Here is a 56,248-nt window from a genome sequence, read left to right on the forward strand (position 1 = left end):
GCGCTCGTGGACTCCACCGCGACCGCTCGAAAGCTGGTAACTTGGCCGCGCGCGCTTGCCGCCGCCCCAAGCTATCTGAAGACAGCGCCAGCCCTGAATGTACCAGCCGACTTAGCCGCCCACGCGATCATTGTCGGTCCTCAGGGCGTCGGGGACTGGACATTCCGCAAAGGGGGAACGGCCGCTTCGGTGAGGCTTGAGGGACGACTTAGGATCACCGTCCTACAGGGCGCTTACCTAGCCGCGGTCGAGGGCATGGGAATTGTATTGACGACTCTACCGGCCTTCCGCCGGGAGTTCGGCAGCGGCGCCCTCGTGCAAGTCTTGCCCGAATGGGACCTGGGCTCCGTGGATGTCCATGCCGTGTTCACGAGTGGCCGAGCGGCCAAACCCTCAGCGCGGGCGATTGTGGACTATTTTGCGGACATCCTGCCGCGCGCCTGAACCGACGAAGAAGGCTGAGGCGCAGGCCTCTCCCGCGGTGGAGGGATCCGGGCGGCGGCGAAGATGAAGCGCCGCCCCGGACGGCACACTGCGGCGTGTCAAGCTGAAGGGACGCCGCCGAGCGCCATCATCAAGCCGCAAGGCTGCGTCTTCCACACCCGCTGCCCGCGCCACATCGGGCCGATCTGCGACACGCAGGAGCCGCCGCTGCTCGAACGCGACCTCGGCCACGCCATCCGCTGCCACCTGCCGGTCGAGGCGCTCGGCCGCGCGGCAATGTTTCGAGTGACGGAGTTCCGGCGGGCGCGCGGCAGGAGCCGCAGGGGGTTGTGGCGATGCAGGCGTAGAGGTGTTCGCGTCGAGAGTATCGCCGGACTAGCTGCTGTCGTTTCGTTACGGACACTGAGCTAGATGCCGATGTGGCACCGCTCCTGACGCGGAAAACGACGTTATGGTCGTGCGTCATTTAAGAATTCTGCATCAAGGGACGACTGGTTTCGACCGATTGTGTTGAAAAAGGCGTGGTTGCAGTAGTTGTGATTGCCTGATTCAGTTCTCCTGGGCGAAGGGGAGAACGCGGACATGATGGGCAGACAGTCGATCCCGCAGGAGCCGCTATTTTACGGGTTCAACCTGGAGCGGCATGTTCCGGCCGGTCATCTGCTTCGCTCTGTCGATCGTTTCGTCGACCTGGAGGGCGTGCGGGAGCATCTTCGACCCTTCTACAGCACGACCGGGCGGCCATCGATCGATCCGGAACTGCTGCTCCGGATGCTAATCGTGGGCTATTGCTCCGGCATCCGCTCAGAGAGGCGGCTCTGTGAAGAGGTCCACCTCAATCTGGCTTACCGTTGGTTTTGCGGGCTCGGCTTGGATGGCGCGGTGCCCGATCACTCGACCTTCTCGAAGAACCGTCACGGCCGGTTCAGAGAGAGCGACGTCCTACGCAAGCTTTTTGAGGACGTGCTCGGTCGCTGCATAGCGGAAGGCCTGGTCGGCGGTGAAGGCTTTGCCGTTGATGGCAGCCTGATCGCGGCCGATGCCCATCGTCAGCGCGGCGTGCCGAAGGCAGAGGACCTCGACCCGACTGCGAACAGGGCCGTGGCGGAGTACCTTGCCACCCTGGACGATGCTGCTTTCGGGGCCGCCACACCGGTCGAGCCGAAGTTCATTTCACCGGTCGATCCGGCGGCACGCTGGACCGCCTCCTGGGGTGGACCTGCGTTCTACGCTTACTGCACGAACTATCTCGTCGACGTGCAACATGCTGTCATTGTCGATGTAGAGCCCTCGACCGCCGTGCGTCAGGCCGAGGTCACTGCCGCCAGAACCATGATCGAACGGGCTTACGACCGCCTTGCGTTGTGGCCGCAGCGGCTGATCGCCGACACGGGGTACGGCTCAGCCGAGATGCTTGAGTGGCTGGTCCACGAGCGTGGGATCGAGCCGCACATTCCCGTGTTCGACAAATCCGCGCGCAAGGACGGCACCTTCAGTCGTTCAGAATTCACGTACGATCGTCATGCCGATGCCTACACCTGCCCCGCCGGGAAGCCGCTGCGGCAGCGACAAAAGACGTCTCTGAAGACGCGCCCGCTTGTGGATCAGGACGGCATGATGCGCTACCGCGCCAGCAAGCGCGATTGCGAGATCTGCTCACTGAAGCCGCGATGCTGCCCCAACACCCCCGCCCGCAAGATCCCACGTTCCATCTCCGAAGGCGCTCGCGACATGGCACGCGATATCGCCAAGACCGACGCCTATCAGACCTCGCGTCGTGAAAGGAAGAAGGTCGAAATGCTGTTCGCGCACCTCAAACGCATTCTGAAGCTCGATCGATTACGGCTCCGCGGTCCAAACGGTGCCAGAGACGAGTTCCACCTCGCCGCTACAGCCCAGAACCTCCGCAAGCTCGCCAAGCTCATCCCGCTGCAAATGCCAGCGACAGCGTGAAGACCACCTAAAAGCTTCAAGACTGACTGAGCGACGAGAGCCTCGGGGCTGGAACAATGAGTTTTTCAACACAATCCACCCATGCCGGACATGGCATAGGCACCCCGCACACCGACCCTCATCGAACCGTGACGTGCGACGATCGGTCCAAACGGGCTCGAAACGCCCCGCACCCATCCCGCGACCTCGTCTCGCCCACTTCGCAACTCAACCCCAACACCCGAAGGCGCGGCAAAGTGCGCCGGCAACATTCCGTCGCGCCTTGGGCTTGTTGATTTTGCTGAGACACAAACAGCGAAATGGAGAGCGACATGCCGCAATTCGATTCGACCATCAAGCACATCAAGGATGGCGTGAAGGGGTTCACGATCGCCGCAGCGGTCAAGAACATCGAAGGCTGGGAAGCCACACTCGAGAAGGTCGAGGCGCCTGCCGCCAAGGCCATCGTCAAGGATCTCGAGAACCTGAAAAAGCACCTGCAGGCCGATCCGATCAATGGCGGGCAGGTCAAAAAGCTCGTGCTGAAACTCGGCAAGGAGACGGCAGCATTCGCGGGTAAGTCCGAGAGCAAGAACGCCGACAAAATCAAGGCGCTCGGCGAAGCGCTGAGCCATGCGGCCGAAAGCGCGCCGGACGAGTGACATCAAGGCCTGAACCCGCGACGCCCGTGAGAGCGTCGCGGATCGGTCTCAGTGGTTCGGCACCGCGTAGACCTTGCCATGGTAGGGCGCTTGATCGATCTGATCGAGCGCCATCACATAGAGTGTCGTCTCGCCGGGTCCGAAGGCGAGATTGGGCATCGAGACCGATGGGACATCGATCGTCCGCAGCAGTTTGGCGTCGGCGTCGACCACGATGATCTTGCCCGGGTGGTCGAGCGAGCGCGGGCTTTGCCCGATGTAAAGCTCGCCCTTGGCGTCGATCTTGACGCCATCGGGATAGATGTGAGCTTGGCCAGGAAACAGGTCATCCAGCTTGAGGAAGACGCGCCGGCCACTGAGGCTGCCATCCTCGGCGATGTCAAAGGCCAACAACCGACTGTCCTCCGTTTCGATCAGATAGAGGATCTTGCCGTCGTTGGAGACCGCCAGGCCGTTGCCATTATGCAGGTCGGTGCCCTCACGGATGACCGCGCCGGCCGGCGTGATGTAATAAACCGACGCGTCGATGACCGCGCCTTCGTGGCCGGATCCCGTAAAGTAGATGCCGCCCTTCCGGTCGGGTGCAAAATCGTTCGGACCGATGAAAGGACGGCCCTCGCTATCCTTGGTGTAGGGCGGCAAGGTTTTGCCGTCGGCGGAGATGCGCCCGATCGTCTGGTTATCGTAGCAGGTCACGACGAATTCGCCGGTGCTGGTGGGCAGCACCGCCGAGGGGCCACACCCGTCCTGCTTCCAGAACGTCTCGTTCGTCTTGCCATCCCATGTCGTGACGGTGTTGCGGCCATATTCCACGTAATACAGCTTGTCGTGATACCAGATCGGCCCTTCGGGGAACCACGCATCGGGGTTGATGACTTTGACGTCTGCGGCGGACGCCGAGCCGATCAGAGACAAGGCGAGCATCAGGCCGGCGAGCGTTGTCTTCATGGGGCATCCCTCCGCGAACGGGGCGCAACGGGCACGCACGCCTTCCGTCGCCATGTCGATGCAAGGACAACGCCAGAGGCGTCCTCGCTTAAACGACCGAGCTGGAGAGACCCGCCCGCTCGTCGGCGACGATCCAGTCCATATAGGCGTGGAAGGCCTCGCGCATCGGGCGTGGGCGCCAGCCCGTGTCGGCCACGATGCGGCTGATGTCGTAGGCGCCCCACATGCCATCGCGGGAGGGCGAATCCTGCAGGATGTCGGCATCGGCCGGAGCCGTGACTTCGGCCCGAACAGCCGGCACCTTCTCGGCCGCCCAGCCAATCATATCGCCGATCGTCACGGTTCGCCCGAGCGCGATGTTATAGACCGCGTGGGTCAGGCTTTCTGCATCGAGCAGCGCAATGATACCATGCGCGACATCTTCGGCGTGGAGATAATCGCCGACGCCATCGAGCGTGTTGGTGCGAATCGGGCCGGGGCGATCGAGCGCCAGATGCGCGATGCGGTTCGGCAGGTGACGGAAATCTCGGCTCGCCGTGGTCCGGTCCATGGTGCCGTAGACCGAGGACAAGCGCACCGACACGGTCGAGAGGCCGAACAACACGCCGAACCGCTCGGCCACGAGTTCGGCCGCCTGCTTCGAGATGCCGTAGAGCCGCTTCGGCGCGACATAGCCATCCTCAGGCAGTGGCGCGCCGGCCGTATCCGGGCCATGGTGCCGATAGACCGCCCCTGACGAGACATAGACGAAACGCGTCATGCCGGGCTGCTGCCGGGCCCAGTCGAGCAGATGGACCGTACCCATCAGGTTGACGTTCATGATCTCGACCGGCATTACGGCCTCGGGCTCGCGCGCCGCCTCGGCGACGCTGCCGCGCGAGATCGGCGTGATGGTCGCGCCATGCACCACGACGGTGATGCCGTGCGGTGCAAGAGCCGCGTGCCATGTGGACGGATCGGTCACGTCGCCGATTACTACCGACAATCGATCTGCCACGGGAGCGAAATAGGCTCGCGCGGCAACATCGAGGGGGGCTCGATCGAGGATGACGGCTCGGCGGGTCGGGTCGGCGTCGAGCCACACCCGCGCCAGCACACTCATGGCGAAGCCGGTCGCGCCGGTGATCAGAAGCGTCATGGGAGCGGCCCTTTGTCGTAAATCGCGTGACGATCGCGCCGGCTGCGCCTAACAGGGATCGATCGTCCCCAACACACCCGGCTCCTCATGATCGTTCTGACCGACAAGACCGCGATTGTCACCGGGTCGAGTTCCGGCATCGGACGCGCCATCGCGCTGCGCTTCGCCGCCGCCGGCGCGCGTCTCGTACTGGCCGACCTGACCGAAGCAGCGTTGGACGGCGGCGCGACCACCAGCGCGCTCATCGCCGAAGCCGGCGGCACCGCGTTGTTCTACCGAACGGACGTCGCGGTCTGGGCCGAGGTCGATGCGCTCGTCGGCAAGGCTGTGGCCGACTTCGGCCGGCTCGACGTGATGGTCAATAATGCCGCGACCTATTCGGGCACGGCACTGCTCGACACGTCCGAAGCGCAATGGGCCAAAGTGCTGGGCGTCAACCTCACCGGCCTGTTCCATGGCTGCAAGCGCGCCGTGCAGCAGATGATCGGCCAAGAGCCGCGCGCCGAGGTTCGCGGGCGCATCATCAATCTCGGATCGCAGCAGGGCATCGTCACGGCGCCGCGCGATTGCGCCTATGGGGTCAGCAAGGCAGGTGCCATCTACCTGACCAAACAGATCGCAGTCGATTATGCAGCCGACCTCATCGTGTGCAACACGCTGTCGCCCGGCAAGATCGAGACGGGCGCGCCCGGCCTGCCGACCGATCCGGCCTTGCTCGACAACGCCCGCCGACGCACGCCGTGGCCGCGCCTTGGCCGCCCGGACGACATCGCCAATGCGGCGCTGTTTCTCGCCAGCGACCTGTCGACCTATATGACGGGCAGCAATCTCGTGGTCGACGGCGGATGGCTCGCCCGATGAGCGCCGTCGACACCGCCAAGCGGCTCGTGGATCGCCGCATCCTGGTCAGTGGAGCCGCCAGCGGCATCGGCGCGGCGCTGGTCCATCGCCTCGTGGCGGAAGGCGCGCGGGTCGTCGCGGCCGATCTCGATCGGACGCGGGTCGCCGAACTCGCCGCGACATGCCCGCCAGGCCGGGTGCTGCCGGTCGCCTGCGACGTCACCGATGCGGCCGCAGGCCAGGCGGCTGTCGCGGTCGCGATGTCGCACTGGGGCGGGCTCGACGGCTTCGTGCATAATGCGGCGGCGCGCTCGGTCGACGGCACGGTGGTGACGCTCGATGCGGCCGACTGGCGCGCCGAAATGGCCGTGACGCTGGATGGCGCCTTTCTGATGAGCAAGGCGGTGGTGCCGGCGCTTGTGCAAGCGGGCGGCGGGTCGATCGTGCTGATCGCCTCGCAACTCGGTCACGTCGCGGTCGGTCAGGCCGTTGCCTATTGCGTCGCCAAAGCGGGCCTCATTCATCTGGCGAAACTGATGGCGGTCGATCACGCCGGCGACAACATCCGCGTCAACAGCCTGTCGCCGGGCGCGGTCGGTACCGCCCGCCTGCTGCAACGCTGGCCCGACCTCGCTGCGGCCGATGCGGGCCTCGGGCCGGCGCATCTGCTCGGGCGTATCGGCCGGCCTGACGAGATCGCGGCCGCGATCGCGTTTCTGCTCTCGGACGATGCGGGCTTCGTGACCGGAACGGATCTGTTGGTCGACGGCGGATATACGACGCGATGACGGCACCGAGCCAGCACCCGTTCGACCTCGTGCTGCGCGGCGGTACTGTCGTCGAGGCGACCGGTCGGGCCAGAGTCGATCTGGCGATCCGCGACGGACGGATCGCGGCGCAGCTCCGGCCGGGGGAACCCGCCGAAGCAACGATGATGCTGGATATGAGCGGGCGGCTTTTGCTGCCGGGGCTTGTCGACGCGCATGCCCATCTGCGTGAGCCGGGGTTGACCCATAAGGAGGATTTCGCCTCCGGCACCCAGGCCGCAGCCGCCGGCGGCGTTACGACCATCCTCGACATGCCGACCGACGAGCCCTGGACCGACACGCCGGAGTTGCTTCGCGCCAAAATGGCGATGACGATGGGACGCCTGCATGTCGATGTGGGATTTCAGGTCGCGATGCGGCGCGACACCACGGATTGCCGTGCGTTGCGGGATGCCGGAGCCGTATCGTTCGAGGTGTTCACCGCCGATGTGCCAGCGATCTACCGCCATGACACGATCGACGCCCTTGCGGCGGCGGTCGGCCGCATCGCCGCGGTCGACGGGCTGATCGGCCTATCGCCCGGCGATCAATCCTTGATCGACGCCGCCAATCGGGACCCGACGGGCAGCATCGCGGCCTATCTGGCTAGCCGCCCGCCCCTGGCCGAAGCCAACGGCATCGCGCGCGCCATCCTGGTGGCGGCCGATCGCGGCGGTCGGGTCCACATCCGACAGAGCAATTCGGCCCTCGGTCTCGACACGTGGCAGCGCATGCGCGACTTGGCCGACGTCACCATCGAGACGACCGTGCAATGCCTGCTGCTGACGGCCGAGCGCTATACCGACCTCGGAGCCGCCATCAAGGCGTCGCCACCGTTCCGAACCGACGCCGGTCGCCTCGCTCTGCTGGCGGCGGTCCGCGACGGCACAGTCGATATCGTCGCGACCGATCACGCCCCTCATACGCCTGCCGAAAAAGCCGCTCCGGTCGCGCATTTTGCCGATATACCGGGCGGCCTGCCCGGGCTGCAGACGCTTCTGCCCTGCATGCTGCATCTCGTCGGGCGTGGCGATCTCACGCTCGGCGATGTCGTTCGGGTCTGCGCCACTAATCCTGCTGTCCGGTTCGGCCTTCTCGGGCGCAAGGGCGCGCTGACGGTCGGCCATGACGCCGACATTCTGGTGCTCGATCCCGCCATCACGAGCACCATCAGGAACGAGGATCAACGATCCAAAGCCGGACCGACCCCATTCGCGGGCTTGACGTTTCCATTCCGGCTCGACCGCGTCTTGCTGCGCGGCCGAAGCATTTTCACCCATGACGGCGTGTCGACCTCGGCGACCGGCCTCGTGCAACGACCCAACAGCGGCTGACGCCGCTTTCACAAAAGGATTTCGGCTCATGGATCTCGGATTGTCGGACAAGCGCGTTCTCGTGCTGGGCGCCAGCAAGGGGCTCGGCCAAGCCATCGCGCTCGCCATGGTGGCCGAAGGCGCAACCGTCATGGCGGCGGCCCGTTCGGTCGAGCGGATCGAGGCTTGGCGCGCGGCGCTGCCCCCGGATGCAGCGGCCCGCGTAAGCGTCCATGAGGTTGACTTGGCCGAGATGGCCAGCGTCGATCGCCTGGTCGACGCGGTGCTGGCCGCGGGTGGCGCCGACGTGCTCATCAACAATGGCGGCGGACCGGCCCCGGGCGGCGTGGTCGGCACACCGACAGACGCGTGGAACAAGGGGTTTGCCAGCATGGCGGCGTCGTTGTTCCACCTGACCGACCGGCTCATCACGCCGATGATCGAAAAGCGGTGGGGCCGCATCGTCACGATCGGCTCGTCCGGCATCGAGCAGCCGATCCCCAACCTCGCGATCTCCAACGCGATTCGCGCCAGCGTCGCCGGTTGGTCGAAAAGCCTCGCGAACGAGGTCGCCGAGCATGGCATCACGGTCAATATGGTGCTGCCCGGCCGCGTCGCGACCGAGCGGGTCGATAGCCTCGACCAGAACCGCGCCAGCAAGACCAATCAATCCATCGACGCCGTGCGGCAGCAATCGCGCGCCGAGATCCCGGCCAAGCGCTACGGGACGCCGGAGGAATTTGCGGCCGTCGTGACGTTCCTGGCCGGCACACCCGCCTCCTACGTGACCGGCAGCATGATCCGCGTCGATGGTGGCGCCATCCGCAGTATCTGACGCAACCGCAGCGACCGGGCTTCAGTCTTCAGGCGGCCCGGCACGCTCTGCGATCAGCCGGTACTCCGCCGGGCGGCGATAGCGAGCAAAGTCGAAATTGACGCGTCGGCAGGCGGAGATCAGGTCGAGGTCGGCGCGATACACCACCACCTCGTCGCCGATCGACAGGGCCTGCGCGGCGATTTCGCCCGTCGGCGCGATGATGCAGGAGCCGCCGATCAGCGCCTGCCCGTCCTCGCTCCCGGCTTTCGCGGCGGCCGCGACCCAGAGCGTGTTCTGGTAGGCGCCGGCCTGCATCGGCAGGTGATTGTGGAACATGCGAAGGTGGGCGAGCGCCGGCGCCTCATCGAGCAACATCGGCGTGTTGTAGCCGATCAACGCCACCTCGGCGCCACCGAGGCACAACATCCGATAGGTTTCCGGCCAGCGCCTGTCGTTGCACAAAGCCAGACCCACCCGTACGTCGCCGAACCGGAACACCGGAAACCCGACATTACCCGGCTCGAAGTAGCGCCGCTCGAGATGCACGGTGGTTCCGGGCTCCGGCGTCTCCTGGCCGGGCACGTGCATCTTGCGATACCGCCCGACCAGAGCCCCGTCGCGTCCGATCAGGTCCATCGTGTTGAAGCGCCGCACGCGGCCATTCTCGACCACGCGTTCCGCATAGCCGAGTGCGAAACCGACGCTGAGCCGCCGCGCCGCATCATAAAGCGGCTGGGTCTCTGGCCCGGGACAGGACGTCTCGTAAAACGCCTCGATCTCATCGTCGTCGAGCATCCATCGCGGAAAGAAAGTGGTGAGGGCCAATTCGGGAAACACCGCGAGGTCCGCACCAGCAGCGGCGGCCTGCTCCAACAGATGTACCAACCGCCCCACCGTTTCGGCGCGCGAAGCGGCGCGCTGCACCGGCCCGGTCTGACAGACCGCGAGCGTTAGGCTTCGAGCCATGGCGTCGTCTCCTCGATGGGGCGGCGCGCCGGATCGGCCGGAACCGCATGACGGGGCAAAAATTGCCCGGTCGGGGTCGCGTCATGCAGGATGCCGTCGCGGATTACGAAGCGACCCCGGACCAGCACGTCGGTTGGCTTGCCGGTGAGCCATAGCCCCTCATAGGGCGTGAAATCGACCGCCGAATGCTGCGCTTCATGGCGAACCTGCCATCGCGCGTCCGGGTCCCAGAGTACCAGATCGGCATCGAGCCCGACCGCGATCCGGCCTTTCCGGTCATCGAGGCCATACAGCATCGCGGCTGCCTGCCCGGCCAAGGCGAGGTAACGCGCGAGCGTCAGGCGCCCGCTCAGCAAGCCCTCGGAGAACAGGATCGGCAATCGGGTTTCGAGCCCCGGAACGCCATTCGCGGCAGTGGTGAAGGACGGCTCGGAGGCCGGCGCGATTTTGTCGGCCATGCGATAAGGCGAATGATCGGACGACCAGAGCGCAATGTCGCCCGTCGAGAGAGCTTGCCACAGCGCGTCCTGGCTGGCGCGGGCGCGCGGAGGCGGCGAGAAGATGAAGCGGGCCGCCTCCTGCGGCGGCCCGTCGAGGTCGGCGGCGGTCGAGAGAAGATATTGCGGGCAGGTTTCCGCGATCACATCGGCCCCCCGCCCCCGGGCGCGACGCACCTCCTCGGCCGATTGCGCGCAGGAGACATGGACGATGACGAGGCGCGCGCCGGTGATTTCGGCGAGGGTCGCGGCCCGGTGGGTCGCCTCGCGCTCGAAGGCTTCGGCATGCGCCACGGCATGGTAGCGGAACCCGGTGCGGCCGAGCGCCACCAGACGCCCAGTGGTGCGGCGAATGCCGGCATCATTCTCGGCATGGACCATCACGGTCATGCCGCGAGGACGAGCCCCATCCATGATGGCGAGCATCAGGTCGTCGGAGACCGCGAAGCCCCGATAGGTCATGAACGCTTTGACGGACGGCACGCCGCGCGCGGCCAACCGGTCCAATTGCGCCTCGACGTCGGAGCCGGTGGCTTCGGTGAACACGCCGTGCAGGCCGTAATCGACGACGGAGCGGCCGCCCGCGCAAGCCAACGACCGATCGAGCGCCGCCAGCGTCGTCATGCCCGGTCCCGGCATGGCGAAAGGCACGATGCAGGTCGTGCCGCCGAAGGCGGCGCTGATCGAACCGGTCGAGAAGTCATCGGCGGTATCGACTCCGCCCCAAGTCGGCTGATCGAGATGGCAATGGGCGTCGATGCCGCCCGGCATCACCCACCGGCCGGCCGCCTCGATGACCCTGCGTCCCGTCAGGCCCTGGCCGAGTGCCGCGATGCGGCCGTTCGCGATGCCGATGTCGCAGTCGGCCCATCCCTCGTCGAGGGCGACGCGGCCGCCTGTGATGACGATATCATACATGGCGATCAGCCGGTGGCGTGGCGATGAAGCACCAGCTTTCGTGCTGGGGGACGACGACGAACGCGAAACCCGCAATCTCACAAGCGGCTCCGGCGCGATCGATGATGATTCGAGGCTCGGTCAGCAAACGGTCTCCTGGCGTTAAGGCCGGACAGGTCTTAGGCTCGGCATGACAGGCGTCCCTCCGGAGACCGCATGACGACCGTGACCGATCCTAGCGCCGCTGCGGAGGTTTTGACCATCGTGGCGCTCGCTTATGGCCTGCTCGACACCATGCCGACCGCGCAACCTTTTCTTGCAGCGTGGCCGGACCAGTACGACGGTCGGCCGTTCGCCCCGCAGGGTTGCCCCGTCTTGACATGGCTCGACGAGATCGCCGCCAACACCACGCCCGCCACCGCGCCTCTGGTCGCTGCTCTCTCGACCGCCGCCGCGGCCCTGGCCTGGCGTCAATCCTACACGGCCGCCGATTTCGGCGCCGCCTTCCTTGATGGCTACGGCTGGACCGAATTGATCGGCACCAAGGGGCCGGTCCCAAGCGCGACCATCGCCTGCGGCTTTCTCATGCTCGGCCCGTGGACGCAGTATCCCGCTCACGCGCATGCGGCCGAAGAGCTTTACGTGCCGCTTTCGGGCACGGCTCTCTGGACACGGGGCGACGAGGCTCCCGTCCGCCATCGTCCCGGCGCGCCGATCCACCACCCGGCCTGGATCTCGCATGCCATGTCGACCGAAGCCGAGCCTCTCCTGGCGCTTTACCTGTGGCGGGGCGGCGATCTTGCCGCGAAACCGCAGATCACCGGCCGCTCGTCTCCCTTCTCTTACCCCCCGAAAGCCTCCGGCATGCCCATCGCGCTTGGACGAGACCGCCTCACCGTCGCCGACGTCAGACAGGTGGCCCGAGACGGGGTCGTGGCCACACTCGATCCGGACGCCGCGCGCACCATGCTGGCGTCGCAAGCCGTGCTGCAGGACTGGCTTCAGGCGGATCGGCCGGTTTACGGTCTGACGCGCGGCCTCGGCAATCAAGCCACGATCGCGATTCCCTCCGAGGATCGCCGCCTGTTCAGCGAAGCGATGCTGAAGGCGAGAGCCTCGGGCGCGGGTGGCTCGTTCGCGCCCGACATCGTTCGGGCGGCCCTTTTCGTTCGCGCCGCGACGCTAGCGCGGGGCGGCGCGGGTGCTCGGCCTCTCATCGTCGAGACCCAACTCGCGATGCTGAACCAGAACGTCACGCCGCGCGTGCCGCAAATTGGCTCGATCGGCACATCGGATCTCATGCTCTGCGCCAATATGGGCCTGCCGCTGATCGGACTCGGCGAGGCAACATTCGAGGGCAAGCTGCTGCCGGGTGCCGAGGCGATGCGGCGCGCCGGGATCGGCACCGTGCAACTGACCGAAAAGGAAGGTCTGGCGCTCTGTAGTTCGAATGCCGTGTCGATCGGCTATGGCGCGCTGGTGATCGCCGATCTCCTCGATCTTCTGGATCTCGCCGATGCCGTGTTGGCCATGACCTACGAGGCATTCATGGGCAACCCGAGCCCGTTCGATGCGCGGGTCGCGGCCCATCATCCGGCGCCCGGGCAGGTCGAGGCGGCCGAGCGGCTGCGTCGGATGTTGGCCGGATCGGCCCTGTTCGAGCCGGGCGTTCCCCGTCGCGTGCAAGACCCGATCAGCCTGCGCTGCGCCACCCACGTGCATGGCGCCGCCCGAACCGCGCTGCGCTGGGCGCAGGACGCTGTCGATGCCGAACTGAACGCGGCGGCCGACAATCCGCTGATCCTGATCGACGATGCGGAGATCCTGTCGACGGGCAATTTTCACACGGCCGCCATGGCGGTCGCGTTCGACGCCCTTCGCCTGGCGCTGGCGCAACTCGGCACGATCGCGTCCCAGCGCACCGCGCGTCTGCTCGATCCGGAGGTGTCCGGGCTCGGCGGTCTGCTGACCCGGATCGGGGTCACCAAATCCGGCGTGGGTCTCCTCAGCCTCGTCAGTCACACGCTGGATCGCGAGTCGCGGGCTTGCTCGGCCCCCGTATCGAACGATGGGGCGACACCATTCGGCGTCGAGGATCAGGCTCCTATGACCCTGTCGGCGGTGCGACGGACGGCTGATCAGATCGGTTTTCTGCAGCAGATCCTCGCCTGCGAAATGATGGTGGCGGCCCAGGCGCTCGACATACGGCCGTTGCGGCCCTCCGCGCCGGTCGTCGCGGCGCTTTATGGCTTCGTTCGGCGTCATGTCACGGTTCTCGACGAGGATCGCAGCACGACGGCCGATCTCGAAAACCTGCATCACGCGATCCGCGACGGCGGCGCTCTCGCCGTTGTCCGCACCAGCCTCGATATGGCGTGAATCGTCACGCGTGTGGCCCGCTTCCTGCTAAGGTCGAGCCGCTCAGAGCCGAGCCGCTTCAAAGGTCGAGCGTCTCCGAAGGTCGCGTCAAGAACTCAACAAGGTGGGATCGCCATGAACCGGATTTCGAACGCCTATAGCCGCTTGCGCGGACAGCTCGGTGCCGTCGAGAACGATCTGATTGATGAATTCGTAAGCGGTAAGATCGATCGCCGCACATTTCTGCGCCACGGCAGCATGTTGGGGCTTTCGCTTCCCCTCTTGGGCGGTATGGCGGGCGGGGTCGGTCTGCTGTCGGGATCGACGTCGGCGCGGGCCGAGCCGAAGGCTGGCGCCACGATCCGGGTCGCGGCGGTTACTCCCGCCGCAGCCATGAACCCGGTCAGCATCGCCGATCAGGGCGGCCTGACGCTGCTGATTCAGACCGGAGAATTTCTGTGCGTCACGCAGCCCGATCTGACGCTGAAACCCTCTCTTGCGCTCAGCTGGTCGCATAACGAGGATAGTTCGGTCTGGACGTTCAAGCTCCGCAGCGGCGTGACATACCACACCGGGCAGACCTTCAAGGCCGATGACGTGATCGCGACGATCGATCGTTTGGCCGACCCCAAAAACGCATCCAATGCGCTGTCGGCCTTCAAGGGCATCCTGTCCAAGGGCAATACCAAGAAGGTCGATGACCTGACGGTCGAGTTCCACCTCGATGCGCCCTATGGCAGCTTCCCTTACGTGGTGTCGTCGGACAATTACAATTGCATCATGCTGCCGGCCGATTTCGCCGGCGATTTCGAGAAGGACTGGACCGGCACGGGGCCGTTCAAGCTCGAAAAATATACGCCGAAGGTCGGGGCGAATTTCGTCCGGTTCGACGGCTATTGGGGTGAAAAGTCTCTGCCCGATCGGGTCGAATTCGTGTTCTACGACGCGCTCCAGCCGCGGGTGCTCGCACTGCAGGGCGGCCAAGCCGACATGATCGATCAGGTTCCGGTCGCGGGCGGCCAAGCGCTGCTGAACGATCCGAACTTCACGGTCATTCGCGAGAAGAGCGCCGCGCATGAGCAAGTCCATATGCGCTGCGACACCGGGCCGTTCCAGGACAAGCGCGTGCGTCAAGCCATGGCGCTCAGCATCGATCGCACCAAGCTTGTGGCGGGCCTGTTCCGGGGCTTTGCGGCGGTCGGCAACGACAGCCCGTTCGCGCCCGCTTTCCCGTCCACCGATACGACTGTTCCGCAACGCAAGCAGGACCTGCAGAAGGCCAAGCAGCTGATGGAAGCGGCCGGCGTCGGCAAGGGCTTCAAGGTGACCCTGACGACCGAGCGCTATATCGAAATCCCCGATTACGCCATTCTGCTGCAAAATTTCGCACGGCCGCTCGGGATCGACATCACGCTCAACGTCGAGTCGCAGGACGCCTATTACGGCAAGGCGGTGTTCGGGCAGTCGGATTGGCTCGACAGCACCATGGGCATCACCGACTATGGCCAGCGCGGCGTGCCGAACGTCTACTTGCGGGCCCCGCTGCTGAGCGATGGAACCTGGAACGGCGCGCATTTCAAGAACCCCGAATACGACACCCTGGTGACCCAATTCGGCAAAACCGGCGACATCGGCGGTCAACGCGAAGTCGCGGGCAAGATCCAGAACCTGCTGCTCGACGAAACGCCGATCATCTTCGCTTATTTCTACGACTATCTCGTCGTGACCAAGAAGACGCTGGTCGGCATCCCGCCGATCGCCAACCGTCTGTTCCTGGATCGCGCCGGCTTCGCTTGAGCCGCAACGTCGGAGGCCGCGCATTCTCGCGGCCTCCTCTTTCTATCTCGCAAGAAGCATATGAGCGGAAGTCTGCCCTGTGATCTCCTCGCCGCGTGACCTCGTCGGATACGGGTCGGAACCGCCGCATCCGCAATGGCCGAACAGGGCGCGCCTCGCGCTCAATGTCGTGGTCAATTACGAGGAAGGCGCCGAATATACGCTGCTGAACGGTGATGATCGGCCCGAGACGATCCTATCAGAGGTCGGTTCTGGCGCTCCCGCGATGGGCACCCGGGACCTCGCGATGGAGTCGATGTATGATTATGGCGGCCGTGCCGGGGTGTGGCGGCTTCTGCGCGCGCTGACGGATCGTGGCATCGTGCCGACCTGCTACGCCATCGGGCTGGCGTTTGAGCAGAACCCGCGCGTCGCGGAGGCCTTCGCGAAAGCGGGTTGCGATTTTGTCGGACATGGCTGGCGCTGGATCGACTATGCGAGGGTATCGATCGATGAGGAGCGCGACCATATCGGCCGCTGCCTCGAGACGATCGAGCGGCTGACCGGTGAGCGACCCGCCGGCTGGTACACGGGGCGGATGAGCCTCGACACGCGGCGCCTCGCAGTCGAGCACGGCATTCTTTACGACAGCGACGCTTATTGTGACGACCTGCCGTTCTGGACGCCGGTCGGCCGCACAAGCCATCTCGTCGTGCCGCATGCCTTCGACACCAACGACAGTCGCATGGCGCGCAACCAGGATCTCGCAGCCGGATCGGACTTCTTCGACTATCTCCGCGACAGTTTCGACGTGCTCTACGCTGAAGGCCTGACTGCCCCGAAGATGATGACCGTCAGCCTTCATTGCAGGCTGGCCGGCAGGCCGGGGCGCATCGCAGCCCTGACCCGGTTTCTGGAGCATGTGTTGGCTCACGACCGGGTCTGGATCTGTCGCCGCATCGAGATCGCACGGCATTGGCGGGCGACGTTTCCGCCGCCAGCCGAGACGCCTTAAAGCAGTTTCTCCAAGCGGATCGGAGTTTCGCGGGCACGAATCCCGGTCGCATGCCAGACTGCATTGCCGATCGCGCCTGCCGTGCCGGTCACGCCGATCTCGCCGACGCCCTTGATGCCGAGCGCATTGACGTGGGAATCATGTTCCTCGATCAGAATGGCCTCGAGCGACGGCACGTCGGCATTCACCGGCACGTGATATTCGGCGAGATTGGCGTTGACGATGCGGCCCGTGCGACGATCCATGGTGGCTCGCTCCTGCAGCGCGAACGAAATCCCCCAGATCATACCGCCGAAATATTGGCTGCGAACCATGCGGGGATTGATGACCCGGCCGGCCGCGAACGCCCCGACCAGACGCGATACGCGCACCTGACCAAGATCGGGGTCGACCTTTACCTCTGCGAAGACCGCGCCATGCGCGTGCATCGCATAATCCTTCTGGGTCGCGGGGTCGGCTGCAGCCTGCCCCTTGCCCTGGATCGAGGCCTGCCCAGCACGGGTGAGAATCGTCTCGTAACTCTCACTCCGGCTTTCGTCATCGCGTCGGAAGAGACGACCATCGCGGGCCACGACACCCGTATTCCCAGCGCCATAGAGCGGCGAGCGGTCATCGTTGGTGGCAAGTTCCGCAAGTGCAGCGATCACGGCCCCACCCGCGTTATGGATCGCCGTGCCGGCCGTCGCCGTATGGGCCGATCCCCCCGCAATCCCGGCGTTGGGCAGGTCGGACGTCCCCATGTTGAACGTCAGCTTCTCGAGCGGCAGGCCAACCCCGTCAGCCGCGATCTGCGCCAGAGCGGTCCAGGCGCCCTGCCCCATGTCCTGGGCGCCGATATCGACCGTTCCGGTCCCATCGGCGCGAAGTTCGGCGCGCGCCTCGGCTTGAAACATCAGAGCCGGGAAGGTCGCGGTGCCGACTCCCCAGCCAACCAGAAGGCCGGCCTCGTCGCGCATCTGCCGTGAAGCGAGCGGTCGCCCCGCCCAACCAAAACGTTTCGCACCCTGCTCATAGCATTCACGCAGCGCCTTCGAGGAGAACGGCTTGCCCGACAGCGGCTCGGCCTCGGCATAGTTCTTAAGGCGAAATTCCAGCGGGTCCATGCCGCAGGCAAAGGCCATTTCGTCGATCGCGCCTTCCAGCGCCACGCTGCCCGACGCCTCGCCCGGTGCGCGCATGAACAGCGGCGTGCCGGTATCGAGGCGCACGGCCTCGTAGGTGGTCGACAGCGCCGGGGTGGCATACAGCGTGTGCGTGACGCCGCCGGCCGGTTCGAAGAAATCATCGAAGCTGCTGGAGGCCGCGACCGTGTGGTGATCGATCGCGGTCAACGATCCATCCGCCATGGCGCCCATTTTTAGCGTCTGTCGGGTCGGCGACCGATGGCCCACAGGCCCGTACATCTGGTCGCGGCGCAGCACCAGCTTGACCGGCTTGCCCACCAGCTTCGCCGCCATGATGCCGAGAATTTGCGGCCCTGAAATCAAGCCCTTCGACCCGAAACCGCCACCCAGGAAGGGGCTGCGGATGAAGATGTCGGCGGCATCGATGCCGAACAATCCGGCGATGCGGGCCTGAGCCATCGCCATGCCCTGGCTCGGCGTATCGATGGTGAGGTGATCGCCGTCCCATGCCGCGACGATCGCATGCGGCTCCATGGCATTGTGATATTGCGCCGGCGTATCGTAGGTCGCTTCGATGCGACGATCGGCCGACGCCAGTCCCGCTTCGACGTCGCCATGCGTGTCCTTGGAGGGCGAGCCGACCCCAACCGAATCCGGCACGAACCGAGGCGCGTCGTCGAAGTCGACCCGGGCGGTCTCGACGTCATAGGTGGGGTGAAGCAGCGCCGCGCCTTCGGTTGCGGCCTCGAGCGAGGTGGCGACCACGACCGCGATCGACTGATTGGCGTAACGAACCTGATCGTTCTGCAACAATTCCATTCTGAACGTGAAGGGCGTGCCCTTCAGGTCCGGATCCTGCGCAAGCGTCGGTGCATTAGCCGGCGTCATGACGTCGACGACGCCCGGATGAGCCTTGGCGGCCGCGAGATCGAGGGCGACGACCCGTCCCCGCGCGGTCGTGCTGGTGGCGATCACGGCATAGAGCATATCGGCGGGGTGATGGTCGGCCGCATAACGGGCGCGGCCCGTGACCTTGAGCATGCCTTCGGCACGGGTCAGCGATTGGCCGATGCTGGAGCCATGGCGAACGTGGACGGGAGCGGTGTCAGACATGAAGGGCGGCTCCTTCGGGTTGGGCAAAGACGGAAGCCGGCAAGGCGGGCATGTGCTCCGGCGTGCCACGGGCAGCGAGACTGATGGCCCGCGCGACGACACGGCGCGCGAGTTCGATTTTGGCGGCGTTGTGGCCGGATGGTTTGGCATCGGCTAGCGCCGCCGCCGCCGCTTCGGTGAACGCTGCCTCGCCCACGGTCTTTCCGACGAGAACGCGCTCCGCGTCACGGGCGCGCCAGGGTTTCAGCGCCACACTGCCGAGCGCCACACGCGCCTCGACGATCGTCGATCCGTCGAGCTTGAGCGCCACGGCCGCCGACACGGCTGCGAATGCATAAGACGTGCGCTCGCGGACCTTGAGATAACGCGAATGATCGGCGAACCCGGCTGACGATGCCGGGATCCGAATCGCGACGACGAGATCGCCGGGCTCGAGCACCGTCTCGCGCTGCGGCTCATCGCCGGGCAGGCGATAGAAGGCGTCGAGCGGAACGTCGCGGCGCCCGCCGCGCCCCTCAATTTCGACCACGGCATCGAGGGCGACGAGAGGCACACAGAAATCCGACGGATGGGTCGCGATACATTGGGGGCTCCACCCCAGCACCGCATGAAGATCGTTTTCACCGCCCATGGCGTCGCAGCCTGATCCCGGCTCGCGTTTGTTGCAGGCGCTCGCAAGATCGAAGAAGTAGGCGCAGCGGGTGCGTTGCAGGAGATTACCGCCTGCGGTCGCCGCATTGCGAAGCTGCGCCGATGCGCCGGACAACAAAGCCTCCGCTACCGCGGGGTAGCGGGTCGAAACCTCGGGGTGATAGGCGATGTCGCTGTTGCGGGCGAGCGCACCGATCCGCAACGCCCCGTCCTGCAGGACGTCGATTGTATCGAGGCCGGGTAATCGGGTGATGTCGATCACACGCGTCGGCCGCGCGACGTTGCCCTTCATCAAATCCATGAGGTTGGTACCGCCGGCCAGATAGACACTGCCAGGTTGCGCCCCCAAGGCGACGGCTTCGGCGATCGAGGTCGGGCGGGAATAGTCGAAGCGCTTCATGCGGCTTCTCCCCGGTTTTGCGGAGCCATACGGGCTTGTGCGTCGAGCACCGCGTCGGTAATGCCGGTATAGGAGCCGCAGCGACAAAGATTACCGCTCATCCCTTCCCGGATCCGCTCTGCATCGGTCCCGGCATGCCCTTCGGCGATCAGCCCCACCGCGCTCATGATCTGGCCCGGGGTGCAGAAGCCGCATTGAAGCCCATCATGCTCGATGAAGGCGGCCTGGACCGGATGCAGGTGATCGCCATGCGCGAGCCCCTCGATGCTGACGATCTCGGCGCCGTCGCAGCTCAGCGCGAGGGTCAGGCATGAATTGACGCGGCGACCGTTGACGAGAACCGTGCAGGCGCCGCACTGGCCGCGATCGCAGCCTTTCTTGGTCCCGGTCAGGTCGAGGCGCTCGCGAAGCAGATCGAGAAGGGTGATGCGCGGATCGTCGATCCCGACCGTTCGCATCGCCCCGTTGAGCGTGAGCGTGATGCTGAGTTCCATGGCGGCCTTTCGTCGTGGGCACAGACGAGCCGCTCATGAGCATGTCTCACGGCCGTCCAGAACCTCAGGCCCACACCTTGGAATTATTGCAAAGTCCAAGGCCCGGCAAGCGTGCGGACCGTGACATCAAGACGCTTTAGCTCGGTGGAACAAAGGCGAAGCGGTCAGTGCGCCTGCGCCACACTGGCTCCAATGCCGGTTTCCGAGCGCACGAATTGCGCATCGAACGCGGCCCGCTCCGCCATCGCGCGCTTGCTCTTGTCCAACGTGGACACGATCCAAATTCCGGCGAAGGCGAGCGGCATCGAGAACAAAGCCGGATTGTCATAGGGAAACAACGCGGCCGGGTGGCCGAAGGTCGTGACCCAGACGGCCTTGCTCAAAATGACCATCACGACAGCGCTGACGAGGCCGAGCAGACCGCCCACCAGAGCGCCCGTCGTTGTCGTGCCGCGCCACATGATCGACATCAGCAGCACCGGGAAATTGCAGCTCGCCGCGACCGCAAACGCCAACCCCACCATGAAGGCCACATTCTGCTTCTGGAACACGTAGCCGAGATAGATCGCCACGATGCCGATCAGAATGGCCGAGATCTTCGACAGGCGCACCTCCCGCGCTTCGGTCGAGCGACCGCGCGCGATCACGCTCGCATAAAGATCATGACTGATCGCGGAGGCTCCCGAGAGCGTCAGCCCGGCTACGACCGCGAGGATCGTGGCAAAGGCAACGGCCGAGATGAAGCCCAGGAAGAGCGATCCGCCGATCGCATTGGAGAGATGGATCGCCGGCATGTTGGCGCCGCCGATCAGATCCGTGATCTTGTTGTAGTGACCATCGGCCGCGACTTTGAAGAAGCTCGCGTTCGGCATCAGATAGGTGATGGCCCCGAACCCGATCACGAAGGTCAGAATATAGAAATAGGCGATGAAGCCGGTGGCGTAGAACACCGATTTGCGCGCTGCCTTGGCGTCCCGCACGGTGAAGAACCGCATGAGAATATGGGGCAAACCGGCTGTGCCGAACATCAGCGCGAGGCCGAGCGAGATGGTCGAGACCTGATCCTTCACAAAGCCGCCCGGCGCCATGATGGCATCGCCCTTCGGATGGATCGCGATGGCGTCGGCAAACATGGCGTTGACGTTGAAGCCGTAATGGACCAGCACGGCCAAGGCGAGAAGCGTCGCGCCGACCAGCAGCAGGCACGCTTTGATGACCTGAACCCAGGTGGTCGCCTTCATGCCGCCGAACGCGACATAGACGATCATCAGCACGCCGACGATCACGACCGCATAGAGGTAATCGAGCCCGAACAACAGTTGGATGAGCTGTCCCGCGCCGACCATCTGGGCGATGAGATAAAATGCCACCACGACCAGCGTGCCGACGGCCGCCAGGGTGCGGATCGGACCTTGGGCCAGCCGGAACGAGGCGACGTCCGCGAAGGTGAACCGACCGAGGTTGCGAAGCCGCTCGGCGATCAGGAACAACACGATCGGCCAGCCGACCAGAAAGCCGATCGAATAAATCAGGCCATCGAAGCCCGAGCTGAATACGAGACCGGAAATGCCGAGGAACGACGCCGCCGACATGAAGTCGCCCGCGATCGCGAGCGCGTTTTGCAAGGGCGAGATGCTGCCACCCGCCGCGTAGAAGTCGCCGGCCGAGCGGGTCGTGATTGCGGCCCGATAGGTGATGTAGAGCGTGAGGAGCACGAAGGCCACGAAGATCACGATGGCGGTGACATTGAGACCCTGCTGCTGCACGGGAGCGACATCCGGCCCGGCCGCTGAGGCGGCCGTCGCGGTGCCGATGAGAAGAGCGGCGCTTGCCGCAAGACGGGACAGCACCCTCATCGAGCCTGCTCCTTGACGACTGTGCGGGTCAGGTCGTCGAAGCGTGTATTGGCGCGCGCGACGTAAATCCCAGTCAGGGCAAAAGCAAAGATGATGACCGCGAGGCCGAGCACGATCCCCAGCGTGAGCGGGCCGGCGCCGATCTTCGTCGCCATCGCGTCATGCGCGAAGGCGACCGCGAAGATGAAGGCGAGATAGACGACGATCATCACGATCGACAGGCTCCAGGCGAAGCTCGATCGCTCGCGCACCAGCGCCTGAAAAGTCGGATCCCGCAACATGGCCTGGGGGTCGGCGGCCTCGGACGGCAGCAACGGCTTTTGCAACACTTCGACTCTCCCTCTGGCGTTTATGCTCGGCTCGGGTCTGGCGCCCGTTTTTTTCGATCTTGGAGCGAGAAGGGTGCTGGGCACCCCTCCCGCACGGTTAGTCAGACGCTTCGGCTGACGAGGTTCTCGAGCATTTCCTGCCGCCCCGAGCGGGGCTTCGGTGAAATGCCGCGTGCCTCGGCGGCTGCCGCGATCTCGTCCAGCGTGGCCCCGCCCGCGGCGTGGCCAGCCTTGTCCCACCCAGCGTAGCGCTCGCCGACATGCTTGGCGAGAGCGCCGGTCTCCACCATCTTGGCGGCCGCCAAGAAGGCTTTGGCGCAAACATCGATGCCGCCGACATGGGCATGGACCAGATCATCCACCTCGATCGACTGGCGACGGATCTTGGCATCGAAGTTGAGGCCGCCGGTCGTCAGACCGCCGCCCTTCAGCACCTCGTAGAGCGCCAGCGTCAGTTGCGGCACGTCATTCGGGAATTGGTCGGTGTCCCATCCCAGCAGCGGATCGCCCCGGTTGATATCGAGCGAGCCGAGGATGCCGAACGCATTGGCGACCGCGATCTCGTGCTCGAAGGTGTGGCCGGCCAGGATGGCGTGGTTTTCCTCGAGGTTGAGCTTTACGTCCTTCTCGAGCCCGTAATGCTTGAGGAAGCCATAGACCGTCGCGGCATCGAAATCATATTGATGCTTGGTCGGCTCTTTCGGCTTCGGCTCGATCAGGATCGGGCCGGAGAAGCCGATCTTGTGCTTATACTCGACCACCAAAGACAAAAACCGACCCATCTGGTCGAGTTCGCGCTTGAGATCCGTGTTCAGCAGCGTCTCATAGCCTTCGCGCCCACCCCACATCACGTAGTTGGCGCCGCCCAGTTCATGCGTAACGTCAAGCGCCGTCTTCACGGTCGCGGCCGACCAGGCGAAGACGTCCGGATCGGGATTGGTCGAAGCGCCTGCCATGAAGCGCGGATGGCTGAACAGGTTGGCGGTGCCCCACAGCAGCTTGACGCCGGTCTCCTGTTGCTTCTTGCCGAGATACTCACCGATCTCGCGGGTGTTCTTCAGCGTCGCGGCCAGGCCATCGCCCTCGGGGGCGACGTCGCGATCGTGGAAGCTGTAGAGCGGCACGTCGAGCACGCGGAAGAGGTCGAAAGCCGCATCGGCCTTGGCCCGGGCCGCCGCAAGCGGATCATTGCCGGCATGCATCCAGGGGCGATCGATCGTCGGCGCGCCGAAGGGATCACCGCCGTTCATCACGAAGCTGTGCCAGTAGCAGACCGTGAGGCGCAGCTGCTCCTTCATGGTTTTGCCGAGAACGATCTTGTCGGGATCGTAATAGCGGTAGGCGAGCGGGTTCGATGATCCCTCGCCTTCGTAGCGGACCGTCGGCAGGTCGGAAAACAGCGTCATGGCAGATTGTCCTTCAGGTAGATGTCGATCCGGATGGGATCGGGGTGGAAGTCGTCGCACCCGTCGGCCAGAGCCTTGAGGGTTCGGACCGCTCGACGCACTTCGTCGGACGGGTCCTGGTTGATGGCGGCGTCGAATGTGCCGCTGAGAAGCGCCTCGCGCATGAACGGCGTGAGCTCATGGCCGATCGTGACGACGGCGCGCGACCGGCCGGCGGCTTCGAGAGCCGCAGCGATGCCGCGATTGCCGGCGCCGAGGCTGTAGATGCCAACAAGATCGGGCATCTCGCGAAGCGCTTTCGCGACGATCGGCTCCGTCAAAGCCCCATCGTCGAGCCCCTCGGCGACGGGAAGCAGCGACAGGTTGGGAAAGTCGCGCTCGATCACCTGGGCCAGACCAAGGCGACGTTCGGCATGGTCCCGCAAGGTCATGCGGCCCGCTACCGTGAGCACGTGGCCTTGACGCGGGCCGAGAAAACGCCCCAGCAGCGTGCCTGCGACGCGACCGGCCGCCACATTATCCGGTCCGATGAAGCGAGCCCGACGCGAGGGTGTCACGTCGGACACAAGCGTCAGCACCGCGATGCCGTCAGAGGCGAGGCGGGCGATGGCGTCGCGAACTTCCGGCGCATCGACCGCGACGGCCGCCACCCCCATGGTTCCGTCGTGTCGGCAGGCGATGAGACAACGGGCGAGATCGACCGGATCGAAGGCCGCATATTCGCCGATCGAGATCGCAATGCGCTCGTCAAGGCCGCGAAGCGCCCCCATATCGACCTCGCGACGGACCGATTGCATGAAGCTGTTCTGTGGCAGGCGAGGAAGCAGAAACCGGAACCGATATTGTCGGCTGCGCGCGAGGTTCGCGGCGAACACGTCCTTGCGGAACCCAAGCCTCTCGACCGCATCTTGGACCGCCTTGACCGTCACGGCGCGGACGCCCGGGCGGCTGTTGAGAACGCGATCGACCGTCGCGAGGCTGACGCCCGCCGCTGCCGCCACATCTCCAGCCGTCACGCGCCGGTCCAGATCCACCACATGCCCTCCCAATTTTTGACGAGCGTAAATCATAACCACGCGCAGATCACGAGCAAATTTCTATTTCGCACTGCGATAAACAATTATATTGCGCTGCAGCAAGATCCGGACGCTCCGCTTTTTAGCTTGTTTGGCGTCGTCGAAGTAAATGTCGCGGTGCGAGTAGTTGCGGTGCGTACCTCATTGCGTTAGACACCTGTCGAAGCTGGCAGCCGATCAGCAATCATTCGATCGAGATGGCAGATCACGGAACGGCGTCATGCCGGCAGGGAAGGAAATGACATGGTTCGTTCATTTACAACGCTCCTCGGCGGCGTCGCCATCGCCGCAACGCTCGTAGGCCTGACGAGCGGCGCACAAGCCAGCGCCGACAAGCCGGTCATCGGCTTCTCCATCGACGACCTTCGTCTCGAGCGTTGGACGCGCGATCGCGACTTTTTCGTCGACGCCGCCAAAAAGCTTGGCGCGACCGTCACTGTCCAATCCGCCGACGCAAACGAAGAGCGTCAGATCTCGCAGATCGAAAACATGATTTCGCGCGGCGTGGACGCGATCGTGATCGTTCCGTTCAATGGCAAAGTACTCGGCAACGTCATCAATGAGGCGAAGCAAGCCGGCATCAAGGTCGTGGCCTATGACCGCTTGATCCTCGATTCCGATATCGACGCCTACATCACCTTCGACAATGAGCGCGTCGGCGAGATGCAGGCCCAGGGCGTCCTCGATGCCAAGCCCAGCGGCAACTACTTCATGATGGGCGGCTCGCCGACCGACAACAACTCGAAGTTCCTCCGCGAAGGGCAGATGAAGGTCCTGCAACCCGCCATCGACGCCGGCAAGGTGAAGATCGTCGGCGCCCAATGGGTGCCGGAGTGGAGCGCCACGACGGCTCTCCAGATTATGGAAGATGCCTTGACGGCGAACAAGAACATGATCGATGGCGTCGTGGCCTCGAATGATGCAGAAGCCGGCGGCGTGGTCCAGGCGCTGACGGCGCAAGGCCTCGCCGGCAAAACCGCCGTTTCGGGTCAGGACGCCGATCTCGCCGCCATTCAACGCGTCAAGGCCGGCACCCAGACCGTGACGGTCTATAAGCCGCTGAAGAGCATCGCCAGCACGGCGGCCGAGATCGCGGTCGATCTCGTCAAGGGCAAGACGCCCGCGTTCACGACCGAACTCGACAACGGCAAGAAGAAAGTGCCGACGACATTGTTGACCCCGACCCTGATCACCAAGACGAATTGGGATACGGTCGTGAAAGACGGCTTCTACACCCAGGCCCAGATCGACGGGAAGTAATCGACCGACGGCCGCCTTCTCGCAACGAGAGGGCGGCCACGGTCTAGGATGACCAGCATGGCCGATAGCCTGCTCGAGATGCGCGGGATCATCAAGGAATTTGGCGGCGTCCGCGCGCTCAACGGCATCAATCTCTCGGTGAAGGCCGGTGAGGTCGTGGGGCTTTGCGGCGAAAATGGCGCCGGCAAGTCAACCATGATGAAGGTTCTGTCCGCCGTTTATCCCTACGGCAGCTGGGGCGGCACCATCTTGTGGGAAGGCCGCGAGTTGAAGGCGACCAGTATTCGCGAGACAGAGGAAGCCGGCATCGTCATCATCCATCAGGAATTGATGCTCGTGCCTCAGCTGTCGGTGGCCGAGAACATTTTTCTCGGACGCGAACCTCACGGTTTCGGGGGCATGATCGATTTCGAGGCTATGTATTCGAAAGCCGCGACCCTGATGGCCGAACTCAAGATGAGCCATATCAACGTGGCTCAGCCGGTCGCCCATTATAGCGGCGGCGAGCGGCAGCTGATCGAAATCGCCAAGGCGCTCAGCAAAAATGCCAAGCTTCTGATCCTCGACGAACCCACATCCTCTCTGACGCGCTCGGAAACCGACACCCTGCTCGGCATCGTTAAGGGGTTGAAGGCGCGGGGGACCGCCTGTGTCTACATCTCCCATAAGCTCGAAGAGATCGAGGCCATCGCAGACAGCGTCACCGTGATCCGCGACGGCGCCTATGTGGGCAGCGAGCCGATGCGCCAACTGACGACCGGAGACATCATCCGCATGATGATCGGCCGCGAGATGGCCAATCTCTTCCCACGCGAAGATCATCCGATCGGCGACGTCGTGTTCGAGGCCCGCAACGTGATCTGCATCGACCCCCAGAACATCGACCGGCGCCGCGTCGACAATGTGTCGTTTCAATTGCGGAAGGGCGAGATCCTCGGTATCGCCGGTCTCGTGGGCGCGGGCCGCACCGAACTCGTGAGCGCTCTTTTCGGCTGTTATCGCGGCCCTTACACGGCCGCCCTCTATCTGGATGGTAAGCCGATCACGGTGCGTACGCCGAAGCAAGCTGTCGCCCAAGGGCTCTGCATGGTGCCGGAAGACCGCAAGGCACACGGCATCGTCCCGGAGCTCGCGGTCGGCCAGAACATCACCTTGTCGGTGCTCGACCACTACACCCGCCATGACCTCATCGACGAGGAGCGGGAGATGAAGGACATCGGCACCGCCATCGCGACAATGCGGATCAAGACCGCAAGCCCGATGCTGCCGATCGGGCGGCTCAGCGGCGGCAATCAGCAAAAGGCCGTGATCGCCAAAATGCTGGCGCCCCATCCCCGTGTCCTGATCCTCGATGAGCCCACGCGCGGCGTCGATGTCGGAGCCAAATACGAGATCTACAAATTGATGTTCGAGTTGGTGAAAACCGGTGTCTCGATCATCATGGTCTCGTCCGAAATGCCGGAGGTGCTCGGCATCTCCGATCGTGTGCTGGTCATCGGGGAAGGTCAGTTGCGCGGCGATTTCGTCAATGATGGATTGACCCAAGAGGCCGTTCTCACGGCCGCCATCACGCCCCTCCCCCGCGCAGCCTGAGACCGGGACGCCCGCCATGAGCACCTCCGATATTCCGAGCCTGACGACCGCCGGCGGCCAACCCGACACGTCCGCGACCCCGCCTGCCGCCTCGGCACGCGCGGTCATCGGCATCACCCGGTTCAAGGCCGCTTTCACTGAATATAAGATCCTGGCGCTCGTGGTCGCGATCGCCGTGGTTTGGGCCTTCTTCTCCTACCTAACCGATGGCGACTTCCTCACCGCCAGAAACTTGTCCAACCTGCTGCGCCAGATGGCCATCACCGGTATGCTGGCCTCCGGCATGGTGTTCGTCATCATCGCGGGCGAGATCGACCTGTCGGTCGGCTCGCTGCTCGGGCTGCTCGGCGGTGTCGCGGCGATCCTCGACGCGCGTTATCATCTGCCACTGGCCGTCACGCTTCTGGCCGTCGTGGCGCTCGGCGCCGCGATCGGGACGTTCAACGGCTATTGGGTCGCCTATCGCGGCATCCCGTCCTTCATCGTCACGCTGGCCGGCCTTCTCGCCTTTCGCGGCATCCTTCTCGGCATCACCAACGGCGTGACGGTCACGCCCATATCGGCCGATTTCGTCGCCGTGGGTCAGAGTTACGTTCCGGCCAGCGTCGGTTACGGGCTTGCCGGAATCCTCTTCGTTTTGCTCGCCGCGCTGGTGCTGCGCGGGCGCGGCAAGCGTCGTCAATACGGGCTGACGGTCCCGGCCTTCGCGATCGACCTCGGCAAGATCGTCGTGACCGGCGCCGTTCTGGCCGGCTTCATCTACGTACTGAATGATTATCGAGGGATTCCGACCCCCGTCCTCATCCTGCTGGTGCTGCTCGGCGTCCTCACCCTGATGGCGCGGCGAACGGTGCTGGGCCGCCGCATCTACGCCATCGGCGGCAATCTCGAGGCGACGCGTCTCTCCGGCGTCGACGTCCAACGCGTCAAGCTCATCGTCTTCGGCCTGATGGGCGCCGCCGCGGCGCTCGCCGGTGTCATCACGACAGCGCGGCTCGCGGCCGGTTCACCCTCGGCCGGCTCGCTGCAGGAACTCGACGCCATCGCGTCCTGCATCATCGGCGGCACCTCGATGCGAGGTGGCGCCGGGACGGTCGCGGGCGCGTTGATCGGCGCCCTCATCATGGCGAGCCTCGATAACGGCATGTCGATGCTCAGCGTCGACACCTATTGGCAGATGATCGTTAAGGGAACGATCCTGCTGCTCGCCGTCTGGCTCGATATCGCGACCAGCACGAAGACCGCATGAGCCGCACCCCTGAGATTGGCGCTCGCGCTGGTCTGGTCTGGTCGGGCCAACTCAATCAGGCGACGGCGCGGTTCAGGTCAACACGACGATCTTGCCGCCTGCTTGATTGTCTTCCATGCAACGATGCGCCTCGACGATCTCGTCGAGCCGAAAGGTCCGGCCGACCTCCGCCCGCAGCGTTCCGGCCTGGATCTGGTCGACGAGAGATTGCAGCGGCATCGCCATGAAGTCCTGCACGCCGCCGTCATAGGTCGTCAGACAGACGGCGGTCGGAATGACATCCATGGGGCTGAAATCATCGAATGACCATGCGTTTCCGACCATGCCGGTCATGCAGACGATGCCGCCCGGCCTGACGCAACGGAGCGAGTCCTTCAGTGTCGTGGCTCCGATCAGTTCAAGCACCTTGTGGACGCCGCCCGGAATGACGTGCGAGACGTCTGTGGCGATCGTTCCGGTATCTATGATCACTTGTTCGGCCCCATTGGCCCGCAGCAGCGCCTCACGATCCGCGCGGCGGGTGGTCGACACCACCTTCGCACCATGGTTTTTGGCGATCGAGGCGGCTGCCAAGCCGACGGAGGTCGTCCCGCCGCGAATCAGCAGGTGCTCACCCGGCGCGAGCCGGAGGGCGGTGAACAGCGAGCCCCAGGCGGTCTGCAACATCTCCGGAACGGCACCCAAGCGATCCCAAGGCAAGTCCGTCTTGACCACCTGGACCTGAGCGGCGGGCACGCAGGTGAACTCGGCATAGCTCCCGTCGTAAGCGCGACCCATGCCGCCCATCACCGTGGCGACGATGTCATCCTTGGCGAAAGCGCCCCCGGGCGCCTCCACAACGAGGCCGACGGCTTCGATCCCAAGGACGCGCGGCAAGAGGACGTCGGGAGATTGTCCCTGCCGCGTGAATAATTCAGACCGATTCAAGCCGAAGGCTTTGACGCGGATCAGCACCTCGCCGGGCTTCGGAACCGGCACCGGTCGCGTCTCGATTTTGAGAACCTCGGGCCCGCCAGCCCCGTGCATCACAACCGCCTTCATGGTCGCCACGATCGCCTCCTCGTTCGGTTCAAGGTTGCTCATTGCGGGAAGCGAGCCAGCCGTCGAGACTGAACCCCGGCGCTCCATCCCTCGCCAGGATCAGAAACCCACCCGCCATGGTCATGTTCTTGAAAAAGTTGATCATCTGATTTTGGTCGGCGAAGTCGGTGTGAAAGACGAGGGCCGTCAGCAGGCACCATCCCGCCAGAACCAGGGCGAGCGGCCGGGTGCCGAGCCCGATCAACAGCAGAAGGCCGCCGACGAGTTCCAGGGCGGCGGCCGGCCAGATCAGAAAGCCGGGCAACCCATGGGCCGCCATATAGGCTTGTATCGCCGCAACAGCGCTGACTTTGCCCAATCCCGAGATCAGAAACAGCAGGCACATGAGGACGCGGGCCGGAAGATCGACCCATCGGGTTGAGAGCGGCATTGCCTTATCCTTACGCCGGCAAAGTCGTGTTGAAGCAGTAGCGCGCGATCTTCCAGGCTGCATCGATCCTCTGAAAGAGGAAGAGTTCCTGATTGGCTTCCGGGATATCGGCCCCGGTCGCCAGCAATCTGATGGTGCCCGTCGAGGTCGTCCGGGCGAGAACCCAATCGGGCGCGATCTGCCGCAGTTCGGCGATCGAAAACGCGATGTCGAGCGCGATCGCCTGAAACATTCCAGCATAGGCTTGATGGACCGCCTCGTTGCCGACGCAGGGGGCCATGTTCTGCGCCATCAACACGCCGTCCGGCGCGTAAAGCGCCGCTATGGCATGCGCGTCGGCCGCATTGGCGGCATGGCCATAGGCCTTGAGCAGCGCAGCGGCTGATTGTTCGTCCGCATTCATGTTAAAACTCCGGGTGGGCGCGGATCGGATGGATGGACCACGCGCGAGATGTGCCGACGAAAACGTGGAATCGTTGTTCATCCCTTCGGATGAAAGCCGTCCCAATCACGGGATCGGCGGATTCGTGGGCGAAAAGCTGTAGCGCGCGATCCGCCAGGTGCCGTCCTCGCCCTTTTTAAAGACGAACAATTCCTGGTTGGCTTCCGAGGTCGTCTTTCCGGTCGAATGATGATCCGTCGTCCCGGCCGAGTTCGTCCGCACGAAGGCCCAGGTCGGCGCCATTTGCTCCAATTCAACAACAGCGAATTTGACGTGGAACTTCAGTTCGGCAAAGACGGCGTCATAAGCTGTCTTGATCGCAGTCTTTCCCACCGCAGATTGGCTAAAGGGCGGCATGAACACGCCGTCCTCCGTGTAGAGCGGAAGGACGCGGCTCGTGTCACCCCCGTTCAGAGCGGCATTATAGGCCGCCATCGTGTGCTCGATCCCGGCTTTTGCTTCTTCGGCACGCCCCACGGCGGAGCCGAGGCACAAGAAAGCGACGGTTGCCAGAGCGGTTCTGATCGAAAGGCTATGCGTCATGCTGGGTCATCCGGCGTTGGTCAGTGTCGACGCTGGACACCTAGTCAAATGAGCCGGATCCCATTAGCTGGCAAAGTCGCAAATGACTTTCTCGCAGGTGAGAAGACGATGTCCGATCTCAACGCGTTACTTCTGTTTGCCCGCGTGGTTCAGGCGAACAGCTTTTCGGCCGCCGCCCGTCGCCTCAAGATTCCAGTCTCGACTGTGAGCCGCCGGATCGCCGAGCTTGAAAACCAGCTCGGGGTCCGCCTGCTCGAGCGCTCGACCAGAAGTTTGCGCCTGACCACCGTCGGCGCGGACGTCTTCGAACATGCGCAACGGGGTGCCGAACTCAGCGATGCGGTCGACAATGTCGTGTCCGACACGCTGTCGCAGATATCGGGAACGTTGCGGCTATCGGCGCCCCCGAGCCTCGCCGATGGCTTGCTGGCTCCGCTGGCTGGTGCGTTCCAAACGCTGTATCCCGACGTCCGCATCCAAGTCTTCGTGACCGATCGGATCGTCGATCACATTTCCGAGGACGTCGACCTCTCTTTTCGCGTGGGGCCGCTCCGCGACTCCTCGTTGATGGCTCGCCGGATCCTCACTTACCGGCATCAACTCGTCGCCAGCCCCACCTACCTCGCCGCTTGCAAAGCGCCGGAGACGCCGCAGGATCTACTCGACCATCGCCTGCTCGCCTTTTCGTTCTGGCAGACCGGGCATAGCTGGCGGTTGACCAGCCTGGACAGTAAGGACAAGCAGACGCTCGGCTTCGAACCCTTTCTTGCGATGAACGACTATGCCGGTCTTGCGGTCGCGCTTTTGGCCGGCGCCGGCATCGGCGATCTGCCGCCGGTGGTGCAGCCGCATCTCCTCCGCGAGGGGCGTTTGGTGGAGGTCATGCCAAACTGGCGGTTTCGCCGCTTGGACATGTCGATCGTGCATTTCGGCAATCGCCACGTTCCGCGTCTGGTCCGCATCTTCAAGGACTTCGCGGCCGAGATGGTGCCTCGGCTGTTCCCCGATCTTCCCGCCTGATCGGGCTTCCCACAAACGGGAAGGTGTTTTCCAGCAACGCCGTCTAACGGGAGGCCGACCGATCTCGTAGGGCTGTGGTTGAGCTCGGCCGCCGGCGTTGGTGGATCCCGCGCGGCGCAAAGGACACAGACATGGACCAGACCCCGATCGACGTCGTCCTGGCGATCCTACAGAGCCCGAGAGACCTCGCGCATGTTCGGGCCCTCGTGACCGACGACTTCACTTATGTGTCGTTGAATTATGACAATCCCGATCTGAAGCGGATCATGCCGTGGTGCGGGACGTCGCATGGCGCCGAAAGCATTGTCCGGACCTTTACGGACGTGTCGCGGCATTGGGACGTTTTATCCTTCGACACAGGAACGGTCTTCGGCTCCGGCGACAATGTTGCGATCTTCGGACGCTTTACCTATCGCTCGATCGTTTTATCGACCCTCGTCACGTCACCGTTCTCAGTCTTCGCCACGGTTCGCGACGGCAAATGCAGCGCCATGCAGTTCATGGAGGACACGTTCGCGACCGCGGCTTCGTTCCGCAGCGGCGGACACTGGACCTTCCACGGCGACCCCGAAGGCTCCCCCGTTACCATCTGACACCGTCGTTCAAGAGGAACCGAAACAATGCGCTCATCGATGACGGTGACGGCGGCTCTCTTGTTGGCCATAGCGGCCGAGGCGTTGCCGGCCCAAGCTCAGAAAGGCCACGATGGTGGCCCGTCAGGCGCCTTCAGCTATTCGCAGGACACGCAGGTCGCATCGGACCAACGCGCTGCCAAGGCCGTGGTCGCGGCCTATCAGGAGGGTCTGAATACGGCCGACTTCGGCAAGATCCGCCCTCTCTTCGCCCCCGATGCCGTGGCCGAATGGAACAACAAAACCACCGTGGTCGGTGTCGACGCGATGGCGGCTCCTTATGCGGCTCTGTTCAAGGACGCAAAATTCGACACCGATTTTCAATATGACGCCGTCGATCTCTACGGCGATATCGCGATCGTTCGAACCCACCATCCCGTCGGACAGATGGAGCTCAGCCTGAAAGACGGGACCAAGTCGCTCGATTTCAATCGCGAGATCTTCGTGCTTCACCGAAGTGGACCGGCTTGGACGATCGTCCTTTACACCTTCACGACCCAGCCCAGACAAGGCGAGCAATAAAGTAGAACAGGTTCGTCAATTCGGTTATTGGGGCTTGAAGGCAAAGTGATCGGCCTCCGCCACGATCCGGCCGACGCCGGGGAACGGGAAATGAGGCGCGAAGATCAGCGTCTTCCCATCCGCAAGCGTCTTGAGTTCCGCCCGACGGGTTGTCTCGCCCAAGTCCTCGTCGTTGTCATATCCGATCGCCCATTCAGGCTCGGCTAACGAGACGATCGAACTATGCGCGGTGTCGCCGATATCGACCAACGTCTGACCCTCGGAGGTGATCTGATATCCGACATGGCCCGGCGTATGACCCGGCAGCGACAGAGCCGTCACACCGGGGACGATCATGCCGCCCGGCTCGAAGGTCTCGACGCGCGGCGCGATGATCTTGGCGAGAGCCTGGCTGTCGGGCTGGCTCTGCATCCACGCCCATTCCTTGGCCGAAAGGTGGATCGTCGCCTTGGGAAACGCCAACTCTCCCCCGGATGTCGCAAGGCCGCCGACGTGGTCGAAATGCGAATGCGTGATCATGATGTCGGTCACGTCGCTGGGCTTCACATGGGCCTGCTCGAGGCTCCCCATCAGCGCGCCGTGAACGGTTGGGCCGAGGCCCGTATCGAACAGCATGACGCGATCCGGCGCCTTCACCAGCAGAGCATCGACCCCGAGCGTGATCTTGTCGGTCGGCGCACCGGCCGCTTTCAGAACCCGCGCGACATCGCTCGGTGCGACGCTCGCTCCAAACACCTTACCGTCGTTCTCGAGCACGTTGTCGGCATCGCGGAGCGACACGACTTTCAAGCTTCCGAGGTCAAATTCGTGAGCAGCAGGAGGGACCACCACAGGTTTGGCGAGGGCGCCACTCGAAAACGAGACAGCCGTCACAAGGGCGGCTGATAAGCGGAGCGTACGGATCGTCATGGGCATGGTCCTTTATGGCGCGATCGCATCTATCTCGGTCGCGACGGTCGAAAAGGCGAGTCCGGCCCGGCCGCAAGCCAGTCGCGAAGGTCGGCGGCGGATCGTTCCGCGATTTGCTGCATCGGCACATGGCCGATGCCGGGATAGACGATCAGGCGGGCCCGCGGCAGAGCGGCGGCGATCGCACGGGCCTGCGCCACCGGCACGAGGCGATCGGCATCCCCGGACATCACCAGGGTCGGTCGATCAAACAGCGGCAGTCGAGCCAGCATGGCCGTGTCACGCTGGCCGATCTGCAGCCCGGTGAGGATCTCGCGATGGCCCGGTGCCCGCGCAAGATCCGTATATTGTTGCACCAGCGCGTCCGTCACGGCCTCGCGGTCGCCGAAGGCATTGCGTAAGCCATGCCGGACCAGCGGCGTCAGGTCGATGTGTCGGAGAGCGAAACGCGCGATGGCGCTGCCGAGCAGGCGCACGACGAAGGGCGGGGACGCGGTGGTGGTCGAGACGGGTTCTGCGGCCCCGATCGAGGCGACCAACACCAGACCGGCGATGCGGTCGGGGTTGGCGAGCGCATAGGTGGCCGCGACCTGACCGCCCATTGAATTGCCGATCAACACGACGCGCGCGAGCGACAGCGCCTCCATCAGGGCGGCCACACATGCCACCATGCCGAGAAGGCTTGGCTCGTAGCTGTCGGGTGCGGCCGTCAATCCATGGCCGGGCAGATCGATCAGCAACAGCCGATAGGTTGATTTGAGCCGCTCGGCCCAGGGCAGCCAGTCAAGGCTGGACGCCGAATAGCCATGAACGCAGACAAGAACAGGGGCGTCGACCGGGCCGATGTCACGATAATGCAGCCTCATGCCGTTCGGCAGCGTCAGCCACCGGGATCTGTCGTCGGCATAGCGTCGATCGAGAACCGAAAACGGAATATCGCGCCGCCAGAGCGCCAACGCCAGCGCCGCCGCTCCCATGCCGATCATCGCGACCTTGCGCGCCGCCTTCGTCATTTCAGCATCCCGGCAATGATCCGCTCGGCGCGAGCGCCATAAGGCGGTTGCAGCAGGCGGGTGATGCTGAAACGGCTCTGCACGAACACCGGACGGCGATGCGTGAAGGCCTCGAACCCGGCCTGCCCATGATAGGCCCCGAAACCCGATGCGCCGATACCGCCGAACGGCAGAGCATCGACGGCCGCATGCAAAACCGTTTCGTTGACCGCAACGGTGCCGGACGACGTTCGGTCGAGCAGCACTCGCAACGACGCTTTGTCGCGGCCGAACCAATAGAGCGCCAGAGGTCGCGGCCGATCATTGATGATCGCGATCGCATCGTCGAGCCGATCGTAAGCCAAAACCGGTAAGACCGGCCCGAAGATCTCCTGCCGCATGATGGGGGCATCGAGGGGCGGATCGAGCACCAGCACTGGCATGATGCGGGACGACGTCACGGGCCCGTCGAACATGGCGACGCTGGTCAAACCGGCCGTGAGGTCGGCGAGCCGACGTTGGGCCGGCTCGCCCCGCACGGCCGACATCATGCCGGGATCGGGATAGAGCGCATGCGCGGACGCTTTGGCAGCATCGAGGAAACGATCTCGGAGCGCGCGCGGCACCAGCACATAATCCGGCGCGACGCAGGTCTGGCCGGCATTCATCAGCTTGCCGGCCATAATGGCGCGTGCGGCTTTGTCGAGATCGGCATCATCGGCGACGACGACGGGCGATTTCCCGCCGAGTTCCAGCGTCAGCGGCGTCAGATGGTCCGACGCGGCCGCCATCACGCGGCGTCCGTTGGCGGTCGATCCGGTGAACAACAGATGATCGAGCGGCAGCCGTGTCATGGCGACAGCGAGATCCGGGCCGCCTGTCAGGACCGCCACCTCGTCGGCCGAAAACGTCTCGGTCAGCATCGCGGCCATGAGGTCGGCGGTCGCCGGCACCAGTTCGGATGGCTTCACCAACACGCGGCATCCGGCCGCAAGCGCGCAGATCAGGGGCAGAAGCGTGAGTTGGAGCGGAAAATTCGACGGTCCGAGGATCGCCACCACGCCGCGCGGCTCCTTGCGGATATGGGCGCGCGCCGGCCAGAACGGCAAACCGAGCCCGACCCGCTCGTTTGCGGCCCAGCGCGCGAGGCGTGGGCGCGCATAATCGACGGCCCGCAACACGGCCGCGACCTCGGCCACCAAGGTCTCGACCCTGGCCCGCCCGCCGAAATCCGTATCGATGCTCTCGACAAACGCATCGGCCCGAAGGCGCACCCCATCGCGAAGCCGCGCCAGCGCATCGCGGCGAAGCTGAACCGACAACCCGCCCGCGCGATCCCAAGCGGCGCGCAGACGAGCGTAAGCCGGGCCAGGATCGTCCACCTCGATCGACGCGCCCGGCCCCATCCGCCTAATTCTCAGCCAGATAGGCGCGCCCACGCCATTCGGTCGGGCGCCCGAAGCGACGACGCGCCAAGGCGGTCCACTGAATCGCGAGCGTGACGAGAATCCCGAGCGGATGCAGCGGCACCGTCGACAACGGCTCGCCCGCGACACGCGACTGAATCGTTCGAGCCACGAGCGGAAGCACGCAGGCTAAAGCGGTGACGCCCGTCACGGGCCACGACACGCCGCTGACCAGATCGACCGCGAGCAGCAACCAAGGCAGCACATGACCGCCGAACAGAAGCACGGTCCAGATCGGCAGCGCGATCGGTTTGGCCATTCCCTCGGTGGCGTTTTTCAGGAAGCCCGTCCAGAGCGCAGCAGGGCTCTGATACATGCGGCAGGTCGCCAGCGCCGCGCCATTGACGAGATCGGTTCGAAGACCCGCTGCCCGAAACAGCCGCGGCAGCTTCAAGCCGTCATGCAAGCTGCGCCGAATGCCGGCATGGCCGCCGGTTCGGTGGTAAGCCTCGGCGCGCACCATCATCATCTGCCCGCACCCAGCCGCCAGTCCCACCTGCCGGCTTCGCCGCATCATCCCGACCGGCAGATATCCGAGCAGGAGCGCGTTGATGATCGGCACGACCATCCGTTCCAACGCGCCGCCCATCTCCTGGCGCGGCACGCCGCTCACGAGATCGACGCCCTTGGCCGAAGCGAGACGGGCCGCCGCTTCGGGTTGCAGCACGACATCGGCGTCGAGAAACAGCAGAAAGGGTTTATCGGTCAGCGATGCCAGCACCGAGCAGGCATGCTGCTTGCCATTCCATCCCGGTGGCAAAGGGGGCGCCTGCGCCAGAGTGAGGCGGCTATCGCGCAGTGCGATGGCACGTACTACCTCCGACGTTCTATCGGTCGAGGCATCATCGAGAACGATCACCTCGATGTCGGCCTGAACATTCGCAAGCGCGGCCTCGACACATCGGCCGATCGCACGTTCCTCGTTACGGGCCGGGATCAGGATCGCGACGGCGGGCCGCGTCGTGGGCAGCGGCGGGGTCGTGATCAGGCGGACGTTAAGAAGCGTCATCACCAGCGGCAGTGCCGCCAGGGCAAGAACGACGAGAGCAAAGATCAAGGCTGCTCTCCATGCGCTGCGCTGAACCGTTCACCGCGAAATCTGGCGCGGGTCCAGCGCCACGCATCATAGACGCCGCCAACCCCAACACTCCCGTCGAGCAACGTCGTAAATCGGTCCGCATCGCGTGCGATTGCATCAGCCGCAAGCGCATCCATCGCGGTGCCGAGCGCATCGGCCAGAGCGTCATGTCGGTTGCGTTTGTCGAAGCCGAGCAAGGAGCGTGCGGCAATGGCCGGTCCGAAGCGAAGCAAGGCTTCCGGTTTGCGCTCCTCCCAAAACGGATAATCGACCGCGAGCGGCACCAGGGTCGCATCGGGCGTCCGGTCCAAGAGATGGGCCAAGCCTGGCGCGAGCCGGACGGGACGCTCCCGCACATCGGCGAAACGCCCCTGCGCCGTCACGACCAGTAGCCCCTCCGGCCTCGCCAGAACGGTGGCGGCGGTTTCCAAAAAGACCGAAGCGCCGCGACGGCTATCCTGCGCGACCCCGAAGGCGCCGATCCGTGGCATAAAGCCGTAGCGTCGCGTCATCTTTTCGTCGACCGGCGCAAATCCAGCTCGGCCCGGAAACAGCTTCGCGAGGAGCACCGGGATCACGGCCGCATCCCACCACGACGGATGGTTCATATAGATCACGAGACGCGGCGTATCGGCCGGCGGGGGCGGGCCGGCCTTGGCGATACGAACCGCGTGAAAGTCCCGCCTGAGTGCGCGAGCGAAGATCATGGCAAAAGCCGAGACCCACACCGGCGACCGTCGCGCAAGGCTTTGCCGCGCGTCGGCCGAAAGAGTGCTGGCGCGCCCCGACATGACGGTTAGGACGCGCGACGCAAGGACGTCCGATCCTGATCCAGCGCATCGGCGGCGATCCAGCCCGACATCATCACCATGGGCATGCCCGGACCGGGATGAGCGGCGCCGCCGGCCAGATAGAGGCCCTTGACCTGTCGCGAGCGATTGCCCGGCTTGAAAGCACCAAGAAACTTGCCGTGGCTTGCCAAGCCATAGATGGCGCCATTCAGCACCTTGTATCGGTCATTGATATCCTGCGGCGTCAGGGCCCGCTCAAAAACGATCCGCTCCTCGATATCCGGCATGCCACCCGTCCGCTTGAGCTTGTCGAGGATCACCTGGCGATAGGCCGGAAACATTTTGGACCAATCATGGTGCGGCCGAAGATAAGGTGTGTGCACCAAAACATACAGCGCTTCGCCGCCGGGAGGCGCAACCGTCGGATCGGTGCGCGAGGGCGCCGCGACATAGCAAGTCGGATCGGGGGCGGGCTCCCCCTTGTCGTAGATCCAGTCGAATTCTTCCTTGGCGCTGCGGGAGAATATGAAATCGTGATGCTGCAGATGATCGTAGCCGCGCGACAGCCCAAGATAGAGCACGACACCGGAACAAGCCGGCTTGAACTTGTCCCGATAGGTGGCGGCCGGCGCACCGCCGACGAGATCGGTATAGGTGCGAATCGAATCCATGTTGGACACGACAGCCGAGACGGGATGGCGGTCACCATTGGCCGTCGTGACGGCCGTAACGGCTCCCTTGACGATGTCGAGGCCGGTCACCTCCGTCTCGCCCAGCAGCGTTACGCCGAGGCGACGCGCAAGTCCGGCCAAAGCTTCGGCGACGGCGCGGGTTCCGCCCACGGGATACCAAACACCCTCGCTCGCCTGCATATGCGCGATCGCGCAGAGCACGGCGGGCGACGCGTAAGGCGACGAGCCGACATATTGGGTGAAGTGGTCGAGCATCTGGGCGACACGTTCGTCGGCCACATGGGCGCGCACGCTGCCGGCCACCGACTTGCCCATCTTGAGCGCCATCACGTCCCGCAGCGTCGTCGGGCTCATGTTGCGCTTGAGGTCGATCGTGTCGCGCAAGTCCTCCACGGCCTTCCAGAAGAAGAACCGCTCCGACACGCCATGCAGCGTCTCGGCGAATTTTTGGAAATTCGTATAACCTTGGCCGAGTTTTGCGCCCGGCGCGAAGCCGTCGAGCGTCTTCGCCATGGTGGCGACATCCTCGTGCAGATCGAGGATCGCGCCATCATCGAAGAAGCAGCGCCACTGCGGATCGAGTCGGATCAGCTCCAGATGATCCTCTAGCTTTTCGCCCGCTTCGGCGAAAATTCGGCGCAAAACCGCCGGGACCGTCAGGATCGTCGGGCCCATGTCAAAGCGGAAGCCGCCTTCGTTCAACACCGCAGCTTTGCCGCCGAACCAGTCGTTCTTGTCGAAGAGGGTCACGGAATGGCCACGCGCCGCCAGCACGACCGCCGCGGCCAGTCCCCCCAAACCACTGCCGATCACGCCAACGGGCAGGCTCTCAGTCATCGTCATCCTCGGTCTGTGTTGAACAGCGTGATCATGCTTGGCTCGACGCCACAAGCGGCATGTCGTTGGCGGTAGCGGTCGGGATACGGTCGGCCTGCCCAAGATCGCTGAGGACGAGATCGCTGGTGATCCGCGCTCCCTCATAAATGACCGGCAGACCTGACCCCGGATGGGTTCCGCCGCCTACAAGATAGACGCCGTCGACACCGTCGAACTTGTTATGCGGCCGAAACAGCAACATCTGATCGAGTGAATGCGCGAGGTTGAAGGTCGCACCGCGATAAATCGACAGGTCGTCCCGCCACTGATCCGGCGTCACGACCTTTTCGAAACGAATGCGGTTGCGGAGATCGGTCAATCCCAAACCTTCGAGCCGCTCGAGCACCATATCGCGGAATGCACCACCTTCGGCGGCCCAATCGACCTTGCCGCAGTGACCGACAGGGACAAGCACGTAAAGCGACGAATAATCGGCGCCGCCGAAGGCCGGATCCGATCGGACCGGGTTCTGCACGTAGATCGACGGTTGCTCCGGCGGTTTTTCAGCAGCCTCGATCTCTTCGATGTTCCGGCGATAATCCTTCGCCAGAAAAATCGTATGATGGTCGAGATGGTCATAGCGACCTTCGATGCCGAGATAGAGCATAAAGGTCGAGCAAGAATATTGCGCTTTGTCGATGCGCTTATCCGACCATCTCCTGCGGAGGCGCGCCGGGATGAGACGCGGAATCGCGTGGGCGAAATCGCCGTTCACGACAACGGCATCGCACGCCTCGCGGCCATTGGCGGTGACGATGCCGGTCGCCACTTTGCCTTCGAAGTCGATCGATCGGACCTCCTCGCCCAACCGGAACTTGACCCCGAGCCGGCGTGCAGCTGTCGCCATGCCTTCACTCAGCGTCCCGCAGCCCCCCATCGGGTGCCATACGCCAAATTCATATTCGAGGAACGACAGGATCGTGAAAAGGCTCGGGCACCGAAATGGCGACATGCCGAGATATTTGGTCTGAAACGAAAAGGCGAGGCGGATCCTCGGATCCTTGAACAACTTGCTGAGATCGCCGTCGACGGACGAGAATGGCGCGAGCAACCCCAAGGATTTCAAGACATCCGGGCTTAGCAGATCGAGTGGGCTCAGAAACGCTTTCTGTAAAACCGGGCGAAATGCCTCGAGCTTGGCCCGGCCGCGCGCGATGAAGCGGCGGATGTTCTTGGCATCCTCTGCGTCGATTTTTGCAATCTCGACTTCGAGCCGGTCGAGATCGCTGGTTGTGACAAGATCCGGCCCATCTTCGAACTTCAGCCGATAGTGCGGATCGAGACGCTTGAGCGTCACAAAATCAGCAAGGTCGAGACCACATCTATGGAATAGACTTTGCAAGATCTCGGGATAGAGAAAAAACGTCGGTCCAATATCGAACCTGAACTGTTCCGCTTCGATGGTGCGAGTCCGTCCGCCGACCCGGTCGGCTTTCTCGTAGACGGTGACGTCAAGGCCCGCAGCCGCGAGCATCATGGCGCTGGCAAGCCCACCGGGACCGGCTCCAACGACCGCGACCCGCTTAGGCTTCAGTGAGTTTTCGAGACCGACATGCATGTTCATCGCGTTGTGTTCATCCCGCTGCCCCGCCCTATAAGAGAGGGCTGACGCACGCAGGTTCAAGACCCCGCTTGCGAGATGAAGCTGCAACCAGCAGGTTAGGCCCATGTGCGACGTGCCAACACGACAGCCGGCTCAGCCGACCAGGATTGCGCGACGTGTTTGGTCGCGGTTAACCGCCGCAACGGTGGCGGTTCTGGCGGGAGGCCTGAGCACCGCCTATGCGGCGGAGGTCGTGGTCCGGGTCGAGGGCGTCACACCTTCGCAAACCCGCGTCTATGTCAGTCTCTGTACGGGGGGCTTGGAGCCGGATGATTGCGGCAATGCCCAGGTCGTGGGCGCCGACAGCCCCACGCTGCAGGTCCGCTTTGCGAACGTGCCGCCCGGCGTCTATGCGGTCGCGGCCTTTCAGGACTTGAACGGCGACGGTACGTTGGACCGATCGCCCCGTGGGCTTCCCCGCGAACCTTACGGATTCTCGCGCGAGGCCGGTCGCATGACGTCGCCCCGCTTCGATCGAGCAGCCTTTACGGTCGAGCGCGATGTATCGGTCGCGGTCCGGCTGGCCTTACCGGGGCGTCCATGACGTCAGCCGGGTCAATGACGCCATCAGGACCGACCGACATCGTCGCTCATGTGTCCAACATCCGCGTCGACAGAGCGCACCGCCTGATCTTGGATAACGTCACGCTGGAACTCCGCGCCGGTACGGTGACGCTTCTGGCTGGGCCGAACGGCGCCGGCAAGACAACTCTGATCCGTGCTTTGAGCGGCAGCATCGTTCCGACATCGGGCCAGGTCGGCGTCGTCGGCTACGCCCCAAGCCGCGACCGCCGCGCCCGTGCTGCTCTCGGCCTCGTGCCCCAGGAGATCGCGCTCTATTCACGGCTGAGCGTGCGGGAAAATATCGAGGTTTTTGCCGCGTTTTCGGGCGGGCGCGCAACCCCGGCTCTCGTCGACCATTGTGTCGCCCGCACCGGCCTCGCCTCCGTCGCCGACGCTCTGGTCTCGACCCTGTCGGGCGGCTTTCAACGCCGCGCCAATATTGCGTGCGCGCTGGTTGGTCGTCCACGCCTCCTGCTGCTCGACGAACCGCTGGTCGGTCTCGACCCTCTCGCGCGGCGCGCGATTTGCGCGGACCTGAAAAGCCTTGCCCGCACCGATAACGTGGCGTTGCTGCTCGCAACGCATGACCTCGACGACGGCGAGGCGATCGCCGATACGGTCGTGATTCTGCGGGCCGGTCGCATCGCGGCCCAGGCCAGCCCGACCGACCTCGTCACGGCCCAATTCGCGGCGGAGACGAGCCGCACCGAGGTGCTTTTGATGGATCAACCCGATGACGCCGCGCGATCCGCCTTGATGACGCGCGGCTATGTGCCAACGGCCGAAGCCACGGTCTGGCGCGGCATCCATCGCGCGGCCGAAGGACCCGTGTCGCTCGAGACCGCCGATCTCGGCCTCCCGATGGCGCAGATCCGGGAGTTGCGGCAGCGGCGTTTTCGGCTTGGCGACGCTTATGAGGCGATCGTCGGCCCCGGCGGCGCGTCTTGATCCTCGCTGCCGTTCGTGTGATGGCGCTTCAAGTGCGGCGGGATATTCCCACCCTCGTGATGACCTTCGCGTTGCCGCCTGTGATCTTCGTGTTGCTCGCCGCGATCTTCGCTGGCGCGACCGGAACCGAATTGCGGCTCCACGTCGGCATTTTGGATCGTTCGCACAGCAGCGCGGGCCAGCGGCTCGTGCAGGCGCTGCAGCAGCAGCCGACCTTTCGTACCAGCATCGTGACCGGCAACGAGGCCGGCCTCGACACCGCCGTCCGCGACGGCGGATATACGGTCGGGCTCCTGATCCGCGCCGACCCGGCTGCCGACACAGGCACGACGGGAGCGGCGCCGCTGCTGGTGATCGGCAGTTCGAGCCGGCCGGCCGCCGCCGCGATCGTGGCTGGACAAGTCCTGCAAACGCTGAACGAAAAGCTGCCGGACGTCGCCTTGTCGCGCATCATCGGGGATGTCGAACGCGCTGGACGGCTCGAGAACGACGAGCGCAAGTTTCTGGAAAGTGCGTTCTCCGACGAGGTCGGCAAGGGCGGCGGCGGCTTCGCCTTCTCCCGCCTGGTCGAGCAGCGCAATGCGGCCAACGACGCCATCTCGGGTGGACCGATCGCCTATTATGCCGGGGCGGTCTCCGCGATCTTCTTGCTGTTCGCCGCAATGCAGGGGGCCGCCACTCTGCTCGACGAACGCAATGGCGGCATTTTCGCTCGTCTCCAGGCCGGCCCCTATGGCCTCACACCGCTGCTGATCGGCAAATTTATCTTCCTGACCGCGCAGGGCGCCCTGCAGGTGGCTGCCATTTATGCGACGGCCTTCCTGGTCTATCGCGTCGACATGCTCGCCAACCCTGGGGCTTGGCTGATCACCACCGCGCTCGCCAGTGCGGCCGCGGCGGCGCTCGGCTTGCTGGTCAACGCCTGTTGCGCGACGCGGCAACAGGCTCAGTTGATCATGAGCTTCGGAGTTCTGATCGTCTCGGCCATCGGCGGCAGCATGGTTCCGCTCTATCTCATGCCGCCCTGGCTGCAGAACCTCAGCTGGCTCACGCCCAACGCCTGGATGATCGCGGCGTTCCAGGTCTCGCTTCGGACGTGGGCGACATCCGGCCTTCTGCTGCAATGGACCGTCCTGTTGGCCATCGCGGTGGCGGCCCTGACGCTGGCGATCGCGAGCATCGGGCGCCGCGAGATCGAATAGCCTCCGACGGGTCCAAGAGAGACGGACCTCCTGCAAGACTGGACGCCAGATCAGTTCTCGACGTATCGCGAGAAACTGCGTGACGTATACCAAATCGATCTAAAGAGCTGATCAAACGCCAACAAGGTTAACACCCCTTGAAACGCAGCGTTTCGGCGATGCCGGGAGAAGGCAATAGCGGAAAGACTTACTCCCAATGACCGAATAGGACCGCCACTACTTCGCTCCTATCGTCTCGAGGTCGAGAAGAAGGCGAACAACGCCCCAGTACTGCAGCGATTCTGCGTCAGCCCTGTGACGCGAGTTTCAGCGGTGCATCGTCAATCGGGGCCGACCGAAGCGAAGGAAGCGCAATGCATGTGTTATTGATGCGGCGATTGTTGCGTGCCGCTGAAATGCAGCGCGAGATCGGGCTGCGAAGCTTCCTCTCCAAAATGCTTCATCGGCTTCTTCGCGCAAGCGGGTGGATCCCCCGCGATTACAAAACATTCCTCAAGCACAAGACACGAGTCGATCTCCTGTTCGACACAGAAAACGGGGTCGAAACGAGCGGGATCGACTACATCTATGGGCTCACCGTCGATGGGCCGAACGCACGCTTTGGCGAAGCGCATATCGCGAGCGATCCGAGCGAATTCAGAACCGTTTTCGAAAGCGTGGATGTCGATTATCGGCGCTTCACTTTCGTCGATCTGGGGTCGGGAAAGGGCCGAGCCGTGATGTTGGCCGCCGCGTTGCCGTTCAAGGCGATCGTCGGCGTCGAATTCACCAAAGAACTTCATGCCATCGCGACCGCCAATGTCGGGAAGCTTCCAGAGCCAGACCGTGACCGCATCAGCCTGCTGCATGGGGATGCGGCCGCCTATGACTTTCCGACTGGACCCCTGATCGTCTTTTTTTACAACCCGTTTGGGCGCGCCATCATGCGGCAAGTCGCCGACCGCCTGGCCTGCTCACGCCAGGACAGCCCGCGCGACATTCTGGTCGTCTACCTCAATCCGATCTTCGAGGAATCGTGGGTCCGAGCGGGTTGGCGTGTCTTACGCTCCAGCACCGAAGCGGCGCTCTTTCAATGGCCGACCTCGAGCCAAGCCGCCGTCGTAAGTCACGCCGAGCCCGAGACCGTCTTACCGGCGTGATTCAGTCGGGGGCCGCCGCGCGGAGGTGGCTCGGCTCGTGTCGCGGGAGAGCCTCGACCAACGGGACGCGCCTCATGGCGGCGACGCCGACCGATCGGACAAAGCCTCGTCGAGCGCCGCCACGAACGTGTCGACATGGGCGGTCGAGAACACAATGGGCGGCCGCAGCTTCAACACGTTGGCTTGTGGCCCTGACGCGCTGATGAGCACGCGCTTGCGCCGTAATCCGTTGACGACCCGCGTGGTCGTGGCCGCATCAGCGGTTTTGGCAGCCCTATCGCTGACGATTTCGACGCCGACGAAGAGGCCTGCGCCGCGCACGTCGCCGATCGCTTCGTGCCGGTTTGAAAGCTCTTCGAGTGCGGTCCGGAGATAGAAGCCGACCTGCCGCGCATTGGCGACCAGCGCGTCGCGCTCGATGACCTCGAGCACTGCGAGCCCGGCCGCGCAGGAGACGGGACTACCGCCGAAGGTGTTGAAATAACGCGAGGTACGGCCGAATTCGGCAACCACCTCGGGCCGCATAACGACCCCGCCGATCGGCTGCCCGTTGCCCATCGGCTTGCCGAGCGTCACCATGTCGGGCTCGAGGCCGTGCCGCATGAAGCCCCACAGAGCATTGCCGGTTCGCCCAAAACCCGACTGGACTTCGTCAGCGACCCAGAGAGCGCCCGCCTCACGCACGGCCTCGGCAGCTTCGGCCAGAAACCCGGGCGGGTCTGCAAAGACGCCATCGCTGGAGAAGATCGCGTCGCAGATCATCATGGCGGGCTTGATGCCGTGCTTGTGGAGATCGGCGATGGCGGCCCGGACATCGGCCGCGACGGCAGCCCCAAGATCGGCGTCGCCCCGGCGATAGGCATCCGGAGCACGCACGGTGCGAACATGGGGGCCGCGCGGCACACCCGCGCCGAGCGAGGGCGAGAACTGGCTGACCGCGTCGGTGACGCCGTGGTAGGCAAGATCCGTGACGATCACGCCCGTACCGCCGGTGTGGCTCTTCGCGATCCGGTAGGCGAGGTCGTTGGCTTCCGATCCGGTGCAGGTGAACATCATATGGCCGAGATGCTCGGGGAACAGGCCGAGCAGTTTCTCGGCATAATCCAAGATCGTCTCATGCAGATAGCGCGTATGCGTGTTGAGGGTCGCCCATTGCCGGGTCACCGCCGCGACGACTTCGGGCTGGCCGTGACCGAGGGACGCGACATTGTTGTAGACATCAAGATAGGCATCGCCAGCCGCGTCATAGAGCCAGACGCCCTCACCCCGCACCAGATGAACGGGCTCCTCGTAGAATAAGCGATAGGCCGGGCCGAGCACCGTCTCGCGCCGCGTCATCAGGGCGTGCTCGGCCGCCGTGACACGCTGCGAGCGCCCCGGCATATCGGCATTGACCCTGCCGGGAATGGGGCTCGTCGGGGCCATGGGGTCGCTCCTTCTCGCAGACGTGTCAGGATCTTCGGCGCGACGATGTCCGCTGGTGTCCGACCCCGTGTTAACGCGAGCGTGGGTTACAGGCTATCCGGTGATCGATACGCTTGGTGGAAGACTAGCGTGTCGCGTCTTGCCGCGCGTCACACATAAAGGGCCGCCATCCGTCGCCAGGCGCCGGCGCGGTGAGCGCGTCCATCCCAGACATGCAATTGGTGCGACACGTGCTTCTGGTCGAGCAAATGGCTCAGGTGGTGATTGTTGTCGAGGAACGGATCTTCGGTGCCGATCGTCAAGACGATGTCGAGCCGGCGCAGCTTATCCAGCCTCCACCCACATTGCAGGCCGGGAAGGAAATGCGTCGGTGTGTGGAAATAGATCTCGTCATCGTAATAGCCGTCGAACAGATCGTCGAAACACTCGACCTTCATCGACAAGTCGTACCGACCGGAAAAGGCCACGAGCTTGCGGAAGAGGTGCGGATGGCGAAGCGCGATGCTGGCGGCCTGGAACGCACCGAGGCTGCAGCCCATCGCGATCGTGCAATCATGCGGGTTGGTCGACGCCATCAAGGGAAGCACTTCGTTGAGGATATACTCCTCGTAGGCGGCGTGGCGTCTGATCCGATCGGCCGGATGGCGCCCGACATCGTAAAAGGTCTCCCGCGCCAGTCCTTCGATGCAATAGAGCTGCAACTGCCCGGCCTCGACCTTGACCGCGAGGCTCGCGACGATGTTCAGCGTCTCATATTCCCAAAAGCGCCCGTCCCGCGTTGGGAACATCAGCACTTTTGCTCCGGCATGCCCGAAGATCAGCAGCTCCATGTCCCGGTGGAGTCGGGGACTATACCAGCGCCGGTAGTCTCGCTTCATGTCGCCCTGAAGAGATGCCTGACTTTTTCGACAAGGAGCGCGTGTTGCTCCTCCATCTGAGGATAATCCACATGGCCTGCATCCAGAATGACGGTTTCATGATGATTTGACGTCGCAAGCCCATTGGCGACCGAAAACTGGCAGGGCGGTGCCACCGCTGGATCGAAGCGGGCAACCGCGACCAGCATCGGGATCGCGATACGCGTCGCGGCCGTTGCGGCGTCAAAGAGCCGAAGGGTCTGCAGCACGTCCGGATGCGTTGTTCGATAATGCTGCACGGCGCCGGCGCTCCCGAGGGTCGGCAACGTCAGCCAGAGCGGCATATTGCCGAACGTCGGCACGACGAGATGGCCACGATCGATCCGCCGATCGGCAGCGATCGCCAGAGCGCCGATACCGCCGCCGAGGCTCAGGCCGCTGTAGCCGATCCGTCCTTCGAGGCCGGGATAGAGCTCGGTCAGAACCGAGACCGCCAACCAGACGTCATCGACACAGCCACCCAGAATCGAGGTTTCCGGTTTGTCGATCCCGGTCAGCACATGCCGGGCGGGATCACTGGAGATCGGCGGGCGGCGACTGCGCGAGAGCCCGCGAAAGCAGGGAAACAACACCGCCGTTTCGGCCACGGGAAGATCGAAATCCGGCTCGTCTCGGCCGCCATAGCCATGCCCGACGACGAGACCACGCGTGACGAGACCGTCTCGTGGCAGCAGCAGCCAGCCCCCGATCTCGAACTGGTCGGTCGAGGTATAGACGATGTCTTGAACGTGCCACGCGGGATGCTGAGACGCGCTCGCGCTGAGCCGCGGCTCAGGATGAATCCCAAGCGTCGCCGCGTGGCGCGCCCGCCAAAACTCATCGAAATGAGGCGCTGGCTCCGGCGGCTGGATGGCGCGAAGCGCATCGAGGTCAAGGCCATAGGTCGGATCGAACGGATAGGAATGGTCTGTCGGGATGCTCATCCCATGCTTGTTCCGTGAAACGAGCCGACAGGCAAGACGACCACACCGATCGATCCCGCACAAAGGATCGATGCGTGGGGTCGCCCGGAAACCCTGTATGCGCCCCGAAGGGCAAGCCCGAACTCGATGCTGTTCGGGCTACCCCTCGCGGCTCAGCCCTTGACGGTCGAGGCACCGAAAATTTCGGTGATGGCTTCGGCCAGCTTGGCGTCGAAATCCGCTTCGCTCATCGACACGCGGAGATCGCCGAGCAGCGCCCGCGAGAAGCTGGCGATCATCCCATGATTGGCCGAGAGACGCTTGCAGGCGTCGGTTCGCGTATAGCCACCCGACAAAGCCACGACGCGCGCGACCTTGGGATGTGCGATCAGCGGTGCGTAAAAATCCGGGACATCCGGAATGGTCAGCTTGAGCATGACCTTCTGGCCTTCGGGAAGCGCATCGAGCCCCTTGGTCAATTCAGTGCGGAGAATGGCTTCGGCGCCGGCTTTGTCTGGGCTCTTGATCGAGACTTCCGGCTCGAGGATCGGCATCAAGCCATGACCGGCGATCTGCGCGCCAATCTCGAATTGTTGGCGCGCAATGGCCGCAATGCCGCTCTCGGATGGGAGATTCACGACGGATCGCATCTTCGTGCCATAGACGCCGAGGCCGACCGCGCGGTCCAGCAAGGCATCCAGCCCGGGGATCGGCTTCATGAGGCTGACGCCATCCGCCTCGGTCTCGAGACCCTTGTCGACCTTCAGGAATGGCACGATACCGCGGTCGTCCCAGAGATAAGATGGCACGGGCTTCCCCTTGGCCTGTCCATCCATCGTGCCCTCGAACAGGATAGCGCCGATGATCTTATCGCCCGTGAAAGCGGGAGCCGTCATGATCCGCACGCGCATCTCATGCATCAGCTTGAACATCTCGGCATCGCCGCTGTAGGCGCTATCGGGAATGCCGTAGAGGCGCAGCGCGCCGGGGGTCGAGCCGCCACTTTGATCCAGCGCCGCGATGAAGCCCGGTTTGCTGGACATCTGCGCCGTCATTTTTTCAATATTCATCTTGGTTTCCTCACCTGCCGCCGAGAGGCTCAAGGAAGCGCTTTGACCTCGACCAATCAGCCCCTGACCACCAGAGTTTTCGCACGACCGTTCTTCCGCGCGCAACGTCTTGCGATGCTGGCTCGCGCAATGACTTACGGGACGTTCATTGCGGCGCCATGAAACCGCGCCTCGCAGTTCATTCCAGGGACGCCTCGGCCCCGCTCCCGTTCGTGCCTTGGCCGTAAACCAGCCATGCGCCGATGTCTGTTGCGTCGGGTCGTGAAACCTTTAATTTGGCACTGCGCTGCTTGCGGCGCATGCCCTCCTTGGGCGTTTCCTCCCTAGACTTGGGCCGCTTGCGTTATCGCAGGCGGCCTCTTTCTTTCCAGCCTGGATGTCTGGATGGATCGAGCTTGGCTGGCCTTGCGCGTCTAACGTGCCTTTTGCGGCGCACGCGTCTCGCCGAGGTGGATCGAGCCGGCTGCGCCGACCTCCATCGCCAGATCGATCGCCCTGAAGACACGGAGCGTGGCGTCGATGTCGGACGGATCAATCTCCGACAAAACGCCATCCCTCAAATCGGCCAGCACATTTTCGACGCGTCGGGCGAGTGTTTCGCCATCTGGCGTCAGCCAAATCGTCTTCGCCCTGCGGTCGCCGAGATCATCCCGCCTGATCAGCAATCCAGCGGCGCTTAATTCGTCCAAAAGCCTGACGAGCGACGTCCCTTCGATCCCGACATAACTCGCAAGCACGATTTGCCGAACGCCCCCGCCGAGCCGATGGACCCAAACAAGAGCCGCCGCGCGCGCCTGCGAGATGTCATGCGCCGCCAAAGCCTGCTGGGCGAGTTTTCGCCATTTGCGGCTTGCCTGCACCAGCGTCGACAGCACGGCATGTCTGTTTGCATCCGCTTCGCTCATGCAGGGATCTATCGCAGAGCGACCGGCGGCATACAATGCCAAAGCGGATTTTGACGATCGCGCCCCCAGGGTCGCGGCGCGATCACTTCGGTCGGGCTCACTTTGGTCGCACTAAGCCGATGGGGACATGTCGTCCGCCGCGACGGCGCTGTCGATCTCGGGACATGCCCGATCAGATGATCGGATCGCACAAAGCTTCGGTCAAGTCATGCAGGACAGCGGGATGTTGCAGCGGAGCATCGCCTCACATTGCGAAAGACGTCGGAAAGATCAGCGCCTGTTTGCTGCCTTATGCCGTTGAACGCGGCGCTCGGCCTCCATGCCCGTTTGCAAGCGACGTTGTGTAGGAACCGACAGTACGCTTGCTCAGGCGTCAGCAGACGATCAAGCACAGGACGAGACGAAAGTCGGTTGAGACCCCGATCCGCGGTTGATCGCGCCCCAATTATTCGCCGCAATCTATCGACCAATGCGGCCGACTAAACCAGTGTGCTCAAAACTGCTGCAAAATAATGCGGGTTCTCGTAGCAAAGTCATTCGAGATCGACTTGCTAAATGGTACGGAGACGCTAAAGAGAGACATCTTTTAGGGGAAGACCGATGAACGACCAGAACAACGAAGATATGATTACCGTCACGGCCGATATTGTCTCTGCATTCGTATCCAACAATTCGGTTCGGGCAGAGGATCTTTCAGCTTTGATCGAATCCGTTCACCAGGCGATCAAGAGCCTGAGCGAGCACAAAACCGACGTGGCCGTGGCTCCCCCGCCGGTCCCGGCCGTGTCGATCAAGAAGTCGGTCACCGACGATTATTTGATTTGTCTGGAAGACGGTAAGCGCTTCAAGTCATTGAAGCGGCATCTCAGCACGTCTTACGGCATGTCGCCCGATGATTATCGCGCCAAATGGGGGTTGCCGCGCGACTATCCAATGGTCGCGCCGGGTTACGCTGCGTCGCGTTCGAAACTCGCCAAGGATATGGGTCTCGGCAAGAAGCTGGTTCAATTGCCGCCCGCCGTGGAAGAGGTCGCCCCCATCGCTCATCGCGAACCCGACGTCGCTGCGGCTCCGCAAAAAGCTGCCGCGAAGCGCACCAAGACGGCTGCTGCCGTAAAAGACGCAGCCCCCGCACCCGAAGAGGCGCCCGTGAAGCGCCGCGGTCGTCCGTCCAAAAAGGCCGCTTAATCGTAACGAAGCACAGAGAGACCTGCGCGACCGATCACATCGGTCGCGCAGGCTCCTTGGATTTTAAGCACACTTGCTGGACGAGGCGGACTTACCCGCGCTGTCCGGAAGACCGCCTGCGGGTCGCGGCGAAGACCAGCGCTCCTGCCGCAATCCCCGCAAAGGCCCATTGCAGCGGAAGAACGTCGGCCGTCTCGCTCCGGATCGGCAGAACCGCGATACGACCGGGCGACGTCTCGACGCCGGCCCCACCAGCCGCCTTCGCGGTCGCGATCTGGTCGGGCGACACCATCCATTCCGCCCCGCGCGACACATCGTAAAAGCGATAGCCAAAGCCGACCACGAGTGCGACCACAAGCGCAAGCACGAGTCTTGGAATCATCTGCAATTCATCTCTCCTTAAAGGCGCGGTCGCCGCCAAGCGGGGGCGCCTGTGACTGAAACGCGTCGGCAGGTCCGTCACGGTCGAGGCGCCGAGCGACCCGTTTGATCCTGCCCAAGCATCCGAAGACCTGCGATCGTCGAAGCGCCAGACGAATACGATCGACGAGCGGCACCGACAAGGCAGGCGAGCCGCTGACTGACGCGGTTCATTTCGAAAGAGGCGGCGCCATGCTCGCGGCAAGACGCAGAAACTCGCGCCTCAACGTCGGAACAGCATGGTCGATAAAGGCGCGTAAAACGCCCCGCCGGGCTCGGTCGGGATGGAAGACGAGCTGCGCCGGCGTCGGCGGCACCTCGAAGGCGGAGAGAAGCCGGACGAGGCGCCCTGTCTCGAGGTGCTCTGCAACCTGATAGCAACGCGCACGGATGATGCCATGTCCGCGAAGCGCAGTATCGATTCCCGCCGCAGCGTTATTGATGCTGAGGCGCGTTCGAACACGTGTCGAGCGTAAAGGTGCGCCCTGCCCCTGCGCCATGTCGAATGACCAGAGTTCGCCGTCGCCCTCCGCATTGAGCCCGATGCAATCATGGCGAGCGAGATCGTGAGGGGTCGCAGGTAATCCGGATCGAGCCACATAGTCCGGCGATGCACAAACGATGGCACGCACCTCGCCCACCCTGATCGCCGTCAAGGTCGAATTGGGAAGAGGCGCCAGACGCACCGCGAGGTCGACACCATCGCCGACCAGATCAACCACGCGATTGTCCATCAAGACGCGGGCCGCGACATGCGGATACTGCCGAAGGAAGGTCTCGAGAACCGGCATGACTTTCAGCCGCCCGAAAAGTTCGGGCGCGGTCAGTACGATGCTCCCGTGAAGGTGGCCTGCAGCGCTACCCGGCTCGACCTCGCGAAGTCTTGCCAGCACGTCTCGCCAGATTGCGACATGCCGCTCGCCGGCCGCCGTGAGGCTGAGCTTCCGTGTCGACCGCAGCAGCAGCGCTTCTCCGGCATGGCGCTCGAGACACGCGACCGCTCGTGTCACGGCGGCCGGCGATCGCCCATGTGTCCGCGCGGCGGCGGCGAGCGAGCCGTCCTCCACGGCCGACACGAACAGCACCATGGCGTCCAAGCGATCCATCGTTTCGCAAACTGCAATTAAGCCGGTCGTATCGCAAGCATTCTCTTGTTTTCTGAAATCTCTAAATTCGAGTCTCGATCAAACCCAAACCTGCAGCGGGCGGTCCGAGATCCCGCTGCGCGCCACTCAAGCAAAGGAAACAACGATGTCCGCCATTATCTACCGCACACAGAAGGTTGGCGATGTCGACGTCTTCTATCGGGAGACCGGCCCGATCGACGCGCCGGTCATCCTGCTGCTTCACGGCTTCCCGACATCGAGCCATATGTTTCGCGATCTGATGCCGGCGCTTGCCGACCGCTACCGCCTGATCGCGCCCGACCTGCCTGGATTTGGGCTGACGACGGCGCCGCCGCGTGGACAATTCACCTATAGTTTCGAGACTCTAGCCCATGTGATCGGCGGCTTCGTCGATGCGATCGGCCTCCCGCGCTACGCCTTGTATATCTTCGACTACGGCGCACCCGTGGGCCTCAGGCTTGCCATGGCGAACCCCGAGCGCATCACGGCGATCGTCACTCAGAATGGCAACGCCTATATGGAAGGGCTCAGCGCGGGTTGGGAGTCATGGCAAGCCTATTGGCGGGAGCCGACGCCCGCGCACCGAGAAGCGACGCGCGCATCCCTCTCGGATGAGGCGATCCGTTTCCAATACGAGCATGGCTCACCCGCGGGACGCGTGTCGCCGGACGGCTCCATGCTGGATACGTTCTACATGCATCGACCGGACGCGTATGAGATCCAGCTCGATCTCATTCTGAGCTACGGCAGCAACGTCGCGCTTTATCCGGATTTTCAGTCCTATCTTCGCCAACACCGTCCGCCAGTGCTTGCCGTATGGGGCAAAAATGACCCGTTCTTCCTGCCGCCCGGTGCAGAAGCCTACCGAAGAGATGTTCCCGACACCGAACTCCACTTGCTCGACACGGGACACTTTGCTCTCGAGACGCACCATCAGGAGATTGCCAGGTTGATGCGGGACTTCCTCGGCCGCAAACTCGCCGCGGCCTGATCGGAGCGGCCGGATCGCTGCACCGTCCCGCTGACTGGCGAGACGGTGCAGGGATTGTCGCTTATCGAAGCGGGACCTCGGCTTCGTCCTGGCCGGCCCAATAATGCAGGCGTTCGGCGTGGACCTTGATCAGAACGATGCCGGGCGTGTCGACGCCCTGCTCGAACCAGCGGTCGAGATCGCTCGTCCAATGTTCGGCGAAAATCACCTTGTCGCGGATCAACTCGGCCTGACCTTCGATCGCGATGAACAGCGGCGGCTTTCCCAGCAAGCCTTTAGCGCCGGTAAACGAGAGACCGACCTGCGCGTCATGCTCGATATCGTGGATCGTCCTGGCGCTGTCATATGAGAAGAAGAACGAGTCTCCTTTATATTCGACATCGCCATTGTTGCTCATGGGGCGGCTCGCGATTGCACCGTTGGTTGTCCGCGTCGACAGCATCCCGAAGTCGATGTCGCGCATCTTCTCGGCGATCTCTTGAAGGGTCATCGTGGCCATAATCTGATTTCTCCTCGATCGAACCGCTCACAAGCGCTGAACGGTCGCATCTGAAAGGGAAAGCCGAGATCCGACCCATGGTTCCCCCTCGAACCGCGCATCGGTTCGATCGGTGCGTGTTTGCGCGGGCTCAGTCTTCGTGGTCGATAAAGCGACGCGGGCGGGTCGAGACGGCGCGGGAGGCCATCCGAACGCCGGCCGCGACCGCGACCTCGAACCCGTGTTGCGCGACGCAAGCCGCCAGATATCCCGCATTGAACGTGTCGCCTGCCCCGATCGTGTCGATGACGATGACGCGCGGTGCCGAGACGGTCACATCCCGTCCGTCGCACCAGGCTCGTGCGCCCGCCGCACCCGTTTTAATGACCAGAATGGCGCCTGCAGGAAGATGCTGCTGCAGGATGACCGCCGCCTGCTCGCACGATGCCGTTCCGGTCAGGCCGAGGGCCTCGGCCTCGTTGATCAGGAGGTGATCGCACATCGGCAGCCAGGACGCGACGACGACACGGTTGGCGGACGACCAGCCGCCGTCCGGCCAACCGGTGTCGAGCGCAACCCGATAGCCGCGTTGGCGAAGCGTCGTCATCAGGTCGCCGTAGTGAGCCACGAGCGCGGGCGTCACGAAGCAACCCGTCAGCAGCGCGATCGCGCCAAGTGGAGCATCGGCGGGCACTTGCGACAGAACGGCCTCGAGAGTGAAGTCGAGCAGATGACCGAGGGTCGTGAAAAATGTGCGCTCGCCGTCGGGGTGAGTGATGCCGACCGAAAGGGCGCAGGCGCGGGGCGAGGTGGGCCATGCGTCGGCCACGGTCCCGAACGGGTCGCGGAGCCAGCGCCCGAGCGCGTCGGCGCTTGTATTGGCGACCAGCCGGAACGGCACGCCGAGGGCTTGCCAAGCCAATGCGGTATTGCCGGCCGCTCCGCCCACGCGAAGATCGCTTTCAGGCAGCAAAA

The 56,248-nt window shown here is 64.0% G+C and carries 54 protein-coding genes (2 of these 54 cut by a window edge); 23 read left to right on the top strand and 31 right to left on the bottom strand.

Features of this window, described 5'->3' with window-relative positions:
- From EY713_RS04845 to EY713_RS04860, 4 genes are all read left to right on the top strand, one after another.
- Nucleotides 1-444, top strand: the 3' portion of a protein-coding gene (locus tag EY713_RS04845) for a LysR family transcriptional regulator (RefSeq protein ID WP_131113816.1). Its footprint begins 438 nt before the window's first position; 444 of the gene's 882 nt are visible here — the last part of the coding sequence; the start codon falls outside the window, past its left edge; its stop codon occupies nt 442-444.
- Nucleotides 445-507: 63 nt separating this feature from the next.
- Complete coding sequence (locus tag EY713_RS04850) at nt 508-855, top strand: oligopeptide/dipeptide ABC transporter ATP-binding protein (protein ID WP_131113817.1); 348 nt, start codon at nt 508-510, stop codon at nt 853-855.
- Nucleotides 856-1,026: 171 nt separating this feature from the next.
- Entirely contained in the window at nt 1,027-2,397 is a 1,371-nt protein-coding gene (locus EY713_RS04855; RefSeq protein ID WP_131113818.1) for a transposase, read from the top strand.
- A gap of 311 nt (nt 2,398-2,708) precedes the next feature.
- Nucleotides 2,709-3,038, top strand: coding sequence for a hypothetical protein (locus EY713_RS04860; RefSeq protein WP_131113819.1), 330 nt, complete (start codon nt 2,709-2,711; stop codon nt 3,036-3,038).
- Nucleotides 3,039-3,086: 48 nt separating this feature from the next.
- Here the strand turns inward: EY713_RS04860 and EY713_RS04865 are convergent, their stop codons facing one another.
- Both EY713_RS04865 and EY713_RS04870 read right to left on the bottom strand, forming a co-directional pair.
- A complete protein-coding gene (locus tag EY713_RS04865; protein WP_165491029.1) occupies nt 3,087-3,986 on the bottom strand; it encodes an SMP-30/gluconolactonase/LRE family protein in 900 nt (299 codons plus the stop codon).
- A gap of 88 nt (nt 3,987-4,074) precedes the next feature.
- Nucleotides 4,075-5,124 carry an NAD-dependent epimerase/dehydratase family protein gene (locus EY713_RS04870; protein ID WP_131113821.1) on the bottom strand — a complete coding sequence of 350 codons (1,050 nt, stop codon included), beginning with the start codon at nt 5,122-5,124 and terminating at the stop codon, nt 4,075-4,077.
- Nucleotides 5,125-5,211: 87 nt separating this feature from the next.
- Here EY713_RS04870 and EY713_RS04875 point away from each other — a divergent pair, with 87 nt between their 5' ends.
- Genes EY713_RS04875 through EY713_RS04890 form a run of 4 tightly spaced genes read left to right on the top strand, consistent with a single transcriptional unit; the run spans nt 5,212 to nt 8,918 of the window.
- On the top strand, nt 5,212-5,985 hold the full coding sequence (locus EY713_RS04875) for an SDR family NAD(P)-dependent oxidoreductase (protein ID WP_131113822.1): 774 nt from the start codon (nt 5,212-5,214) through the stop codon (nt 5,983-5,985).
- Entirely contained in the window at nt 5,982-6,752 is a 771-nt protein-coding gene (locus tag EY713_RS04880; RefSeq protein WP_131113823.1) for an SDR family NAD(P)-dependent oxidoreductase, read from the top strand. Before EY713_RS04875 ends, EY713_RS04880 begins: the two co-directional genes overlap by 4 nt.
- Nucleotides 6,749-8,104, top strand: a complete 1,356-nt coding sequence (locus EY713_RS04885) for a dihydroorotase (protein WP_131113824.1) — start codon at nt 6,749-6,751, stop codon at nt 8,102-8,104. The genes EY713_RS04880 and EY713_RS04885 overlap by 4 nt, the downstream gene beginning before the upstream one ends.
- Nucleotides 8,105-8,132: 28 nt before the next feature.
- A complete protein-coding gene (locus tag EY713_RS04890) occupies nt 8,133-8,918 on the top strand; it encodes an SDR family oxidoreductase (RefSeq protein ID WP_131113825.1) in 786 nt (261 codons plus the stop codon).
- Between the two features lie 21 nt (nt 8,919-8,939).
- Here EY713_RS04890 and EY713_RS04895 read toward each other — a convergent pair whose 3' ends face one another.
- Together EY713_RS04895 and hydA are read right to left on the bottom strand one after the other, a co-directional pair.
- A complete protein-coding gene (locus EY713_RS04895; protein ID WP_131113826.1) occupies nt 8,940-9,866 on the bottom strand; it encodes a nitrilase-related carbon-nitrogen hydrolase in 927 nt (308 codons plus the stop codon).
- On the bottom strand, nt 9,851-11,281 hold the full coding sequence (hydA, locus tag EY713_RS04900) for a dihydropyrimidinase (protein ID WP_131113827.1): 1,431 nt from the start codon (nt 11,279-11,281) through the stop codon (nt 9,851-9,853). The genes EY713_RS04895 and hydA overlap by 16 nt, the downstream gene beginning before the upstream one ends.
- Before the next feature lie 195 nt (nt 11,282-11,476).
- Here hydA and EY713_RS04905 point away from each other — a divergent pair, with 195 nt between their 5' ends.
- The 3 genes from EY713_RS04905 (at nt 11,477) to EY713_RS04915 (ending at nt 16,409) form a co-directional block, all read left to right on the top strand.
- Nucleotides 11,477-13,639 carry a dimethylsulfonioproprionate lyase family protein gene (locus EY713_RS04905; RefSeq protein WP_131113828.1) on the top strand — a complete coding sequence of 721 codons (2,163 nt, stop codon included), beginning with the start codon at nt 11,477-11,479 and terminating at the stop codon, nt 13,637-13,639.
- A 114-nt stretch (nt 13,640-13,753) separates the two neighbouring features.
- Nucleotides 13,754-15,415 (top strand): ABC transporter substrate-binding protein, encoded by a 1,662-nt coding sequence (locus tag EY713_RS04910; protein WP_131113829.1) that lies wholly within the window; start codon nt 13,754-13,756, stop codon nt 15,413-15,415.
- Between the two features lie 79 nt (nt 15,416-15,494).
- Nucleotides 15,495-16,409 carry a polysaccharide deacetylase family protein gene (locus EY713_RS04915; RefSeq protein WP_210215310.1) on the top strand — a complete coding sequence of 305 codons (915 nt, stop codon included), beginning with the start codon at nt 15,495-15,497 and terminating at the stop codon, nt 16,407-16,409.
- Here the strand turns inward: EY713_RS04915 and EY713_RS04920 are convergent.
- From EY713_RS04920 to EY713_RS04950, 7 genes are all read right to left on the bottom strand, one after another.
- Nucleotides 16,406-18,646 (bottom strand): xanthine dehydrogenase family protein molybdopterin-binding subunit, encoded by a 2,241-nt coding sequence (locus EY713_RS04920; RefSeq protein ID WP_131113830.1) that lies wholly within the window; start codon nt 18,644-18,646, stop codon nt 16,406-16,408. The genes EY713_RS04915 and EY713_RS04920 overlap by 4 nt on opposite strands.
- The gene (locus EY713_RS04925; RefSeq protein WP_131113831.1) at nt 18,639-19,697 is read right to left on the bottom strand and encodes an FAD binding domain-containing protein; all 1,059 of its coding nucleotides are present in this window, start codon (nt 19,695-19,697) and stop codon (nt 18,639-18,641) included. The genes EY713_RS04920 and EY713_RS04925 overlap by 8 nt, the downstream gene beginning before the upstream one ends.
- Nucleotides 19,694-20,191, bottom strand: a complete 498-nt coding sequence (locus EY713_RS04930; protein WP_131113832.1) for a (2Fe-2S)-binding protein — start codon at nt 20,189-20,191, stop codon at nt 19,694-19,696. Before EY713_RS04930 ends, EY713_RS04925 begins: the two co-directional genes overlap by 4 nt.
- A 164-nt stretch (nt 20,192-20,355) precedes the next feature.
- Complete coding sequence (locus EY713_RS04935) at nt 20,356-22,047, bottom strand: cation acetate symporter (RefSeq protein WP_131113833.1); 1,692 nt, start codon at nt 22,045-22,047, stop codon at nt 20,356-20,358.
- Nucleotides 22,044-22,376, bottom strand: a complete 333-nt coding sequence (locus EY713_RS04940; RefSeq protein WP_245504135.1) for a DUF485 domain-containing protein — start codon at nt 22,374-22,376, stop codon at nt 22,044-22,046. The genes EY713_RS04935 and EY713_RS04940 overlap by 4 nt, the downstream gene beginning before the upstream one ends.
- A gap of 101 nt (nt 22,377-22,477) precedes the next feature.
- A complete protein-coding gene (gene xylA / locus EY713_RS04945; RefSeq protein ID WP_131113834.1) occupies nt 22,478-23,782 on the bottom strand; it encodes a xylose isomerase in 1,305 nt (434 codons plus the stop codon).
- Complete coding sequence (locus EY713_RS04950; RefSeq protein ID WP_245572895.1) at nt 23,779-24,819, bottom strand: LacI family DNA-binding transcriptional regulator; 1,041 nt, start codon at nt 24,817-24,819, stop codon at nt 23,779-23,781. Before EY713_RS04950 ends, xylA begins: the two co-directional genes overlap by 4 nt.
- Nucleotides 24,820-25,101: 282 nt before the next feature.
- Here EY713_RS04950 and xylF point away from each other — a divergent pair, with 282 nt between their 5' ends.
- Genes xylF through EY713_RS04965 form a run of 3 tightly spaced genes read left to right on the top strand, consistent with a single transcriptional unit; the run spans nt 25,102 to nt 28,960 of the window.
- Nucleotides 25,102-26,118: a D-xylose ABC transporter substrate-binding protein gene (xylF, locus tag EY713_RS04955; protein WP_131113835.1), complete on the top strand. Its 1,017-nt coding sequence runs from the start codon at nt 25,102-25,104 to the stop codon at nt 26,116-26,118.
- A gap of 57 nt (nt 26,119-26,175) precedes the next feature.
- The gene (locus tag EY713_RS04960) at nt 26,176-27,711 is read left to right on the top strand and encodes a xylose ABC transporter ATP-binding protein (RefSeq protein ID WP_131113836.1); all 1,536 of its coding nucleotides are present in this window, start codon (nt 26,176-26,178) and stop codon (nt 27,709-27,711) included.
- A gap of 16 nt (nt 27,712-27,727) precedes the next feature.
- Entirely contained in the window at nt 27,728-28,960 is a 1,233-nt protein-coding gene (locus tag EY713_RS04965; RefSeq protein ID WP_131113837.1) for a sugar ABC transporter permease, read from the top strand.
- A 72-nt stretch (nt 28,961-29,032) separates the two neighbouring features.
- On the opposite strand, the gene EY713_RS04970 is transcribed toward EY713_RS04965, so the two are convergent.
- The 4 genes from EY713_RS04970 to EY713_RS04985 all read right to left on the bottom strand — a co-directional run bounded on the left by EY713_RS04970 (nt 29,033) and on the right by EY713_RS04985 (nt 31,416).
- On the bottom strand, nt 29,033-30,043 hold the full coding sequence (locus EY713_RS04970; protein ID WP_245572896.1) for a zinc-binding alcohol dehydrogenase family protein: 1,011 nt from the start codon (nt 30,041-30,043) through the stop codon (nt 29,033-29,035).
- Nucleotides 30,030-30,431, bottom strand: coding sequence for a DoxX family protein (locus tag EY713_RS04975; RefSeq protein WP_131113838.1), 402 nt, complete (start codon nt 30,429-30,431; stop codon nt 30,030-30,032). Before EY713_RS04975 ends, EY713_RS04970 begins: the two co-directional genes overlap by 14 nt.
- Nucleotides 30,432-30,441: 10 nt before the next feature.
- Complete coding sequence (locus tag EY713_RS04980) at nt 30,442-30,834, bottom strand: YybH family protein (protein WP_165491030.1); 393 nt, start codon at nt 30,832-30,834, stop codon at nt 30,442-30,444.
- A 105-nt stretch (nt 30,835-30,939) separates the two neighbouring features.
- A complete protein-coding gene (locus EY713_RS04985) occupies nt 30,940-31,416 on the bottom strand; it encodes a YybH family protein (RefSeq protein ID WP_131113840.1) in 477 nt (158 codons plus the stop codon).
- Between the two features lie 108 nt (nt 31,417-31,524).
- Between EY713_RS04985 and EY713_RS04990 the strand changes: the two genes are divergently transcribed.
- The 3 genes from EY713_RS04990 (at nt 31,525) to EY713_RS05000 (ending at nt 33,590) form a co-directional block, all read left to right on the top strand.
- Complete coding sequence (locus EY713_RS04990; protein WP_165491031.1) at nt 31,525-32,436, top strand: LysR family transcriptional regulator; 912 nt, start codon at nt 31,525-31,527, stop codon at nt 32,434-32,436.
- 131 nt (nt 32,437-32,567) lie between these two features.
- Nucleotides 32,568-33,029 carry a nuclear transport factor 2 family protein gene (locus EY713_RS04995; protein WP_131113842.1) on the top strand — a complete coding sequence of 154 codons (462 nt, stop codon included), beginning with the start codon at nt 32,568-32,570 and terminating at the stop codon, nt 33,027-33,029.
- Between the two features lie 27 nt (nt 33,030-33,056).
- Nucleotides 33,057-33,590 carry a YybH family protein gene (locus EY713_RS05000; RefSeq protein ID WP_131113843.1) on the top strand — a complete coding sequence of 178 codons (534 nt, stop codon included), beginning with the start codon at nt 33,057-33,059 and terminating at the stop codon, nt 33,588-33,590.
- 24 nt (nt 33,591-33,614) lie between these two features.
- On the opposite strand, the gene EY713_RS05005 is transcribed toward EY713_RS05000, so the two are convergent.
- From EY713_RS05005 to crtI, 7 genes are all read right to left on the bottom strand, one after another.
- Nucleotides 33,615-34,499: an MBL fold metallo-hydrolase gene (locus EY713_RS05005; RefSeq protein WP_245572897.1), complete on the bottom strand. Its 885-nt coding sequence runs from the start codon at nt 34,497-34,499 to the stop codon at nt 33,615-33,617.
- Nucleotides 34,500-34,528: 29 nt separating this feature from the next.
- Nucleotides 34,529-35,512, bottom strand: coding sequence for an alpha/beta fold hydrolase (locus tag EY713_RS05010; protein WP_131113845.1), 984 nt, complete (start codon nt 35,510-35,512; stop codon nt 34,529-34,531).
- Complete coding sequence (locus EY713_RS05015) at nt 35,509-36,897, bottom strand: aldehyde dehydrogenase family protein (RefSeq protein WP_131113846.1); 1,389 nt, start codon at nt 36,895-36,897, stop codon at nt 35,509-35,511. The genes EY713_RS05010 and EY713_RS05015 overlap by 4 nt, the downstream gene beginning before the upstream one ends.
- A gap of 4 nt (nt 36,898-36,901) precedes the next feature.
- On the bottom strand, nt 36,902-38,014 hold the full coding sequence (locus tag EY713_RS05020) for a glycosyltransferase family 2 protein (RefSeq protein WP_245572898.1): 1,113 nt from the start codon (nt 38,012-38,014) through the stop codon (nt 36,902-36,904).
- The gene (locus EY713_RS05025) at nt 38,011-38,742 is read right to left on the bottom strand and encodes a lysophospholipid acyltransferase family protein (RefSeq protein WP_131113847.1); all 732 of its coding nucleotides are present in this window, start codon (nt 38,740-38,742) and stop codon (nt 38,011-38,013) included. The genes EY713_RS05020 and EY713_RS05025 overlap by 4 nt, the downstream gene beginning before the upstream one ends.
- Before the next feature lie 89 nt (nt 38,743-38,831).
- A complete protein-coding gene (locus EY713_RS05030) occupies nt 38,832-40,355 on the bottom strand; it encodes a phytoene desaturase family protein (protein ID WP_131113848.1) in 1,524 nt (507 codons plus the stop codon).
- 31 nt (nt 40,356-40,386) lie between these two features.
- On the bottom strand, nt 40,387-41,958 hold the full coding sequence (gene crtI, locus EY713_RS05035) for a phytoene desaturase family protein (protein WP_210215311.1): 1,572 nt from the start codon (nt 41,956-41,958) through the stop codon (nt 40,387-40,389).
- 103 nt (nt 41,959-42,061) lie between these two features.
- Between crtI and EY713_RS05040 the strand changes: the two genes are divergently transcribed.
- The 4 genes from EY713_RS05040 (at nt 42,062) to EY713_RS05055 (ending at nt 45,850) form a co-directional block, all read left to right on the top strand.
- Nucleotides 42,062-42,541 carry a DUF2141 domain-containing protein gene (locus tag EY713_RS05040; RefSeq protein ID WP_131113849.1) on the top strand — a complete coding sequence of 160 codons (480 nt, stop codon included), beginning with the start codon at nt 42,062-42,064 and terminating at the stop codon, nt 42,539-42,541.
- Complete coding sequence (locus tag EY713_RS05045; RefSeq protein ID WP_131113850.1) at nt 42,538-43,509, top strand: ABC transporter ATP-binding protein; 972 nt, start codon at nt 42,538-42,540, stop codon at nt 43,507-43,509. The genes EY713_RS05040 and EY713_RS05045 overlap by 4 nt, the downstream gene beginning before the upstream one ends.
- Complete coding sequence (locus EY713_RS05050) at nt 43,506-44,711, top strand: ABC transporter permease (protein WP_131113851.1); 1,206 nt, start codon at nt 43,506-43,508, stop codon at nt 44,709-44,711. Before EY713_RS05045 ends, EY713_RS05050 begins: the two co-directional genes overlap by 4 nt.
- Before the next feature lie 353 nt (nt 44,712-45,064).
- Complete coding sequence (locus EY713_RS05055) at nt 45,065-45,850, top strand: SAM-dependent methyltransferase (RefSeq protein WP_131113852.1); 786 nt, start codon at nt 45,065-45,067, stop codon at nt 45,848-45,850.
- Between the two features lie 72 nt (nt 45,851-45,922).
- Here the strand turns inward: EY713_RS05055 and EY713_RS05060 are convergent, their stop codons facing one another.
- The 5 genes from EY713_RS05060 to EY713_RS05080 all read right to left on the bottom strand — a co-directional run bounded on the left by EY713_RS05060 (nt 45,923) and on the right by EY713_RS05080 (nt 51,069).
- Nucleotides 45,923-47,275, bottom strand: a complete 1,353-nt coding sequence (locus tag EY713_RS05060) for an aspartate aminotransferase family protein (RefSeq protein ID WP_210215312.1) — start codon at nt 47,273-47,275, stop codon at nt 45,923-45,925.
- Nucleotides 47,276-47,424: 149 nt separating this feature from the next.
- Nucleotides 47,425-48,153 (bottom strand): esterase family protein, encoded by a 729-nt coding sequence (locus EY713_RS05065; protein WP_131113853.1) that lies wholly within the window; start codon nt 48,151-48,153, stop codon nt 47,425-47,427.
- A complete protein-coding gene (locus tag EY713_RS05070; RefSeq protein ID WP_131113854.1) occupies nt 48,150-49,115 on the bottom strand; it encodes an acetylxylan esterase in 966 nt (321 codons plus the stop codon). The genes EY713_RS05065 and EY713_RS05070 overlap by 4 nt, the downstream gene beginning before the upstream one ends.
- A 152-nt stretch (nt 49,116-49,267) precedes the next feature.
- A complete protein-coding gene (locus tag EY713_RS05075; protein WP_131113855.1) occupies nt 49,268-50,164 on the bottom strand; it encodes a fructose bisphosphate aldolase in 897 nt (298 codons plus the stop codon).
- A 413-nt stretch (nt 50,165-50,577) separates the two neighbouring features.
- Complete coding sequence (locus tag EY713_RS05080) at nt 50,578-51,069, bottom strand: MarR family winged helix-turn-helix transcriptional regulator (RefSeq protein ID WP_131113856.1); 492 nt, start codon at nt 51,067-51,069, stop codon at nt 50,578-50,580.
- A gap of 600 nt (nt 51,070-51,669) precedes the next feature.
- Between EY713_RS05080 and EY713_RS05085 the strand changes: the two genes are divergently transcribed.
- Nucleotides 51,670-52,257, top strand: a complete 588-nt coding sequence (locus tag EY713_RS05085) for a Ros/MucR family transcriptional regulator (RefSeq protein WP_131113857.1) — start codon at nt 51,670-51,672, stop codon at nt 52,255-52,257.
- Between the two features lie 91 nt (nt 52,258-52,348).
- Here EY713_RS05085 and EY713_RS05090 read toward each other — a convergent pair whose 3' ends face one another.
- Complete coding sequence (locus EY713_RS05090) at nt 52,349-52,639, bottom strand: hypothetical protein (protein ID WP_413771049.1); 291 nt, start codon at nt 52,637-52,639, stop codon at nt 52,349-52,351.
- Nucleotides 52,640-52,847: 208 nt separating this feature from the next.
- Complete coding sequence (locus EY713_RS05095) at nt 52,848-53,783, bottom strand: LysR family transcriptional regulator (RefSeq protein ID WP_131113859.1); 936 nt, start codon at nt 53,781-53,783, stop codon at nt 52,848-52,850.
- A gap of 145 nt (nt 53,784-53,928) precedes the next feature.
- Here EY713_RS05095 and EY713_RS05100 point away from each other — a divergent pair, with 145 nt between their 5' ends.
- Nucleotides 53,929-54,795, top strand: a complete 867-nt coding sequence (locus EY713_RS05100) for an alpha/beta fold hydrolase (protein WP_131113860.1) — start codon at nt 53,929-53,931, stop codon at nt 54,793-54,795.
- 61 nt (nt 54,796-54,856) lie between these two features.
- Here EY713_RS05100 and EY713_RS05105 read toward each other — a convergent pair whose 3' ends face one another.
- Together EY713_RS05105 and EY713_RS05110 are read right to left on the bottom strand one after the other, a co-directional pair.
- Nucleotides 54,857-55,294 (bottom strand): pyridoxamine 5'-phosphate oxidase family protein, encoded by a 438-nt coding sequence (locus tag EY713_RS05105; protein ID WP_131113861.1) that lies wholly within the window; start codon nt 55,292-55,294, stop codon nt 54,857-54,859.
- Nucleotides 55,295-55,424: 130 nt separating this feature from the next.
- Nucleotides 55,425-56,248: the 3' portion of a carbohydrate kinase family protein gene (locus EY713_RS05110; protein ID WP_131113862.1), read on the bottom strand. 88 nt of this gene lie beyond the right edge of the window; 824 of the gene's 912 nt are visible here — the last part of the coding sequence; the start codon falls outside the window, past its right edge; it ends in the stop codon at nt 55,425-55,427.

It is taken from the genome of Lichenihabitans psoromatis, from assembly GCF_004323635.1.
GTDB lineage: Bacteria > Pseudomonadota > Alphaproteobacteria > Rhizobiales > Beijerinckiaceae > Lichenihabitans > Lichenihabitans psoromatis.

Bases quoted from the DNA above. Each gene is read 5' to 3' on its own strand.
- EY713_RS04850 (WP_131113817.1), top strand. From the start codon at position 508: ATGAAGCGCCGCCCCGGACGGCACACTGCGGCGTGTCAAGCTGAAGGG.
- EY713_RS04855 (WP_131113818.1), top strand. From the start codon at position 1,027: ATGATGGGCAGACAGTCGATCCCGCAGGAGCCGCTATTTTACGGGTTC.
- EY713_RS04860 (WP_131113819.1), top strand. From the start codon at position 2,709: ATGCCGCAATTCGATTCGACCATCAAGCACATCAAGGATGGCGTGAAG.
- EY713_RS04865 (WP_165491029.1), bottom strand. From the start codon at position 3,986: ATGAAGACAACGCTCGCCGGCCTGATGCTCGCCTTGTCTCTGATCGGC.
- EY713_RS04870 (WP_131113821.1), bottom strand. From the start codon at position 5,124: ATGACGCTTCTGATCACCGGCGCGACCGGCTTCGCCATGAGTGTGCTG.
- EY713_RS04875 (WP_131113822.1), top strand. From the start codon at position 5,212: ATGATCGTTCTGACCGACAAGACCGCGATTGTCACCGGGTCGAGTTCC.
- EY713_RS04880 (WP_131113823.1), top strand. From the start codon at position 5,982: ATGAGCGCCGTCGACACCGCCAAGCGGCTCGTGGATCGCCGCATCCTG.
- EY713_RS04885 (WP_131113824.1), top strand. From the start codon at position 6,749: ATGACGGCACCGAGCCAGCACCCGTTCGACCTCGTGCTGCGCGGCGGT.
- EY713_RS04890 (WP_131113825.1), top strand. From the start codon at position 8,133: ATGGATCTCGGATTGTCGGACAAGCGCGTTCTCGTGCTGGGCGCCAGC.
- EY713_RS04895 (WP_131113826.1), bottom strand. From the start codon at position 9,866: ATGGCTCGAAGCCTAACGCTCGCGGTCTGTCAGACCGGGCCGGTGCAG.
- hydA (WP_131113827.1), bottom strand. From the start codon at position 11,281: ATGTATGATATCGTCATCACAGGCGGCCGCGTCGCCCTCGACGAGGGA.
- EY713_RS04905 (WP_131113828.1), top strand. From the start codon at position 11,477: ATGACGACCGTGACCGATCCTAGCGCCGCTGCGGAGGTTTTGACCATC.
- EY713_RS04910 (WP_131113829.1), top strand. From the start codon at position 13,754: ATGAACCGGATTTCGAACGCCTATAGCCGCTTGCGCGGACAGCTCGGT.
- EY713_RS04920 (WP_131113830.1), bottom strand. From the start codon at position 18,646: ATGTCTGACACCGCTCCCGTCCACGTTCGCCATGGCTCCAGCATCGGC.
- EY713_RS04925 (WP_131113831.1), bottom strand. From the start codon at position 19,697: ATGAAGCGCTTCGACTATTCCCGCCCGACCTCGATCGCCGAAGCCGTC.
- EY713_RS04930 (WP_131113832.1), bottom strand. From the start codon at position 20,191: ATGGAACTCAGCATCACGCTCACGCTCAACGGGGCGATGCGAACGGTC.
- EY713_RS04935 (WP_131113833.1), bottom strand. From the start codon at position 22,047: ATGAGGGTGCTGTCCCGTCTTGCGGCAAGCGCCGCTCTTCTCATCGGC.
- xylA (WP_131113834.1), bottom strand. From the start codon at position 23,782: ATGACGCTGTTTTCCGACCTGCCGACGGTCCGCTACGAAGGCGAGGGA.
- xylF (WP_131113835.1), top strand. From the start codon at position 25,102: ATGGTTCGTTCATTTACAACGCTCCTCGGCGGCGTCGCCATCGCCGCA.
- EY713_RS04960 (WP_131113836.1), top strand. From the start codon at position 26,176: ATGGCCGATAGCCTGCTCGAGATGCGCGGGATCATCAAGGAATTTGGC.
- EY713_RS04965 (WP_131113837.1), top strand. From the start codon at position 27,728: ATGAGCACCTCCGATATTCCGAGCCTGACGACCGCCGGCGGCCAACCC.
- EY713_RS04970 (WP_245572896.1), bottom strand. From the start codon at position 30,043: ATGAGCAACCTTGAACCGAACGAGGAGGCGATCGTGGCGACCATGAAG.
- EY713_RS04975 (WP_131113838.1), bottom strand. From the start codon at position 30,431: ATGCCGCTCTCAACCCGATGGGTCGATCTTCCGGCCCGCGTCCTCATG.
- EY713_RS04980 (WP_165491030.1), bottom strand. From the start codon at position 30,834: ATGAATGCGGACGAACAATCAGCCGCTGCGCTGCTCAAGGCCTATGGC.
- EY713_RS04985 (WP_131113840.1), bottom strand. From the start codon at position 31,416: ATGACGCATAGCCTTTCGATCAGAACCGCTCTGGCAACCGTCGCTTTC.
- EY713_RS04990 (WP_165491031.1), top strand. From the start codon at position 31,525: ATGTCCGATCTCAACGCGTTACTTCTGTTTGCCCGCGTGGTTCAGGCG.
- EY713_RS04995 (WP_131113842.1), top strand. From the start codon at position 32,568: ATGGACCAGACCCCGATCGACGTCGTCCTGGCGATCCTACAGAGCCCG.
- EY713_RS05000 (WP_131113843.1), top strand. From the start codon at position 33,057: ATGCGCTCATCGATGACGGTGACGGCGGCTCTCTTGTTGGCCATAGCG.
- EY713_RS05005 (WP_245572897.1), bottom strand. From the start codon at position 34,499: ATGACGATCCGTACGCTCCGCTTATCAGCCGCCCTTGTGACGGCTGTC.
- EY713_RS05010 (WP_131113845.1), bottom strand. From the start codon at position 35,512: ATGACGAAGGCGGCGCGCAAGGTCGCGATGATCGGCATGGGAGCGGCG.
- EY713_RS05015 (WP_131113846.1), bottom strand. From the start codon at position 36,897: ATGGGGCCGGGCGCGTCGATCGAGGTGGACGATCCTGGCCCGGCTTAC.
- EY713_RS05025 (WP_131113847.1), bottom strand. From the start codon at position 38,742: ATGATCTTCGCTCGCGCACTCAGGCGGGACTTTCACGCGGTTCGTATC.
- EY713_RS05030 (WP_131113848.1), bottom strand. From the start codon at position 40,355: ATGACTGAGAGCCTGCCCGTTGGCGTGATCGGCAGTGGTTTGGGGGGA.
- crtI (WP_210215311.1), bottom strand. From the start codon at position 41,958: ATGAACATGCATGTCGGTCTCGAAAACTCACTGAAGCCTAAGCGGGTC.
- EY713_RS05040 (WP_131113849.1), top strand. From the start codon at position 42,062: ATGTGCGACGTGCCAACACGACAGCCGGCTCAGCCGACCAGGATTGCG.
- EY713_RS05045 (WP_131113850.1), top strand. From the start codon at position 42,538: ATGACGTCAGCCGGGTCAATGACGCCATCAGGACCGACCGACATCGTC.
- EY713_RS05055 (WP_131113852.1), top strand. From the start codon at position 45,065: ATGCATGTGTTATTGATGCGGCGATTGTTGCGTGCCGCTGAAATGCAG.
- EY713_RS05060 (WP_210215312.1), bottom strand. From the start codon at position 47,275: ATGGCCCCGACGAGCCCCATTCCCGGCAGGGTCAATGCCGATATGCCG.
- EY713_RS05065 (WP_131113853.1), bottom strand. From the start codon at position 48,153: ATGAAGCGAGACTACCGGCGCTGGTATAGTCCCCGACTCCACCGGGAC.
- EY713_RS05070 (WP_131113854.1), bottom strand. From the start codon at position 49,115: ATGAGCATCCCGACAGACCATTCCTATCCGTTCGATCCGACCTATGGC.
- EY713_RS05075 (WP_131113855.1), bottom strand. From the start codon at position 50,164: ATGAATATTGAAAAAATGACGGCGCAGATGTCCAGCAAACCGGGCTTC.
- EY713_RS05080 (WP_131113856.1), bottom strand. From the start codon at position 51,069: ATGAGCGAAGCGGATGCAAACAGACATGCCGTGCTGTCGACGCTGGTG.
- EY713_RS05085 (WP_131113857.1), top strand. From the start codon at position 51,670: ATGAACGACCAGAACAACGAAGATATGATTACCGTCACGGCCGATATT.
- EY713_RS05090 (WP_413771049.1), bottom strand. From the start codon at position 52,639: ATGATTCCAAGACTCGTGCTTGCGCTTGTGGTCGCACTCGTGGTCGGC.
- EY713_RS05095 (WP_131113859.1), bottom strand. From the start codon at position 53,783: ATGGATCGCTTGGACGCCATGGTGCTGTTCGTGTCGGCCGTGGAGGAC.
- EY713_RS05100 (WP_131113860.1), top strand. From the start codon at position 53,929: ATGTCCGCCATTATCTACCGCACACAGAAGGTTGGCGATGTCGACGTC.
- EY713_RS05105 (WP_131113861.1), bottom strand. From the start codon at position 55,294: ATGGCCACGATGACCCTTCAAGAGATCGCCGAGAAGATGCGCGACATC.